Origin of the sequence: Oceanicaulis alexandrii DSM 11625 (assembly GCF_000420265.1) — a bacterium.
GTDB lineage: Bacteria > Pseudomonadota > Alphaproteobacteria > Caulobacterales > Maricaulaceae > Oceanicaulis > Oceanicaulis alexandrii.
Genome location: NZ_ATUP01000001.1, coordinates 1,686,857 through 1,744,527, shown reverse-complemented (window position 1 = coordinate 1,744,527; position 57,671 = coordinate 1,686,857). Strand labels below are relative to the sequence as shown.

General features: G+C 63.0%; 42 protein-coding genes and 1 pseudogene (2 of these 43 running past the window's edge). 17 read left to right on the top strand and 26 right to left on the bottom strand.

Features of this window, described 5'->3' with window-relative positions; all coding sequences use genetic code 11:
• Nucleotides 1-1,458: the 5' portion of an ICP22 family protein gene (locus tag G405_RS0108490; RefSeq protein WP_022701091.1), read on the bottom strand. The gene continues 426 nt to the left of window position 1, outside the view; 1,458 of the gene's 1,884 nt are visible here — the first part of the coding sequence; it begins with the start codon at nt 1,456-1,458; its stop codon lies beyond the left edge, outside the window.
• A 278-nt stretch (nt 1,459-1,736) separates the two neighbouring features.
• Between G405_RS0108490 and ahcY the strand changes: the two genes are divergently transcribed.
• From ahcY to G405_RS0108465, 5 genes are all read left to right on the top strand, one after another.
• Nucleotides 1,737-3,155, top strand: a complete 1,419-nt coding sequence (gene ahcY / locus G405_RS0108485; RefSeq protein ID WP_022701090.1) for an adenosylhomocysteinase — start codon at nt 1,737-1,739, stop codon at nt 3,153-3,155.
• Between the two features lie 112 nt (nt 3,156-3,267).
• Nucleotides 3,268-3,834 (top strand): hypothetical protein, encoded by a 567-nt coding sequence (locus tag G405_RS16970; RefSeq protein WP_156861426.1) that lies wholly within the window; start codon nt 3,268-3,270, stop codon nt 3,832-3,834.
• Entirely contained in the window at nt 3,828-4,337 is a 510-nt protein-coding gene (locus tag G405_RS0108475; RefSeq protein ID WP_233346013.1) for an energy transducer TonB, read from the top strand. The genes G405_RS16970 and G405_RS0108475 overlap by 7 nt, the downstream gene beginning before the upstream one ends.
• Before the next feature lie 63 nt (nt 4,338-4,400).
• Nucleotides 4,401-4,850 carry a hypothetical protein gene (locus G405_RS16965; RefSeq protein WP_156861424.1) on the top strand — a complete coding sequence of 150 codons (450 nt, stop codon included), beginning with the start codon at nt 4,401-4,403 and terminating at the stop codon, nt 4,848-4,850.
• Nucleotides 4,851-4,963: 113 nt separating this feature from the next.
• Nucleotides 4,964-7,426, top strand: coding sequence for a sensor histidine kinase (locus G405_RS0108465; protein ID WP_022701086.1), 2,463 nt, complete (start codon nt 4,964-4,966; stop codon nt 7,424-7,426).
• Nucleotides 7,427-7,438: 12 nt separating this feature from the next.
• Here G405_RS0108465 and bioB read toward each other — a convergent pair whose 3' ends face one another.
• Nucleotides 7,439-8,440 carry a biotin synthase BioB gene (gene bioB / locus G405_RS0108460; RefSeq protein WP_022701085.1) on the bottom strand — a complete coding sequence of 334 codons (1,002 nt, stop codon included), beginning with the start codon at nt 8,438-8,440 and terminating at the stop codon, nt 7,439-7,441.
• Between bioB and G405_RS15480 the strand changes: the two genes are divergently transcribed.
• Nucleotides 8,439-8,876, top strand: coding sequence for a VanZ family protein (locus G405_RS15480; protein WP_022701084.1), 438 nt, complete (start codon nt 8,439-8,441; stop codon nt 8,874-8,876). The genes bioB and G405_RS15480 overlap by 2 nt on opposite strands.
• Nucleotides 8,877-8,955: 79 nt before the next feature.
• Here G405_RS15480 and G405_RS0108450 read toward each other — a convergent pair whose 3' ends face one another.
• From G405_RS0108450 to G405_RS0108420, 7 genes are all read right to left on the bottom strand, one after another.
• Nucleotides 8,956-10,566 (bottom strand): alanine/glycine:cation symporter family protein, encoded by a 1,611-nt coding sequence (locus tag G405_RS0108450; protein WP_022701083.1) that lies wholly within the window; start codon nt 10,564-10,566, stop codon nt 8,956-8,958.
• Nucleotides 10,567-10,684: 118 nt separating this feature from the next.
• A complete protein-coding gene (locus G405_RS16515) occupies nt 10,685-11,578 on the bottom strand; it encodes a dienelactone hydrolase family protein (RefSeq protein WP_022701082.1) in 894 nt (297 codons plus the stop codon).
• A gap of 79 nt (nt 11,579-11,657) precedes the next feature.
• Nucleotides 11,658-13,253, bottom strand: a complete 1,596-nt coding sequence (gene purH / locus G405_RS0108440) for a bifunctional phosphoribosylaminoimidazolecarboxamide formyltransferase/IMP cyclohydrolase (protein ID WP_022701081.1) — start codon at nt 13,251-13,253, stop codon at nt 11,658-11,660.
• A gap of 60 nt (nt 13,254-13,313) precedes the next feature.
• Nucleotides 13,314-15,263: a polysaccharide biosynthesis protein gene (locus G405_RS0108435; RefSeq protein ID WP_022701080.1), complete on the bottom strand. Its 1,950-nt coding sequence runs from the start codon at nt 15,261-15,263 to the stop codon at nt 13,314-13,316.
• 54 nt (nt 15,264-15,317) lie between these two features.
• A complete protein-coding gene (locus G405_RS0108430; RefSeq protein WP_022701079.1) occupies nt 15,318-17,066 on the bottom strand; it encodes a heparinase II/III family protein in 1,749 nt (582 codons plus the stop codon).
• A 7-nt stretch (nt 17,067-17,073) separates the two neighbouring features.
• Nucleotides 17,074-17,736: a ribulose-phosphate 3-epimerase gene (gene rpe, locus G405_RS0108425; protein ID WP_022701078.1), complete on the bottom strand. Its 663-nt coding sequence runs from the start codon at nt 17,734-17,736 to the stop codon at nt 17,074-17,076.
• Between the two features lie 139 nt (nt 17,737-17,875).
• On the bottom strand, nt 17,876-18,298 hold the full coding sequence (locus G405_RS0108420) for a glycine zipper family protein (protein ID WP_022701077.1): 423 nt from the start codon (nt 18,296-18,298) through the stop codon (nt 17,876-17,878).
• 373 nt (nt 18,299-18,671) lie between these two features.
• Between G405_RS0108420 and G405_RS0108415 the strand changes: the two genes are divergently transcribed.
• Nucleotides 18,672-18,992, top strand: a complete 321-nt coding sequence (locus G405_RS0108415; protein WP_022701076.1) for a winged helix-turn-helix transcriptional regulator — start codon at nt 18,672-18,674, stop codon at nt 18,990-18,992.
• 7 nt (nt 18,993-18,999) lie between these two features.
• Here G405_RS0108415 and G405_RS0108410 read toward each other — a convergent pair whose 3' ends face one another.
• The 8 genes and pseudogenes from G405_RS0108410 to G405_RS0108375 form a co-directional block, all read right to left on the bottom strand.
• Complete coding sequence (locus G405_RS0108410) at nt 19,000-20,028, bottom strand: GlxA family transcriptional regulator (protein ID WP_022701075.1); 1,029 nt, start codon at nt 20,026-20,028, stop codon at nt 19,000-19,002.
• Nucleotides 20,029-20,097: 69 nt separating this feature from the next.
• Entirely contained in the window at nt 20,098-21,540 is a 1,443-nt protein-coding gene (locus G405_RS0108405; protein WP_022701074.1) for an amidohydrolase family protein, read from the bottom strand.
• A gap of 103 nt (nt 21,541-21,643) precedes the next feature.
• On the bottom strand, nt 21,644-22,516 hold the full coding sequence (locus G405_RS0108400; RefSeq protein ID WP_022701073.1) for an EamA family transporter: 873 nt from the start codon (nt 22,514-22,516) through the stop codon (nt 21,644-21,646).
• 14 nt (nt 22,517-22,530) lie between these two features.
• Nucleotides 22,531-23,520 (bottom strand): cyclase family protein, encoded by a 990-nt coding sequence (locus G405_RS0108395; protein WP_022701072.1) that lies wholly within the window; start codon nt 23,518-23,520, stop codon nt 22,531-22,533.
• Between the two features lie 38 nt (nt 23,521-23,558).
• Nucleotides 23,559-24,157 (bottom strand): annotated as a pseudogene (locus G405_RS15470) (flavodoxin family protein).
• Nucleotides 24,158-24,260: 103 nt separating this feature from the next.
• Nucleotides 24,261-25,154: a LysR family transcriptional regulator gene (locus G405_RS0108385; protein ID WP_022701070.1), complete on the bottom strand. Its 894-nt coding sequence runs from the start codon at nt 25,152-25,154 to the stop codon at nt 24,261-24,263.
• A gap of 66 nt (nt 25,155-25,220) precedes the next feature.
• Nucleotides 25,221-25,691, bottom strand: a complete 471-nt coding sequence (locus G405_RS0108380; RefSeq protein WP_040705433.1) for an anthrone oxygenase family protein — start codon at nt 25,689-25,691, stop codon at nt 25,221-25,223.
• Between the two features lie 19 nt (nt 25,692-25,710).
• Entirely contained in the window at nt 25,711-26,580 is an 870-nt protein-coding gene (locus G405_RS0108375) for an NmrA family NAD(P)-binding protein (RefSeq protein WP_022701068.1), read from the bottom strand.
• A 122-nt stretch (nt 26,581-26,702) separates the two neighbouring features.
• Here G405_RS0108375 and G405_RS0108370 point away from each other — a divergent pair, with 122 nt between their 5' ends.
• Nucleotides 26,703-27,299, top strand: coding sequence for a TetR/AcrR family transcriptional regulator (locus G405_RS0108370; protein WP_022701067.1), 597 nt, complete (start codon nt 26,703-26,705; stop codon nt 27,297-27,299).
• Complete coding sequence (locus G405_RS0108365) at nt 27,296-27,760, top strand: GNAT family N-acetyltransferase (protein ID WP_022701066.1); 465 nt, start codon at nt 27,296-27,298, stop codon at nt 27,758-27,760. Before G405_RS0108370 ends, G405_RS0108365 begins: the two co-directional genes overlap by 4 nt.
• Here the strand turns inward: G405_RS0108365 and G405_RS15465 are convergent.
• From G405_RS15465 to hutI, 5 genes are all read right to left on the bottom strand, one after another.
• A complete protein-coding gene (locus tag G405_RS15465; protein ID WP_022701065.1) occupies nt 27,755-29,119 on the bottom strand; it encodes a dicarboxylate/amino acid:cation symporter in 1,365 nt (454 codons plus the stop codon). The two genes, G405_RS0108365 and G405_RS15465, sit on opposite strands and share 6 nt — an antisense overlap.
• Nucleotides 29,120-29,206: 87 nt before the next feature.
• A complete protein-coding gene (gene hutG / locus G405_RS0108355) occupies nt 29,207-30,127 on the bottom strand; it encodes a formimidoylglutamase (protein WP_022701064.1) in 921 nt (306 codons plus the stop codon).
• Between the two features lie 9 nt (nt 30,128-30,136).
• Entirely contained in the window at nt 30,137-31,804 is a 1,668-nt protein-coding gene (gene hutU / locus G405_RS0108350) for a urocanate hydratase (RefSeq protein WP_022701063.1), read from the bottom strand.
• The gene (gene hutH, locus G405_RS0108345; protein WP_022701062.1) at nt 31,804-33,333 is read right to left on the bottom strand and encodes a histidine ammonia-lyase; all 1,530 of its coding nucleotides are present in this window, start codon (nt 33,331-33,333) and stop codon (nt 31,804-31,806) included. Before hutH ends, hutU begins: the two co-directional genes overlap by 1 nt.
• A complete protein-coding gene (hutI, locus tag G405_RS0108340) occupies nt 33,327-34,520 on the bottom strand; it encodes an imidazolonepropionase (RefSeq protein ID WP_022701061.1) in 1,194 nt (397 codons plus the stop codon). Before hutI ends, hutH begins: the two co-directional genes overlap by 7 nt.
• Nucleotides 34,521-34,616: 96 nt before the next feature.
• Here hutI and G405_RS0108335 point away from each other — a divergent pair, with 96 nt between their 5' ends.
• The gene (locus tag G405_RS0108335) at nt 34,617-35,309 is read left to right on the top strand and encodes a GntR family transcriptional regulator (protein ID WP_028284658.1); all 693 of its coding nucleotides are present in this window, start codon (nt 34,617-34,619) and stop codon (nt 35,307-35,309) included.
• A 20-nt stretch (nt 35,310-35,329) separates the two neighbouring features.
• Here G405_RS0108335 and G405_RS0108330 read toward each other — a convergent pair whose 3' ends face one another.
• The 3 genes from G405_RS0108330 to G405_RS0108320 form a co-directional block, all read right to left on the bottom strand.
• Entirely contained in the window at nt 35,330-37,276 is a 1,947-nt protein-coding gene (locus G405_RS0108330) for a BCCT family transporter (RefSeq protein WP_022701060.1), read from the bottom strand.
• 17 nt (nt 37,277-37,293) lie between these two features.
• Nucleotides 37,294-39,318, bottom strand: a complete 2,025-nt coding sequence (locus G405_RS0108325; protein WP_028284657.1) for a tetratricopeptide repeat-containing sulfotransferase family protein — start codon at nt 39,316-39,318, stop codon at nt 37,294-37,296.
• 97 nt (nt 39,319-39,415) lie between these two features.
• A complete protein-coding gene (locus G405_RS0108320) occupies nt 39,416-42,001 on the bottom strand; it encodes a TonB-dependent receptor (protein ID WP_022701058.1) in 2,586 nt (861 codons plus the stop codon).
• Nucleotides 42,002-42,323: 322 nt separating this feature from the next.
• Between G405_RS0108320 and G405_RS15460 the strand changes: the two genes are divergently transcribed.
• The 3 genes from G405_RS15460 to G405_RS0108305 all read left to right on the top strand — a co-directional run bounded on the left by G405_RS15460 (nt 42,324) and on the right by G405_RS0108305 (nt 45,912).
• Complete coding sequence (locus G405_RS15460) at nt 42,324-42,659, top strand: hypothetical protein (RefSeq protein WP_022701057.1); 336 nt, start codon at nt 42,324-42,326, stop codon at nt 42,657-42,659.
• 86 nt (nt 42,660-42,745) lie between these two features.
• Entirely contained in the window at nt 42,746-44,059 is a 1,314-nt protein-coding gene (locus tag G405_RS0108310) for an MFS transporter (RefSeq protein ID WP_022701056.1), read from the top strand.
• A gap of 98 nt (nt 44,060-44,157) precedes the next feature.
• Nucleotides 44,158-45,912: a hybrid sensor histidine kinase/response regulator gene (locus tag G405_RS0108305; protein WP_022701055.1), complete on the top strand. Its 1,755-nt coding sequence runs from the start codon at nt 44,158-44,160 to the stop codon at nt 45,910-45,912.
• On the opposite strand, the gene G405_RS0108300 is transcribed toward G405_RS0108305, so the two are convergent.
• Nucleotides 45,909-46,541 carry a response regulator gene (locus G405_RS0108300; RefSeq protein WP_084683438.1) on the bottom strand — a complete coding sequence of 211 codons (633 nt, stop codon included), beginning with the start codon at nt 46,539-46,541 and terminating at the stop codon, nt 45,909-45,911. The two genes, G405_RS0108305 and G405_RS0108300, sit on opposite strands and share 4 nt — an antisense overlap.
• Nucleotides 46,542-46,879: 338 nt before the next feature.
• Between G405_RS0108300 and G405_RS0108295 the strand changes: the two genes are divergently transcribed.
• The 4 genes from G405_RS0108295 to G405_RS0108280 all read left to right on the top strand — a co-directional run.
• Complete coding sequence (locus G405_RS0108295) at nt 46,880-52,171, top strand: Ig-like domain-containing protein (RefSeq protein WP_156861420.1); 5,292 nt, start codon at nt 46,880-46,882, stop codon at nt 52,169-52,171.
• 157 nt (nt 52,172-52,328) lie between these two features.
• Entirely contained in the window at nt 52,329-53,615 is a 1,287-nt protein-coding gene (locus tag G405_RS0108290; RefSeq protein ID WP_022701052.1) for an MFS transporter, read from the top strand.
• Nucleotides 53,616-53,671: 56 nt separating this feature from the next.
• A complete protein-coding gene (locus G405_RS0108285; protein ID WP_233346012.1) occupies nt 53,672-54,787 on the top strand; it encodes an efflux RND transporter periplasmic adaptor subunit in 1,116 nt (371 codons plus the stop codon).
• Nucleotides 54,784-57,671 carry the 5' portion of an efflux RND transporter permease subunit gene (locus G405_RS0108280; RefSeq protein ID WP_022701050.1) on the top strand. The gene runs 226 nt beyond the window's last position, so 2,888 of the gene's 3,114 nt are visible here — the first part of the coding sequence; it begins with the start codon at nt 54,784-54,786; the stop codon falls past the right edge of the window. The genes G405_RS0108285 and G405_RS0108280 overlap by 4 nt, the downstream gene beginning before the upstream one ends.

Below are 57,671 nucleotides of genomic sequence, written 5' to 3'. Positions count from 1 at the left end.
GGCCTCGACCTCAACGCCGTCATCGGCTTCATCTGGCGTGGCGTCATCGTGCACAGCTTGCTGATCCTCAGCGAGGACAGCAGCATTCGCAGCGCCTTCTTCCGCGCCAACATCCGTCTCATCTGCAGCCGGCGCTTCGGCCACAGAACCCTCATCAATCGCGTCGCCCTCTGAAAGCGCCGGCTCGGCCTCTTTCATATCCGAGCTTACGACCTCGTCTTGCCGCTCAGCCTCAGACTGAGGCTCGTGCGTGACCTCAAGGTCTCCATCCACGGTCTCTGAAACCGTCTGCGTCGCATTGACGACGTCCTCTTGATCGTCAGTGGAGGACTCCGCGCTCTCTTCCAAGGTCGGCGCTTCGTCAGTCTGTGCCGCATCAGCCTGCATCTCAGGCTCCGCGTCTACGGCGCCCGCGTCATCTTCAGACGAGCCTGGAGCCGGCTCATCAGCGGTCTCCATCCGGGGCTCTTCACCGGTTTCACTCAGCGCCGCGCTGACCGGGGCCGCGACCGCACTCATCGCAGCCGTGTCCTCTGCGGCCTCTTCGGAGACTTCCGCCACTTCAGGCTCGACTTCGGGCTCTTCCGTACGTGCGATGGTCTCTTCCGGCGCATGACGCTGAAGATGATCGGCCAGAAGCGCAATGCGCCGCTCAAGCCGCGCAGCGTCGCGAATACGGTTGATCACCCCGCCAACCATGAAGATGACGGCGGAAACGCCATAAGCGATGACGGCGTAACCCGCTGCGGCCTCGAGCCCGCCCAGCCCCAGAGCCGCCGCGGCGACCAATCCCACAAACAGCGGCGCCCAGAGCAACCGCCAGGAGCGCGTCGCGAACACCACCAGCGCCCCCAGACCAGACAAGGCGTAAAAGACAATCTGATCGGCCTGCTCCGCCATGGACGGGACAGACTGCGCAATAAGCGCGCTGACGGGGCTGACAGTTTGCGAAAAGCTCCAATTGCCCAGATCGGGCAGAGCGCCAAGCGCCAGCGCAAAGATATTGAAAGAGGGCGCGACGCCGAAGAGGCTAGGGTCCACTTCCACGAGGAAGGTGCGCAGATACGGCCAGACCATCACCATGGCGGCGAGCGCGAACAGCAGAACCGTCAGGAACCAGTTGACGTTGCGGGCGACGCCGGCGCGAGACAGCATGGCGCTGGCGCCGGGATGGGTGCGCGACCAGCCCTGACGGGTATGATTGACGACAGCGACCGGGCGTGAACGCCGGGACGGCCCGGTCTGCATGCGCAGAACAGACGCCTGATCTCCGGCCTCAAGCGCGAAATCACGATCCATGACGCGCACAGTATGTTTGGCTCCGTCATAATCGGTCAGGCTGTGCTCATCGGCGCGGGCGCGCGGATCGGACCCGCTCACCTCACCGGCGGCGGCGTAGAAATCCAGCGTCTTACGTCCAAAATGCTGGCTCGCATAAGCGGTCGGCAAATTCGCCATTTCAACAGTCCCCTCAGTCCGTCGCACAGGTCCGCCGCCCCTCGGCGTCTCCTGCGGCCATGCCGCATGAACCCATATCACGGGTCCTGAGCAAAAATCTTACCATAAAGTTTATACAGATTTAGGACCTTTTTAAGAAGTCGGGGGTTTTTCCTGCCGATTCATGTTCAATACGCCAGATGGTTTGCCCGTTTTGGGACGCGTGTTAAGAGGTGCGCTGTCCCAAATGGAACCATCAGGCTCTGACCTGTTCGAAGTCAAAAACAAGGCGCCTTCCCATGACCCTGCTCAATGCCGCCAACACCGGCGACGATCGCTATGTCAAAGACCTCTCGCTGGCTCGCTGGGGCCGGCTAGAGATCGAGATGGCCGAGATTGAAATGCCCGGCCTGATGGCCCTGCGCGAAGAATACAAAGGCAAGAAGCCTCTGGCGGGCGCGCGCATCGCCGGTTCTCTGCACATGACCATCCAGACCGCGGTGCTGATCGAAACGCTCGTTGAGCTGGGCGCGGACGTGCGCTGGGCCTCGTGCAACATCTTCTCCACCCAGGACCACGCCGCCGCCGCCATCGCCGAGCGCGGCATTCCGGTTTTCGCCTATAAAGGCGAAACGCTGGAAGAATACTGGGAATATGCCGACGCCATCTTCCATTGGCCGAACGGCGAAACCGCCAACATGATCCTGGACGATGGCGGCGACGCCACCATGTACCTGCAGCTGGGCGAAAAAGCCGAAGCCGACCCGAACTTCCTGGGCGAGCCGAAATCGGAAGAGGAATCCTTCCTGTTCCAGACCATCCGCAACCGCATCAAGCTGTCGCCGGGCTGGTTCGCCAAGGCCAAGGCCGCGATCAAGGGCGTGTCTGAAGAGACCACCACCGGCGTGATGCGCCTGTACCAGCTGGCCAAGAAGGGCGAGCTGGCCTTCCCGGCGATCAACGTCAACGACTCTGTGACCAAGTCGAAATTCGACAACCGTTACGGCTGCCGTGAAAGCCTGGTGGACGCTATCCGCCGCGGCACCGATTTGATGATGGCCGGCAAGACCGCCGTCGTCTGCGGTTATGGCGATGTGGGCAAAGGGTCCGCTGAATCCCTGCGCAACGCCGGCGCCCGCGTGTCGGTCACCGAGATCGACCCGATCTGCGCCCTGCAAGCGTCCATGGACGGCTTCGCCGTGGTTCGCCTCGAAGACGTGATCAACGATATCGACATCGTCGTCACCGCCACCGGCAACAAGGACGTCGTCACCGTCGACCACATGCGCACCATGAAGCACATGGCGATCGTGTGTAATATCGGCCACTTCGACAACGAGATTCAGGTCGAGGCGCTGAAGAACTTCCAGTGGACCAACGTCAAACCGCAGGTCGATCTGGTCGAATTCCCCGACGGCAACAAGATCATCCTGCTGTCCGAAGGCCGCCTGGTGAATCTGGGCAACGCCAACGGCCACCCCAGCTTCGTGATGTCCGCCAGCTTCACCAACCAGGTGCTGGCCCAGATCGAGCTGTGGACCCGCGGCGATCAGTACGAGAACCAGGTCTACATCCTGCCCAAGCATCTCGACGAGAAAGTCGCCGCCCTGCACCTTGAAAAGCTGGGCGCCAATCTCAGCGAGCTGTCCACCGAGCAGGCCGAGTATATCGGCGTCGAGCAGAAAGGCCCGTTCAAGGCCGAGCACTATCGCTACTAGGCGCTAGTTACTCCTAAAGACGAGAAGCCCCGTCGGAGAGATCCGGCGGGGTTTTTTCTTGTCTGGCGGGAAGGCTGGCAGGATTATTGGGTCCCAAAGAAGAGAGTCTGCCATGCGATGGATCATCAGCCTGTTCGGTGCCGCCGGCCTCACGGTCACTCTGGCGCTCGTCATGATCCAGCTCATCGCTGTCAGCGACGAACGCGGCGGACGCGAGCTTGTCGGCTATGTGCCTTCGCGCATCGAGAATGATTGCGTACCCGATTTTGAAGTCTACCTCCTTCACTACCAGCATCCCCTCACGCTTCCCGAGGTTCGGGTCATCCTCTCACAAGAAATCGCGGCTCACTTTAGCCCAGTCAGTGACGAGCAGACTGACGAATGCGGCTGGCGGTCGGGACTTGTTCACTATTCAAATAGTTCGACGCATTCTTGTCCTGTAAAGATCGAGCTTCAAAGCGAAACTGTTTCAGTCCACTCTGAATCGGATGTCTGTTTGAATAACGCTGCACAACGCGCGTTGGGTAGGTACCTCACGTGTCTTTCAAGTGAGGATGCAGGAACATTCATAGCGCCTCTGAACATCAGCGGGGATGTGACCATACTCCATATCCCGCCGCCACAACGGGAACCTCGTCCTTCATTGGCCAGGCAGTTTGAAGTCGCGTCCCCTTGCTGAACAGGCATTGCGCCTTGCCCTTCCTGCGCTCACGGCACACTGTGCGCGCCATGCGCCTGATCCTGATCCCGACCCTTCTCGCCCTGTCGCTCTCGCTCGCCGCGTGCGGTTCGAGCCCGGAACTGAACCCGCTGGCAGATCCGCGACTTCAGCCCTTCATCGCCACGTCCGACATGCCCGTGCCGCCCAATGTGGAACGGGCGGCGAGTTCGGATCAGTGCGCGGGTGAGCCCTTGCGCGCGATAAACGCCAGCCTGCCCGCCTATCCGGCGCGCGGCTGGTCGCGCGGGCTGCAAGGCTGGTCCATTGTCCAGTTTGACGTCACTCAAGCCGGCGAGACCGAAAACGTGTCCGTCGCGCGCGGCGTGCCCGGCGGCAGTTTTGACCGCGAAGCCCTCCGCGCGGTGGAAGACTGGCGCTTCGCCCCCTTGAGCGAGGGCGCAAATCTTTATGGCTGCGTGGTGTTGTTTGAATTCACCCAAGGTGAAGTACGCATTCGATAAAGACTCCCCAAAAGGGTTTTTTATTTGCAATATCCCGCCCACAGAGATTCGGGGGGATTGATCATGAAAATACAGCTTATCGCGACCGTATGCCTGCTGGGGCTGGGTGCGTGCACGACACCGGACCGGGTCGATTTTGGCGGCACGTCGTATGTGCAGGCGGTTTCCGGACCGAGCCAACCCTGTGAGACCGCAAACCTCCGACGACAGAGCCGCGCCGAGCTGGTCTACCCCCCAAGCCTGATGGCGATCGCCTACGCCAACCAATCCAGAGGCTTCAGTTATACCGTGCCCCTGACCTTTGACGTTACGCCTGAAGGCCGGGCCGTGAATGTACGGTTTGCGGGCAATCCCGCTGATACGACCAACTCCGCCAAACGCGAGGCCATCTTCAACGCCGGTGAATCCCTGTCGGGCTACCAATTCGCCTGGCCCACTGGCAGCACGCCCGGTTACGCACTGAATTGCCGTCAGGAAATCAACTTCTCCACAAGCTACCAGACAACACCCTAAATCCGTTCAGCCTTCCCCATCGCATCACATTTCACCTTCCGGTAAGATGTGATTCGCACGTGTGCGCGTGTTCAGCGGGATAGCGCACCAGGCAATTGGGGATATGGCGCGTCATGACCGCAGCCGAACCGGTACAACTGGCCACTCTCATCGTCACAGGCGGCTCGGTCGCCTTCGCCCTGGCGTCCTCGGTCTGGGCTTACAGACTGACCGCCGGCGCCCGAAAGGCCCGCAAACTCTGGCGCGACCGCATCCTCGCCGCAGAAGACCGCGCCGAACGCAATGACAGCCTGTTCGCGGCGCATCCGGGCGTGGTGGTGGTCTGGGACGGGGCCCCGCAATCTGACGCCGAGCACTGGTCCGCCCCCAAGCTCTATGGGTCTCCCGCCGCCCTCGCTTCGCTGCTGCAATTCGCCGAGCTGAGCCAGACTGGCGGCCCCAGCGGTCAGATCGCGACCGACATCCTGGACAGCATTTCTGATTTCACCGCGCGCACCGCGACAGGCGAGACGACGAGTTTTCGTGACCGCGCGCGCGCCCTGATGGCGGACGGCGCCGCGTTTTCCCTGACCCTGTCCGGCCCGTCCGGTCGTCAGGTCCAGGTGGATGGCCGCCCCGCCGGCCGTCAGCTCGTGATCTGGCTGACCGACACCGCCCTGCGCCAGGCTGAAGGCGCCGCGCACAGCCCTGACGGGATCGGTCACGACGATCCGATCGGTTTCATGGACATGATGGGCCGCAATCCGGTTCCGGCGTGGCGCCTGGACGCCAAAGGCCGGCTGACCTGGGTGAACGCCGCCTATGTCAAAGCGGTCGAGGCCAAGGACGTGGCTGAAGTGATCGACCGGCAGGTGCTGCTGGAGCCCAGCCTGGCCGATCAGGCGCGCGACGTGCTCAGCGCCGCCGAAACCCGCACCGGCGCCCGCGGCGTGGTGCTGGCCGGCCAGCGCCGGGTGATGTCGGTGACCAGCTATCCCGTTCAGGGCGGCGTGGCGGGCTTCGCGGTGGACGTGACCGACGGCGAAGAAGCCAAAGCTGCGCTGAACCGGTTCCGGGAAGCGCATGACCTGACGCTGAACCATATGACCGAGGCGGTCGCGATCTTTGACCGCGCCAAGAAGCTGGTCTTTTACAATCAGGCCTTCACCCAGATGTTCAATGTGGAAGAGGCCTTCCTCAATGACCGTCCGGCCCATGGCGTCCTTTTGGACCGCTTGCGCGAGAAACGCCGCCTGCCCGAACAGGCCGATTACAGCCAATGGCGCACCGCCGAGCTGGCGCGTTATGAAGCGGCTCCGGGCTCGGAAGCCGAACCGGACGAGCTCTGGGCCTTGCCGGACGGGCGCACCTTGCGCGTCGCGCGCCAGCGGCACCCCATGGGCGGCCTGCTGGTGATTTTCGAAGACATGACCGACCAGCTGTCACTGCAAGCGCGCTACAACACCCAGATCAAGGTGCAACGCGCGACGCTGGACAAGCTGCATGAAGCGGTCGCAGTGTTCGGGTCGGACGGGCGTCTGAAACTGCGCAACGCGGCCTTTGAAACGCTGTGGAAGCTCGATCCCGATACGCTGGACGGCGTGCATTTTGACGATGTGGTCAGCGCCTGCCAGCCGCTTTATGACAACAGCGAAGCCTGGGGCCAGCTGAAAGCGCGCATCACCGATCCCAGCCCGGAATCGCGCAAGGCGATGACGGGTGAAATTCGCCGCGCCGACAACTCTGTCCTGACCTGGCTGACCCGACCGCTGCCCGATGGCGCGACCGTGATCGCCTGGGACGATATTACTGACAGCCGCCGCATTGAATCCGCCTTGCGTGACCGCGCCGAAGCGCTGGAGGCCTCAGAGCGGATCAAGACCGAGTTTGTCGAGCATGTGAGCTATCAGCTACGCACGCCTCTGACCACGATCCACGGCTATGCGGATCTGCTGGCGGGCGGCTTCGCGGGGGATCTGTCAGATCGTCAGAAAGAGCATATGGGCGCGATCCAGACCGCCTCTGGCCAGTTGGGCAAGCTGATCGACGATATTCTGGATATCGCCGCCATTGATGCTGGCCAGCTGGAGCTGGAGCTGGGCGATGTGAACCTGCACGCCCTGGCCGAGGAATCGTCTGAACTCATCGCCTCACGCGCCGAGCATTCTGGCATCAAGCTATCCCTCAACGCTGATCAGGACGCCTCTCTGGTCCGCGCGGACGCCAAACGCCTCAAACAGGTCTTCTACAACCTGCTCACCAACGCCATGGACCATGTCAGCCCCGGCGGCGCGGTGGAAGTGGGCGCAGACGTCACCGGCGAGGATGTGTCCATCTGGGTGGCCGATGACGGCGTCGGCATCGCGCCCGACCGTCAGGCGAAGATCTTCGAACGCTTTGAACGCGGCGATGGCGGCGGCGCCGGCCTGGGCCTGGCCCTCGTCAACGACATCATCCGGCTGCATGGCGGCTGGGTGGAGCTGGAAAGCGAGCCGGGCGAAGGCACGCGCGTGACCTGCCACCTGCCCCGGATCACTAATTCTCAATCCGCCCCCGAGCTTGACCTGCCGGGCAGCCATTCGCTGAGCGCGGAATAAGCCGGGCGGGCGTCAGGCGCCCGCCGGTGCAGGCCCGGCCTGATCGCCTTGCAGCCCCAGATCAGACAACAAGGACGCATCCGTGTTTTGATCCGGGTTCGGCGTGGTCAGAAGTTCATCGCCGACGAAAATCGAACCCGCGCCCGCCAGGAAGCACAGCGCCTGCAGTTCACGCGACATGGTCTCGCGGCCTGCTGACAGGCGCACCACGCTTTTGGGCATGATGATCCGGGCTGTGGCGATCGCGCGGACGAAATCGAGCCCGTCGAGCGGCTGAGAACCCGATAGCGGCGTGCCGTCCACATCCACCAAATGATTGACCGGCACGCTTTCAGGGTGGACCGGCAGGCTGGCGAGCTCGGCCAGTAGCCCGATGCGGTCGTCCTTGCTTTCACCCATGCCGATAATGCCGCCGCAGCAGGTCTTCATGCCCGCCGCGCGCACCTTGGACAGGGTGTCGATCCGGTCGTCCCAGGTGCGGGTGGTGATGATCTGCTTGTAGTATTCCGGCGAGGTGTCGAGATTGTGATTGTAATAATCAAGCCCCGCGGCCGCCAGGCGCTCGGCTTGTCCCTCGCCCAGCATCCCCAGCGTCATGCAGGTCTCAAGCCCCATCGCTTTGACGCGGCGGATCATGTCGTGGATTTTCGGCTCGTCGCGCTCTTTCAGCTCGCGCCAGGCCGCCCCCATGCAAAACCGGGTGGCGCCTTGATCTTTGGCCTCTTGCGCCTTTTTCTCGACCTCTTCGGGATCCATCAACTTGGACGCCTTAAGACCGGTGTCAAAGTGTGCGGACTGATTGCAATAGCCGCAATCCTCCGCGCAGCCGCCGGTCTTGATTGAAAGCAGGCGTGATTTCTGGACCGTATTGGGGCGATGTCCCCGGCGGTGCAGGCTTTGCGCGGCGAAGATCAGATCATTAAACGGCGCATCATGGATGGCGGCGACCTCGGCGCGCGTCCAGTCATGGCGCACAATGGCCAATTGGTCGAGATCGTTGAGAAGTTTGGACATGAGCGCCTCTGGACCTGTGCAAAACGACGGCGACGGTAAGAACCTCCTCTCCAGGCTGCAAGCCATGGAACTCAGTGTTTTGCAGGCGAGACTTGCCTTGCTGATCACCAGCGTCGCTATTTTCGGGCTGGCGCTTTTGCCCGCACACTTTGAAAGCCCCACCCTGTTCGGCGCGGACAAGATCAAGCATATGGGCGCGTTCGTGGTGCTGACCCTTCTGGCGCGGGCGAGCTGGCCGTTCTGGCCATTGTGGCGGCTGGCGCTGGGTCTCGCAGCTTTCGGCGCCGCCATCGAGTTGGCGCAGGGGCTCAGCGGCTTGGGGCGTACCGCGTCCTTCGCTGATCTTGTTGCGGACCTGATCGGGATCGGTCTCAGCTTCGCACTGCTCTGGGGCGTCCGGAAGCTGCGCGCAAAGAAACACACGACCGTCGCTTAATCCGTTTTTCGAATATGGCTCAAGAAAAACCCCCGGCGCCAAGCGCCGGGGGTTCAAGTCCATCAAATCAAGCTGAGTATTATTCGCTCGGTTTGCTGTCAGGTCCGGTCATGGACGGGTTTGACCCCTGCCCTTCTTCATCGGCCTTCTTGGTGTAGGCGATCACCACCCCTGACAAGAGCAGTATGGCGATCAGGTTTGGCGCCGCCATCGCGGCGTTGGCGATCCCGCCGAACTTCCAGATGAAGTCCACCTGCTGCAGCGCGCCGAAGAACACCATCACCACCCACATCAGGCGGAACGGCTTGGTCGCCCAGTCGCCGACCAGATAGGTCAGCGCCTGCTCGGCATAGTAGGACCAGCCCAGAATGGTGGTGAAGGCGAACAGCGTCAGACAGACCGCGATCAGGATGCCGCCGAACGGGATATGACTTTCACGGAACACCGCGGTCGTCACTTCCGACGCTTCCAGTTGCGATTGCCAGGCGAAGCCCACCGTCTCGGCGCCGTTCGGATAGGCGCCCTGAACCACCAGGATCACCAGCGCCGTCATGGTGCAGATCACGATTGTGTCGATGAACGTCCCCAACATGGCGATTTCACCCTGCCGCACCGGAGAATCCGTTTGCGAGGCTGCGTGCGCGATCGCCGTGGAGCCCTGACCTGCCTCATTGGAGAACAGGCCCCGCTCCACGCCAAAGCGCAAGGCGATCATGATCGAGGAGCCTACAAAGCCGCCCGTGGCGGCTGTGCCGGTAAAGGCGTCCGTGAAGATCATGCCGATCGCGCCCGGAAGGGCCGGAGCATTGAGCGCCAGAATGAACAGGGCGCTGATCAGATAGACCACAGCCATGAACGGCACGACCTTGCCGGCGAAGGAGCCGATGGACTTGATGCCGCCGATGATCACGATGAACACCAGAATGGCCAGGATCAGGCCCGGCACCCAGTTGGCGATCATCACCGTGAAGGCTTCTGCCGGCAGCTCGAAGCTCTGGCCAAGACGCTCGACCGTCACCAACTCTCCTGATTCAAGCGCCGCCTGAACCGTACAGGCCGGTGCATAAGCGTTGCCGAAATCACCGTTCACTTCGACCGCGCTGCGACCCACAGAGATCTGGCAGGGAATCGAACTGGAGAATGGCGCAGACGCTTCCGTCATCGCCTGGGTGATCGAGTTGGACTGGATCATGTTGCCGGTCGCGACGGCGGAGAACAGCGTGCCGACCGCAAACAAAACCGCCAGAAAGCCCCAGGGCTTACCCAGGCCGTTCTTGATGTAATACATCGGTCCGCCATGGACCCGGCCGTCTGGGTGGGTTTCACGATAGCGCACCGCCAGGCTGGATTCAGCGTACGCCGCCGCCATGCCGACAAGCGCCGTGATCCACATCCAGAACACGGCGCCCGGGCCGCCCAGAGAGATCGCTGTCGCCACGCCGGCGAGGTTGCCCGTACCCACCTGACCCGACAAAGCCGTGGACAAAGCCTGCCACGGGGTGATGTCACCCGCGCCGCCGCCGCCCTTGCGCCCGGCCCACAACTCGCCGAAAGCCGGGAAAAGCCGGCGCAGCGGCCGCAGCCGCAAACGGATCATGAAATAAAGGCCGGTGCCAAGCAGGAGCAGGATCATCGGCCCGCCCCAAATCGCCGCGCTGACCTGGTCAACTAGCGAGTAAAACTGTTCCATTGGTGTCGCTCCCCGAACACAAAGTCGCCGCAGACCTTAACGGGATGAGCGCAAAATCAAAGCGTTCCTTCAGCACTGAAGGGTTACATGACCGTTATAAATGCACGAATTGTGGATTTCAGGACGCGGTTTTTGAACGGTTGAGCCCAAGTTTCAGCCGCCGACGCATGAAATCCACGAACCGGCCTTCTGTCTCCTGCGTCGCCTGGGCGTCGTACCGCAGCGTTGAGTCCGGATGATGGTCAGGCTCGTCAAAGGCGTGGGTCACGCCGCCCAGAACCGACCAGCTGACCGGCGCGCCATGTTGCCTGGCGCGCATGAACACGACCGAGGCGTCCGCTTCGCTGGCCATGGTATCACGTTCCACCAGAACCGCTTCAACCGGAATGGAGGACAGCCAGTCATTGCGCACCGCCAAAGACGGCCCGCTGACATAAGGATAAACGAGGAAGACGCCTGTCACGCCCGCAAACGGATGTTCAGGCGCATCCGCCAACCCGTCTGGCGGTCGCTTCATCTGCGCCAGCGTCAGCGCGTCCAGAAGCGTCCAACCGCCATGGCTCCACCCCGCCAGCGCCAGACGGGCAGGGTCGATCCTGCGGTCCTGGCGGACAAGCTCCAGCGCAGCATAGACATCCGCCGCCCGTTCGCGCCCCCACAGCCGGTGACCGGTGCAGACCTGAGCCAGCGCCTCTTCATATGAGATGTTTCGGGCCCGCAGGCTGTCCACGATCACCGCAGCGACGCCGGATTTCACCGCCAGCGCCGCGTAATTTTCCGTCACCTGACGCACGCCGCCGCAGCCATGAAACAACACGACGGCCGGGAACGGGCCATCGCCTGGCGGATAGGACACCCGCACATACGGCTCTAGAAAAGCGACATGATCAGCGAAAGGCTTGCGCGCCAGATGCTGGCCGCGCAAACGCCGGTACAAAGACCAGGCGATGTACAATGCGAACGCCAGCACGCCCACGCCCGCCAACGCCAGAACCCAGATCAGCTTGTCCATGAAGGCTCGCCCCTGATGATCACGATACAAGACCTAAGACCATCAGGAGCGAACGCCAAGATCACAGCGTCAATCGCGCCTAGTGACGGAAGTGACGCATCCCGGTGAAGACCATCGCCAAACCTGCTTCATCGGCAGCGGCGATCACCTCTTCGTCCCGCACCGAACCGCCGGGCTGGATGATGCAGCGCGCGCCGGCCTTGGCCGCTTCCAGCAAACCGTCGGGGAAGGGGAAGAAGGCGTCTGACGCACAGGCCGAATGGGTTGTACGCGGCTCGTCCCAGCCATTTTCCTTGGCAGCGTCCTCAGCCTTGCGGGCGGCAAGGCGCACCGCTTCCACGCGTGAGGTCTGGCCCATGCCGACGCCCGCAGTCGTCCCGCCCTTGGCAAAGACGATGGCGTTGGACTTCACGTGTTTGACCACGCGCCAGGCGAACAGCAGGTCGGCGAGTTCTTCATCGGTGGGCGCGCGCTTGGTGACCACTTTGAGGTCTTCGGCCAGCACATGCCCGGTATCGCGTTCCTGCACCAGCAGGCCGCCGGCCACCGCCTTGGTGGTCCAGCCCGCCTGGGTCGGATCAGCCAGCGCGCCCGTCAGCAGCACGCGCACATTCTTTTTGGACGACAGGATATCCAGCGCCGCTTCATCGGCGTCGGGCGCGATCACGACTTCGGTGAAGATCTTGGTGATGGCATCCGCCGTCTTGGCGTCGAGCGTGCGGTTGAAGGCGGCGATGCCGCCAAACGCTGAAATCGGATCGCCTGCGAACGCGCGCTCATAAGCGGTCGCCAGATCATCCGCCGCTGCTGCGCCGCACGGGTTAGCGTGCTTGATGATCACGGCTGCGGCGCGTTCTTCGGGATCAAACTCGCTGACCAGTTCAAACGCCGCGTCGGCGTCGGCAATGTTGTTATAAGACAGCGCCTTGCCCTGAATCTGACGCGCGGACACAACGCCCGGACGCTGCTCGGGCGCTTGATAGAGGGCCGCATCCTGGTGCGGGTTTTCGCCATAGCGCAGTTTCTCAAGCCGGGGGCCGCCAATGGTGAACCAGCTATGAGCGGGTTTTTCCACTTCCGGCTCGAACCGCGCGGCGATCGCGCTGTCATAGGCGGCGGTGCGGGCGAACGCCTTGCCCGCCAGATGCCGGCGCATGGCCAGCGTCGTCTGGCCGTGATGTTCGGCCATAACCTCGAGCACCTTGTCGAGGTCTCGCATATCGGTGCAGACCGCCACATGATTGTGGTTCTTGGCCGCTGCGCGGATCATCGCCGGGCCGCCTACATCGATTTTCTGGATGCAGGCGTCGATATCGGCGCCGGAGCGCGCGGTTTCTTCAAACGGGTAAAGATTGACCACCAGCAGATCGATCTGGGGAATGCCATGTTCGGCCATCGCCGCCAGGTCATCCTCGTTGTCCCGGCGCGCCAGAAGGCCGCCATGAATGCGCGGGTGCAGGGTTTTCACCCGGCCATCCATCATCTCAGGATATTCGGTGACGCTGGAGACGTCGCGCGCCTCAAGGCCCGCATCGCGCAGGGCCTGCAAGGTGCCGCCCGTGGACAACAGCTCGACCCCGGCGTCAGCCAGCTTGGCGGCGCGCTCGGCGAGACCGGTCTTGTCGGAAACAGAAATCAGAGCCCGCTTGAGCGGGGCGAGGCCAGAAGCATCCATGGAAACGTCCTCCCATTCGGCGCTCGTCAATCTACGCCAGGAACGAAGACGGCCCCATTATCACGCGTCACGCGCGGCGGGAAGCGTCTGACTGATCGCCGTGACCCCCTCCGGCCAGCCGGCTTCGATCACCAGATTTAACCGGTTTCGCACCTGATCGTCATCGCGGCGTTGCGCCGCGGCGATCAATTGTTCCAGCGCGGACTCAACCCGCGTCAGGTCCAGGTCCGGCGTCTCGATGCGCATCACGCCCGGCGGGCCGGCTGGAGACACGTTCTCAAACGCATGGGTCAGCGATTCATGCAGCTTTTCGCCCGGACGCAAACCGGTGAAAACGATCTTCACATCGCGCTCAGGCTCCAGCCCGCGCAAACGGATCAATTGCCGCGCCAATCGTGAGATCAGGACTGGCTCGCCCATATCGAGCAAGAAAATATCCCCGCCCGAAAGGCCCACCGCGCCCGCCTGGGCCCCGGCTTCCAGAACCAGGCCAGCCGCTTCCTCCACGGTCATGAAATACCGCGTCGTATCGCTGTCGGTGACAGTGACAGGGCCGCCTTCGGCGATCTGGCGCTCGAACAAGGGCACCACCGAGCCCGCCGAGCCCAGAACATTGCCAAACCGCACTGAGGCCAGCTTCATGGGCTCGACCTTGTCGGCGGCGGCGGCCAGATACAGCTCCACCGCGCGCTTGCTGGCGCCCATGATCGAGCTGGGATCCACCGCCTTGTCGGTCGAGATCGAGACCACGGCCTCAACGTCTGCAGCGGCTGCAGCCTCCACCACATTGCGGGTGCCCATCAGATTGGTGCGGACGGTCTCAGAGACATTGCCCTCCATCAAGGGCACATGCTTGAGCGCAGCGGCGTGGAGCACGACTTCGGGGCGCTCCTCTTCCATCAGCACGTCTAGCCCTTTGCGGTCCTTGATATCGCCCAGAACCGAGCGCCAGCTGGGCGCATCCGCCATGGTCTGCAAGACCATGTCGATTTCGTAGAGATTGGGTTCGGCGGAATCGAGCAGGATCAGACGTTCCGGGCGCAAAGCCGCCGCCTGGCGCACCAGCTCGGACCCGATCGTACCGCCCGCGCCGGTCACCAGCACGCGCTTGCCTGCGATCAGGCGCCGGGCCCCGTCTCGCGACAGCGCGCGCGGCGGACGCGCCAGAAGGTCTGACGCCTCAACAGAGGTGAACGCCCGCGCGCCATTGCCGCCCCGGGCGCGGCTGAGCTGGACGCCCGTCCGTCCGGCGACGCGCGCCACTTCATTGACCAAGGTCGCATCAGGCATGGGGTCGGCCAGCACGATGCGCACCGCGCCATCGCCCGCCAGCCGCTTCACCCGCAACACCGCGCGCGTCAGCTTGTCAGGTCCGCCCTCGATGGGGATGCCGTACAACGCCCGACCGCCCGCCTGGCCTTCTGTCTCCACAAGCGCGCGAAACCTGAAGCTTGGACCTGATGCGCGGCGCAAATGCGCTTTGAGAACATCCGCCAGATGCTCCCGGGCGCCGACAAGCACCGCCATGGGCGCGCTTTCATCGCCGCGCTGGACCAAAGAGCGCAAATCGCCCGAACGCCACGCCGCCGCCGCCACGCGCGGCGCGACCAGCAAGAAGACGAGCAAAGGCGCGGACAGCGCGAAGGTGGAGCGCGGAAAATCCTCCAGCCGGTTCATCACGAAAAACACCGGCAAGAAGATCAGATGAGACAGCAGAACCGCCTGAACGATCGGCAACAGGTCCGGCATGGACATGTGGCGCCACAAGCCCCGGTGCACGCCTAGCCCCAGGAACACGGCGGCGCTGATCGGGGCGAACACGGCCGGCGCCAGATATTCAAGCGTGCCCGGCGGCTCATTATACTGAGAGAAATGGTATCGGATCACGAGGCTGGCGAACATCGCGCCTGCAGCAGCCAGCGTATCGTAAAGCAGCACCAGACTGGTCGTCAGCGCAACGCCCCGCATCGCGGACGGCGCTTCCGCCGCCCCTTCAGGTTTATCGCTCATATCGCCGGCTCCCCCCTGCGACAGCGAATTCGATCTGTGATCCGCCCGTCATGTTTAACCCGCCGCCCCCACGCGACCCAAACGCTGGAACGCCCATCTGACCCGGTTAGGAGGGCGTTCGCCGGCGCCATAAGGCTCGGCTTCGCCCGAAACGACGAGCTGGGTCGAACGTTCAGGCTTCCCCCCGGCCGCCAGGTAGACGGACCGTTCCAGACGCACCGGACCGCCATCGGTTCGGAAGCGCCATCCATCACCATTACCCGCAACCAGAAGTGCGCTCAAGGAATCCCTTGAAAGTGATGCGCGAACACTGGGGTGCAGATGAAAGCGGATGGAGAACCGATAGCGCAGTTCCGGATTGTCCGGCGCCCCGTCCTCCACAGGTCTGAACAGGCTGTCCTCGCCGCGCAGATCGCCGCCGTCGGACGCCAGAAACAGGCGGCGGCGCAGCGACAGTCCAAAGTCACGCCGATAGCCTTCATGGCTGGCTTCCAGCCAGACGCCCAGGTCTTCCTCATTGCGCCGGGCCTTCACAGGTTCGGGCCCTGATGCCACGCGCGGGCCCAGCAGAGACCGCTTCCAGCCCTGCGCCAGAAGCCGTGTCGAGGAGGTTTCTTCAAGCGTCAGAACCGAATGCGCCGCCGTCGCGCGCACCGCCTCTCGCCAAGTGCGGGGCTGATCCTCGGACCAGCCGCAATTGACCACCAACCGGCCGCCTGGTGCGGCGAATTCAAACGCTAGCGCACTGGCGTGCACATCGGCGGAATGCGGACCTTTCGGCGGCCCCGCCGAATCCATGATCAGCACAGCGCCGCCCGCTTGCACCCGATTGTATCCGCTATGCGGGGCGACATTGAAGCCGCGCCCCTCGCCGCCGCCCACATGCTTGAGCGCCGTTTCGATGGCGCGGGAATCGCCTTCATCGCCGCCATGAAACACGCACAGTCCGCCGCCCGGCAAACGGCAGAAACGGATAAAGGCCGCCGCCCGGTCCATGGCGCGACTGACCTCGGCCGACAAGGTGACGCCGCGAGCGTCCGCCGCCTGATCCAGCACGACAAGGGCGATCAGAACATCTGCCGCCACTCGCGGATTACGGCTGGCGTGGCCGCCATCGGGCAAGAGTTGCGCTGTCAGCTCCGCATCCAGCGCGGCCTGGGACCGCGCCTGCAACCCGGCAGGCAGATCCAGCGTCAGCATGGCCAGTCGCAAGGTGATCGCCGCAAAGAGCCGCGCCTTGTCCTGCGGCATCAAGGACAGGCAACGTGACAGCCGCAGCGTCTGGCGCACCGCGGATTTCAGCCGTTTCGGCGTATTCTCGTCGTCTGCGGAAAAGAGCGTTTCGCTCGCCATCATCCAGGCCCACAAACGCCCTTCCAGGATGTGCGGCTCCCAGCTGAACCAGTTCCACTTGCCAAAACGCGTCAGCCAGTCATCCGCCAGTCGGCGCGCCATCAACGGCGCTTCAGGATCTTCCACCGCGAGCAGGTCGGCCAGCCAGTCAAAGCGATGCAGGCTTTCCGCGAAGCGTTTGGAGGGCGCCGTGCGATCCCAGACCGAATCTTCTTCGGGAATCTCCACGATCTCGCCCGCCAGGGCGAAGCGGCCGCCCAGCAAGGCCGCGCCATAGGCCTTGTCCCCTTTGACGATGGCCTTGGGCGGCTTGGTCAGAGCCTCCGGCGCACGCTGGTTCTGCGTCAGCATGCGATACGGCGGAGCCGCATTCAGAAGGTCCGACATTTCCCGACGTCCGCGCAGCGCCAGGGCGGCGGCGATCTCGCGGGTCTTGGGCTGGCGTTTCATCAAAGCCTCATGCGCCCCGCAAAGCGGCGATATTCTTGGCGTAAGCCTCCGGGCCGCCCTTGAACACCGCTGATCCGGCGACCAGCGCATCGGCGCCGGCGGCCAGGCATTGCTGCGCGGTTTGCGGGTTCACCCCGCCATCGACTTCGATCATCACATCCAGTCCACGGCGGTCGATCGTCTTGCGCAGGGTTTCGATCTTGCGCAGCTGGGAGCTGAGAAAGCTCTGCCCGCCAAAGCCAGGATTGACGCTCATGATCAAGACCAGATCGAGCTCATCCAGCGCATAGTCGATGCAATCTAGCGATGTGCCGGGGTTCAGCGCCGCGCCGGCCTTGACGCCATGGCTTTTGATCGACTGAACCGTTCGGTGAAAATGCGGTCCCGCTTCAGGGTGCGCCGTGATCATGTCGGCGCCAGCGTCGACGAAATCGGCGATGTACGCGTCCACAGGCGAGATCATCAGATGGACGTCGAACGGCTTTTTGGACCAGGGCCGCAAGGCTTTCACCACGGCCGGCCCGATGGTCAAATTCGGTACGAAATGCCCATCCATCACATCAATATGAATCCAGTCGGCGCCGGCGGCGTCAACGGTTTTGACTTCCTCCCCCAGGCGGGCGAAATCAGCCGAGAGAATCGAAGGGGAAATAATTGCGGAATGAGCCATGGGGATTGCGTATCAGCGGCCCGCTTTTTGAGCAAGATGCGCCGTCCGCTTTCCCCCGGTCCGGGGCAGTCTACCCAATCGATTCAGAACGCTCTGGAAGACGAGGCGGCAAACTCGCCTTCCAGAGCTGCGTCCGGGATCAGCCGATGGCGCGATGCCCTCGTAGTCGCAAGCAATCCACAACCATCTGACGGCGTTCGTCGCGCGTTTCGAGCGCACCGCTGATCCCGCCGACCGTTGCCCCCACTAGAGCACCCGCCAGGGCGCCCTCCGTATCGGTGACATCATCATCAGCAAGTCCGGCAAGCGCGCCGATCCCAGCGCCAATGGCCATGTCGGTTCGCGTGTCGGCGTTCATCAAGGCGCGCTCACGCGCCAATGCCTGACAGGCTTGAAGGTCCGCCTGGTAAGCCACCGAGCGGGGGCCATCCACGACCGGTGCGTAATCCGCGCCGCCGCCCGCGCAGGCTCCTAACGCCAACACTGCGGCGCCTGCCGCCAAAACGGCGCACCCGTCCCGCAACGCGCACAAAGCCGTGCGCGCAGTCAAACTACGTTTCATGTTTCTCTCCTGAGGAAGGGCCCCCTATCGGGCCCAGGGTCTTAGATCGCTCGCACTCCGCGCAGCGTCTGTGGGCTGCCCGGGCCGTTTCTCAGCGGACCAAAGACAGCATGCGCAACGCCGGGCGGCGCTGACGACATCGGGTTGAAGGGCGCGATGAACGCCCGAACTGCCATGTGCGCCATCTCGGCGTCTCCTGCAGTCTCCGCCCTCCTGGTTTTCCGGCGTGGGGCGAAAGGGTTGACCAACCAGCGGGAGCGAGGCCCCCTAGTAGACGCCGCCCTTCCAATCGAGGCGGACTACGCTACATATTGTGTAGCAAGAAGTAGCGCTACATATTCCGTAGCGCAAGTGACCATTTCTGGGAGAAATTGTGGCGAAACTGACCGAAACCTCGCGCCCCGTGCTGGCTCTGTTTGATGTGTTGGGTCAGAAATGGGTGCTGCGCATCATCTGGGAGCTGCGCAACGGCCCGCTGACCTTTCGCGAGCTGCGCGCCCAGTGCGACGAGATTTCGCCCACTGTGCTCAACCAGCGTCTGGCGCTTTTGAAAGACACGCTTTTGCTGGAAAGCACGAACGAAGGCTACAAGCCCACCGCGCTCCTTGAAGAGCTGGGGCCTGTTTTGTACGCCCTGCGTGACTGGTCCAATAGCTGGGCGGAAATCCGCGTCGCGCATGGCCATGAGCTGTAACCTCATTTCACGCATCCGCCTCCGTCCGGTTCGGGCGAAAGCGCTCGCGGTAGGACCGCACGGTCACCCCCAGATGCTTGTGAAACGCCCGGCGCATGCGCTCGGCGGCGCCAAAGCCTGATTTGAGCGCGATGAGGTCAATCGTGTCGTCTGACTGCTCGAGCCGCACCCGCGCATCCTGAAGCCGGGCCTGCTCCACATAGGCGGCGGGAGTCTCGCCCGTCTCACGCTTGAACTTGCGCGCGAAACTGCGCTCGGACATGCAGGCCAATGAGGCAAGGTCGGCCACGCTCAGCTCATCGGTGAGATTTGAGAGGATGTGCTCAAGCGTGCGGTTGATCGGGCCGTCATCCACCTGCTGGGCGACCAGCTGGGCGCTGAACTGGGCCTGCCCGCCCGGACGCATCATGTACATGACGTTATAGCGCGCCACTTTGAGCGCCATGTCATGCCCCCAGTCGGCCTCGACCAGCGCCAGCGCCAGATCCATGCCTGCGGTCACTCCCGCCGAGGTCCAGTATTTGCCGTCGCGCACATAGATCGCATCGGCGTCCAGCTCGACCGCCGGATAGCGTTTCGCCATCACGGGGCACCACCACCAATGGGTTGCGGCGCGCTTACCGTCCAGAAGTCCCAACTCCGCCAGGATGAAAGCCCCGGTGCAGATCGAAATCACGCGTTTGGCCTGCTGATCCGCCCAAGCAACGAACTCCATCAGCCGGCGGTCCTTGAGCGCGGCCTGGGTTCCATGACCGCCCGCGATCATCAGAACATCGATCGGCAAACCGCTGCCGCGCGCCTGCTGAAAGGTCATGTCTGGGACCAGGGACAGGCCGGATGTGGTGCGGATCGGGGTCGTCTCAGCGGCGACCAGGGTCAGCTCATACCCGCCCACGCCGCCATCCCTGAACAGCTTGACCCCGGAGAGCACCTCCATGGGGCCGGTGATGTCCAGCACATGGGCGTCAGGATACGCCACCATCACCACATGAATGAGCGGCGGCTCAGCGAGCGGAGAAGAAACAGGATATGTCATAGGCTGATAGTGCGCCCAGCACGCGGAATCCGAAAAGCCTGCAAACACGCAGATTCCGCCAAACTGCTCCTATTGCCGTCCCAGCAAGATCGGCAGGACGTTCGTGACGCTGCGCAAGAGCGAGCCCTTGCCCGCAGCACGCTCCAGATCATCAAGCTCGGCGCGATCAAGCCAGACCCCGTTCACCATCACCGCGTCAGGAAACTCGACCACGGTCACATCGCTGAGCGGATCGCCGCTGACCAATACCAGATCCGCGCGCAATCCCGGCGCGATCCGGCCGCGATCGGTCAGCCCCAGAACCTGCGCGCCATTCGCGGTGGCGGTCTGCAACGCCGCATGCGGGCTCAAGCCTGACATCACCAGCAATTCCAGCTCGCGCGTCATCGACCGGCCTGGAAGATTGGTGAAAATGCCTGCATCGGTGCCGGCGATCAGCGTCACGCCCGCCTCATGCATGATGCCGGTGGCCTGGCGATAGAACTGACGCCGCGCTTCTGCCCGGACGGCCGGGTCCTGACGCGCCCAATACGCGTAAACATCCGCATCGATGCGCACATAGAGCGGATTGAGGGTCTCCACCCCGGCACGCTCCAGATAGGCGCCGCCGCTTTCCGCCACCCGCACCAGATTGTCATGAGCGATCAGGGTGGGCGTCACGACAACGCCGGCTTGGGCCATTTCGCCCGCCAGCTGCTGCATGCGTTGCGCGTTCAGGCGGTCGCGCAAGCCGTGCCAGACGATGGATTCAGTATGCTCAATGGTCAGAAAGCCGTCATCGAGCAAGCTCGTGAAAGGGATCAGAAAATCGCGCTCCAGCGGAATGCCCGGCTCGCGCACGCCTTCAGGCGTATGGCCTGACACCGTCAGCCCCAGAGCGCGCGCTTCTTCAAGAACGCCGCGATAGGCGTCTTCGGTCAGATTTGAATACACTTTCAGATGCCGGTAGCCCTGCTGATGCTGACGGCGGACCGCGGCGCGCGCCTCCTCACCCGTCATCACCAGAACATGGTTCTGCTGGGCGTTCGGACCCGGCGAGTTCAAAATCGGCCCGGTGGTCAGAAGCGTCGGCCCCAAAAGCGCGCCGTCCTCGATCCTGTCCGCCCAGCGCAAATGCACCGGCAGGCCGGCGACATTGCGCACGCTGGTGACGCCATGGGCGAGATACCCCGCCAGTTCGGGCATATCCCAGACATGCACATGGGCGTCGATCAATCCGGGCAGCACCGTGCGGCCCGCTGCATCAATGCGCTCAGCGCCCTCAAGGCGTGGATCGTCGGCCAGGGCGCCATGAGGGAGGCGGGCGGCGATGACGCCGTCGATCACCAGAATATCCTGAGCCTCAAGCGCGTCAGGCTCGCCCGCGACCATGGAGACCAGGCGCACATTTTCGATCAGGATGGCGGGCGCCGCTCTCTGCCCGGAAAGCTCGGAAGGCCATCGAAACGCGACCGCCCAGATCAGCCCGGCGAGAACGCCCAGACCAACCAGCACCCCGAAGACAATCCGCATTTCGCTCTCCCGCCTGACACCCCTTCAGTCTGGAACGCAGGCGCGCGAGACGAAAGTGCAGATTCGGACAATCTTGCTGAAAGCTCCGCCGAGCGCGCCGGACCTAGTCGCTCAGTCTCGCGCGCAAAGGCGCAGGCGCTGATCGCCCTCCGGCCCAGACCCCGCCCAGCACCAGAGCCACGCCCGCCATTTGAACCGGGCTGAGGCTTTGTCCCAAAAGCAGCCAGCCGATCAGCACCGCCGTCAGAGGGCTAAGGAAACCGAGCGTGGACACTGCTGCCGGATCAAGACGCTGAACGCCACGAAACCATAGCCCATAGGTCAGCGCTGCTCCGATGAGGCCAAGCCAGAGCAATCCCGCAATCGCTTCGCGATCAAGGGGCGGCAAAGCCGGTTCTAGTAACAAAGCGAACGGCAGAAGCAGCATCCCGCCAGCGGCCAGTTGCCAGGCTGTGAAGGTCAGAAGCGGAGTGTCGCGCCGCCATTTCCGGCTCAACACCGTGCCCGTCGCCATCGACACCGCGCCGCCCAGCCCCGCGGCGACGCCGAGAGGATCAAGACCTGCGGCTGGCCCCAGGACCAGACACGCCACGCCCAGCACGCCCGTGATACCGCCCATCACCGCCAGACGCCGCACCGGCTGGTCCAGCACCACCCGCGCCAGTCCGATGACGATCAGCGCCTGTAGCGAGCCCATTGTCGCCGCCACGCCGCCGGGCAGACGATAGGCGGCGACGAACAGGCAGGCCCAGAAAATGGCGAAATTGACCGCTCCGAGCACCGCCGCCTCGCCCCATTGCCGCCCGGCGGGCAGCCGACGCAAGGCGACCAGCAACAACAGGCCTGCGGGCAAAGCGCGCAAGACGGCCAGGGTCAGGGGATACCCCGCAGGCAGCATCTCGGTGGTGACGATATAGGTCGTCCCCCAGACCATGGGCGCGAGCCCGGTCAGGATCAGGTCAAACATACGCGGCATGATGATCCCCTTCCCTAGCGCAGGGGAAAGGCGAGCGGACGCATCGGCGCGGCGTCAGCCCCGCGCAAGCGCAAACCGCCGCCAATAAAGGCGAACTCATAGACCTGATCGCGCGCCAGGGCCTCCAGAAACACAAGCTCGATGATCGGGGCCCCCTGTTCCGCCAAAAGATAGGTGTGCACCGGCACGTAATTGGCCGGATCTTCACTGGGGAAGGCCTCAAAGCTGAGATTGTCGGCGCCGACGACCATGGCCCCGGCTTCCTCGATCAGGAAGCGCGCGGCCTCCATGCCCAGACCGGGCGGGTTCTGCATATAGGCCTGGGCGTCGTCATATACCCGCATGCGGCCGGTGCGGATCAGCACCACATCGCCTTCAGCCAGGGACACCTGTTGAGCAGCAAGCGCGCCGACCAGCTCCGCCCGGCTGATCCGGTGACCGTCAGCGAGTTGGTCGACCCCAAGAAACGCCGGCAGATCAATCAGAACGCCGCGCGCCACAATGGAGGGCAAAGCCTCGGCTCCGCCGACGCGCCAGCCGCGGTCACCAAGATGCTCTTCAGCTGTGAATCCGTTCCACACCGCACCGTTCAGCCCGAAATGGACCAGGGCGTCGATGTGCGTGCCGGTATGGGTGTACATCGACACCGCCGCGCCGGTGTAGCTGACATGGTCGTTCATGGCGTGGCCTACCCCCAGCGGGTCATCCACGCCCGTACCGTGCGGGGTGTGCGTCATCCATATCCGGTAGTGCGGGTCGCCAGCGGCCTGCCAGCTGGGCATGCCAATGAAATACTCCACTGAGAGATCATAAGGCGCCGCGCCCGAAATCCGGGCCAGAATGGCGGCCTGGCTGGCGGGCGTCATCAAGTTGAGCCGTCCGATCTCATCGTCCGCACCCCAAGGGCTCACGCCGACTTCAGGACGGTCAGATTGCGCCGATGCGACCGTGCACAAGACTGCGGATAAAGCGGCGCCGATCAGCGCCGATGACAAGCGAGACATAGCATTCTCCGTAAACTGTTTGATTAGACGCAAACGCCTCAGGCAGGCTCTGCGATCTTCACGCGACCTGCGGCCATACGCTGCGCCAGCTCTGCGACTCGGGCGCCGAGCCGGGCCGCGCTTCACGGTCGGCGGCGGGCGGGGCGAGGTCCGGTCCCTGGTCGTTATTGGCCTGGGCCATGGCGCCCAGCGACGCCCCGATACGATTGAGATCGTCCACGCTGGCGGTCGAGCTGTTATTGCCAGGCAACTGGTTGAGGCTCACCCACAGCATGCCGTGCTGGGCCGCCAGCGTAGCGAGCTGACTGAGCGTGGCGTACTTGTCGCCCGCTTGCGAACTGGAGACGGTGAAACCCGCCGCCAGCTTGTCCGCCCAGCTGCGCGCCAGCCAAATGGCCGACGTCTGATCCATGAAGGTTTTAAAAGGCCCCGAGACCGCGCCCATATAGGTTGGCGAGCCAAAAATGATCGCGTCGGAAACGGCGAGGATCGCCCAACTTTCAGAGTTCATGTCGGTGACGTCGATCAGCTCAGCCCGGGCTCCGGGCTGACGCTGGACACCTTCAGCGACGGCCTCCGCAAGAACGCGAGTATGTCCGTAGCCGGTATGATAGGCGATGGCGATTTGCTTGCGCATGGCGCTCTCCCGTGTGATACCGGGCCGCACCTTACTGAATGCCAGTTCGTGAATAATTGGGCTTTTAATTGAATTATATTTCACGATTAGTGAAATATAATTCTCAGGCCTGCAGTGTCCTGAAATGCTCGACCAGAAAGTCGAGGAAGACCCTCACCTTGCGAGAGACCGCGCGCTGTTCGGGATAGACGGCGTATAGCGCCTGCGCTTCACCGCGCCACCCCGGCAAAGCATCGACCAGCGTCCCGCTGTCCATCTCCTCGCGCACATAGACACCAGGCAGAAGTGCGAGGCCCAGCCCTTGCACCGCAGCTATCTTGAGCGCGATCGAATTGTTGATCCGCAATCTCGGCTTGACCAAGACGTCTTGCATACCTTCGGCGCTGAACAGCGGCCAGGTTTCCGGCACGCCTGTGCCTGAAAAAACCAAGCAATCATGCGCACTGAGGTCCTGAGGAACCGCCGGGCGACCCCGAGCTTCCAGATAGCTCGGCGCGGCACAAACAATTCGGTCCAGGTCCAGCAATTTTCGTACTTTCAGGCTGGAATCCTGCAGCAGCCCTCCTCTGATCGCCAGATCGAACCCTCCGCTCACAAGGTCCACATATTCGTCACTCATATGCAGATCGAGCAGGATGTCCGGGTACTGACGACAGAAGTCTGGCAAGGCGTCAGACAGGGTCGTCAGCCCCATCGACATCGGCGCGGACACCTTCAGCCGCCCGCGCGGGCTCGCGGCTTCGGCGCGCACCTGCTCATCGGCTTCCCCCAGTGCATCAAGCACCAGGCAAGCCTGTTGATAATAAGCCGCTCCGGCATCGGTGAGATTGAGAGAGCGGGTGGTGCGCACGATCAACTGGACGCCAAGCCGGGCTTCAAGCTCCTTGACCGCCTTGCTGACCGCGGCGTTGGACACGCCCAGATCCCGCGCCGCCGCGCTGAAGCCGTTACATTCGGCCACCCGCCGGAAGACTTCCAGCGTTGTAAAACGGTCCATGGCCCGGCCCCTGTTTGATGCGACTCATAGGCGATCATCAATGATCGCCCACACCGGATGCTGGACTCAAGTCAGCATCGTCAAAGCCGTCAGGAAGACTGCAAAGCTCAATGTCGTCGCCAGAGTGCGGATATGGTTCCAGACGGTCCAGACGCGCCGATAACGCTCCCAGACATCCTCCGCACCGCCGCTGGCTTCAAGCGCCTTGTTAAGCGGCACATTCGCCACAAGCGTGACGCCGAAGACCAGCACCGCGTAAACGCTGGCGCCCAGACCGATGAGCCAGCGGGCGGTTTCCGGCGCCTCTTCCGGCGCCCACCAGACAAGCCCGGCCGAAAACGGGATGATGAGGAAAAAGCTGGTCAGAAAGACCGATCGCAACACCGTCCGGTTCAGACCGATCATGCCAGCCGCGCCGGCGCCGGGCGCGGCCTGAGACAGGCCGCGCATGATGAAATCTGAAAACGCCAGGAAAACGCCCGCCGTCAGGCCTGTCGCCAGAACCAGTCCCGCAAGCGCAAAGACATATACCGTCATCTCAACCTCCAGCATCGCTCTACACAGGTTCCGCCGCCAGCCAGACGCCGCGAGCGGCGGTCTTTCGGGCGTACGTCTCGAAATCCGTGGCGGGGCGTCCCAGCGCACGCTGAACGCCGTCGCAGACATGGGCGTTGCGGCCGTCAAAAACCGTGGTGAACAGGTAATCCATCAACCACACCACGTCTGCGGGCGCACCTTCGGCTTTGGCGCCCTCCAGAAAGGCGGCGTGCGGGATGGCCACGAAGTCTATGGTCCGGCCAGCAGCCTCTGACAGCGCTGCGGCCACATCCTTGAACGTCATCAAACGCGGGCCGGTGACTTCATAGATCTCGCCGTCATGACCGGGCTGGGTCAGCGCTGCAACCGCCACTTCGGCGATGTCATCGGCGTCCACGAACGGCTCAGGCGTATCGCCTGCCGGCAACGTGATCTGACCGGCGCGCACCATGTCCACGAAGGCGCCTTCGGAGAAGTTCTGATTGAACCAGCTGGCGCGCACCACACTCGCTTCCAGCCCGCTATTGAGCACGATCCGCTCACAGGCCTGCGCTTCGGCTTCGCCGCGGCCTGACAACAGGACCAGGCGTTGCACGCCCTGCTTTGCGGCGGCGTCCACAAAGCGGGTGATCGTCGAGACTGCGCCCGGGACCGCCAGATCAGGCGCGTACGCAATGTAGACGGCTTTCACGCCGTCCAGCGCCGCCGACCAGGTGTCCGGCTGGTTCCAGTCAAAGGGAATGTCCGCCCGCCGCGAGCCCAGACGGATCGGATGGCCCTGCTCGGCCAGCACTTGCGCCACGCGGCCGCCGGTCTTTCCGGTCGCGCCCGTGATCAGAATAGGGGAGGTGCGCGTGAACGCACGGCGGACTGCGTTGAAAATAGCCATGTCATGCTCCTTGCGCCACTTGACGCGATGTAAAGTTTACATGGTGTCAAGTAGGCGCCTCTTGACACGGTGTCAAGCGTAATCGATGGTGCGTCCGACTTTTTGCGCTCGGAGACCCCGCAATGGCCGCCACAGCCGACACCCGCACCAGGATCCTGAACGCGTGCCACACGCTGTTGGTCAGCGACACTGGCGCTTCGACCCGGATGAGCGATATCGCCAAAGCCGCCGGGCTGAGCCGGCAGGCGGTGTATCTGCACTTCAAGACGCGTGCGGAGCTTCTGATCGCCCTGACCCGTCATATTGACGAGGTCGAGGATGTGGCGGGCCGGCTTGCGCCCAGCCGCGCCGCAACGTCCGGCCTTGAAAGGCTGGGCGCCTATATCGAAGCGTGGGGCGGCTATATTCCGATCATCTATCCCGTGGCGCGCGCCCTGATGGCGATGGCGCCCAGTGATGAGGCGGCGGACCTGGCCTGGAGTGATCGGATGACCGCCATGCGTCAGGGCTGCGACGCGGCGATCCACGCCCTCGCAGCAGATGGCGATTTGCGCCCTGAACTGGACGCCCAAACGGCGGCGGATCTGCTTTGGGCCTTATTGTCCGTGCGCAATTGGGAAGCGCTGATCCAAAGCTGCGGCTGGTCTCAAACCCAGTATCTGCATCACATGAAAGCGCTGACGCGAAACTATCTTTGCTCCAAGGAAACAGCATCATGACGTCTAATGCCCTCACCTTTCGGCGTGCCGGTCGCGACGATCTCGAGGCGATCATCGCCCTGCTCGCCGACGACGACCTCGGGCAGAGCCGTGAGCGAGTCAGCACCCCCCCTGATCCGGCCTATCTGTCCGCGTTTGACGCCATCCAGTCTGACCCCAACCAGCTCCTCGCCATTCTGGAAGATGACGCGGGCGTTGCGGGATGCTTGCAGATCAGCTTCATCCCCGGCCTGTCGCGCCTCGGGATGTGGCGCGGTCAGATTGAAAGCGTTCGCATCGCCCGGCGTCGGCGCGGTGACGGGCTGGGCCGCAAGATGTTTGAGTGGGCGATCGAGCAATGCCGCCTGAGACAGTGCGGTCTGGTGCAGCTGACGTCTGACAAGGCGCGCACCGACGCTTTGAGATTTTACGAGACGCTGGGCTTCACAGACAGTCATGAAGGGCTGAAGCTCGCCTTATGACGCTGGCGGGTCCGTGAGTTCAGGCGTCGTCAGCGGATCCGCCTTCACATCCTCAAGCCAGCGATCCATCACCACACAGGCGGTGAGATCGCCCGTGACGTTCACCGCCGTCCGGCACATGTCGAGGATCCGGTCCACGCCCAGCAAGATCGCCACGCCCGCCGCCGGAATGCCCATACCTTGCAGAATCGTGGCGAGGATGATGATGCCGACCCCCGGCGTGGACGGGCTGCCGATGCTGGCCCCCACCACGGTGATCACCAGAAGCGCAAACTGGGCGGCGCTCAGATCCACGCCGAACAACTGGGCGATAAACAGGGCCGCAACCACCTGATACAGCGCGGTGCCATCCATATTCACGGTCGCGCCCAGCGGTATGACGAAGCGCGCAATGGGCGGCGCCACCTTCAGCCGGTCTTCGGCGACGCGCAGGGACAGCGGCATGGTCGCCGCCGAGCTGGACGTCGAGAAGGCCAGGAGCTGCGCATCGACGATCTTGCCGGCGAACGCAAACGGATTGCGGCGTCCCAGCACGAGCACGATCACAAGATAGCAAGTGAGTAGGGCGGCGAGGCCGATCAGCACCGAGACGATATAAGCCGACAAACCGATCAAGGCGTCGAAGCCGGCCCGGATGACGAAATCAGAGATCAAGCCCAGCACGGCGATGGGCGCCAGCCGCATGGCCCAGCCGATGATCTTCATCGCCACTTCCTGGACCGTCTGCAGCAGTCGGCTGAGCGGTTCGGACCTGTCCGGGCCGATGATCGACATCGCCACGCCAATGAACAAGGCATAGACCACGATCTGCAGCATGTTGCCAGTCAGCATGGCGTTATCAATGCTGGCGGGCACCAGATTGGCGATCTGGGCGGGCGCGGACAGCACTTCGGCGGGTTCGGTCATCAGCGCGTCCACGGACCCGGCGGCTTCGGCCATAGCGGCGTCAGTAAAGTTTGCCCCGTCGATGAACCGGCCCGGCTTGATCAAGCTCGCCACTGCGGCGCCCAAAAGCACCGCCAAGGTGGTCGTTCCGACAAAATACGGCGCGATGCGAAACCCGACCTTGCGCAGAAAAGCCGGGTCCCCCGCCGATGTCAGACCCAGAATGATCGAGCTGATGATCAGCGGGATCACCACCATCTGGATCACGTTCAGGAAGATCTGACCGGGCAGTCGCAGCCATTCCGCCACATCTTCGGCTGTACCAGCCTCAAGCGAGAAAGGGCCCTCGGTCTGCGGCGACAAGAGCAAGCCAACGCCAACACCCACAACCATGGCGACCAGAATCTGCGCCCACAGACGGGACTCGATCAGGCCGCGGATATCGCGCACCCGCAAATTGCGCCGAACATTCATGGGCAAGCTCTTGTGACTTGTCTGAGGCTATTGAGACCTTCGCCCGCAGTCCTGGCAAGCTTTGGCGGACAAGCAAACTGCGTCCGATCACCTCATCAATATGCGGCGCGCCAGCAGAGCGGCGGTCTTCGCCGTCACCCCGTCCTGGTCGTGAGCCGGGCAAAGCTCCACCAGATCGGCAAGCGCCAGGCGGTCGCCTGCTTTCTCCAGGGTCAAGGCGATAATCTGCTCGATCGTCGACAGCGGCACGCCCCGCGCCGCCGGCGCGCTGACGCCCGGCGCCTGAAAATGGCTGAGAACATCAATGTCAATCGTCAGATAGATCAGATCATTGCGCGCAATGAGCGCGGCGACGCCATCATGCGCCGCCAGGGGGTCTGCGATCAGATCATGATCGCGCACCAGCCCGACACCCCAGTCTCTCGCGCGTTTCAAGAGCGCCTGGGTGTTCGCCTCTTCGGCATAACCGACGCATAGATAGTCAAAGCCTGCAGGATCGAGGTCGCGGATCTGGGCGAAGGGCGTGCCCGATGATCCGCCCGCCTCGCCGGGCAGACGCAGATCCAGATGAGCATCCAGATTGATGATGCCGATCTGGGCGTCGGGATGCGCTTTTCTCAGCCCCCGGAAAGACGCGAAAGCGGTTTCATGCCCGCCGCCCAGCACCACGAGCCGTTCATGCCGGGCCAAGGCGTCCGCTATCGTGTTTGCCAGCGCCTCCTGGCCAGCCTCCAGCGCGTCACCCGCAACGCTGACATCACCCAGATCGGCGAAGCTCAGAGCCTTTTCAGGCGCTGCGAGGTTCGCAAGCGCCTGTCTCAGAGCGGCGGGGCCGTCCTTGGCGCCGACCCGACCCTTGTTGCGCTTCACACCCGCGTCGCATGCAAACCCGATCACGGCGCGCCTGGCGTCCGGTTTCACGAGCCGATGCAGACGGATCGCATCGGATCCGTCCTCAGGGTCCGACCGACCCGTCCACTCTGGCGCTTGGGTGCGCGTGACGCTCATGCGCTGCTCCTAGAGGATGCCTGGCAGATTGAGGCCGTGCTCTCGCGCGCAGTCCTGCGCAATTTCGTATCCGGCGTCAGCGTGACGCATCACGCCGCTGGCTGGATCATTCCACAGCACATTGGCGATGCGTTTGTCCGCCGCTTCAGAGCCATCGCAACAGATCACCATGCCGGAATGCTGGGAGAAGCCCATGCCGACCCCGCCGCCATGATGCAGGCTGACCCAGGTCGCGCCGCTGGCGGTGTTCAAAAGCGCATTGAGGAGCGGCCAGTCCGAAACGGCGTCCGAGCCGTCTTTCATCGCTTCGGTTTCGCGGTTGGGCGAGGCGACGGAGCCGGAATCGAGATGATCTCTTCCGATCACCACCGGCGCTTTCAGCTCGCCACTGCGCACCATTTCGTTGAAGGCGAGGCCCAGGCGGTGACGCTGGCCAAGTCCCACCCAGCAGATGCGCGCAGGCAGGCCCTGAAACTGGATGCGCTCGCGCGCCATATCGAGCCATTGGTGCAGGTGCGGATCATCCGGGATCAGCTCTTTGACCTTGGCGTCGGTCTTGTAGATGTCCTCAGGATCGCCCGACAGCGCCGCCCATCGGAACGGCCCAACGCCCCGGCAAAAGAGCGGACGGATATAGGCGGGCACGAAGCCGGGGAAGTCGAAGGCGTTTGCGACGCCTTCATCCAACGCCACCTGACGGATATTATTGCCATAATCGAGTGTCGGCACGCCGTCGGCGTGGAAGGCGAGCATGGCTTCCACATGGGTTTTCATGCTGGCGCGCGCGGCCGCTTCGACGGATTTGGGATCGCGTTCGCGCGCGTCACGCCAGTCCGCCACGCTCCAGCCCGCCGGCAGATAACCGTTGAGCGGGTCATGGGCGCTGGTCTGGTCCGTGAGCATGTCCGGTCGGACTCCGCGCGCGTAAAGCTCCGGCACAATCTCGGCAGCGTTGCCCACAAGGCCGACGGATTTGGCCTCCCCCGCTTTCGTCCAGCGGTCGATCATCGCCAGCGCCTCGTCTACGGAGATCGCTTTTTCATCGACATAGCCGGTGCGCATACGGAAATCGATGCGGGTCTCGTCGCACTCGATCGCGAGACAGCTCGCCCCCGCCATCACAGCCGCCAACGGTTGGGCGCCGCCCATGCCGCCCAGGCCCGCGGTCAGGATCCAGCGGCCCTTGAGGTCGCCGCCATAGTGCTGGCGTCCAGCCTCGACAAATGTTTCGTACGTACCCTGAACAATGCCCTGGGCGCCGATATAGATCCACGAGCCCGCGGTCATCTGGCCGTACATGGCCAGACCCTTTTTATCGAGTGCGTTGAAATGGTCCCAATTGGCCCAGTGCGGCACCAGGTTGGAGTTTGCGATCAACACCCGCGGCGCGTTTTCATGGGTGCGAAAGACACCGACCGGCTTGCCCGACTGGACCAGAAGGGTCTCGTCATCCTCAAGCGCCTTCAGGCTCTCGACGATCTTGTCAAAGCTGTTCCAATCGCGCGCCGCGCGGCCAATGCCCCCATAGACCACAAGTTCGTCGGGATTCTCGGCCACATCCGGGTGCAGATTATTCATCAGCATACGGAGCGGAGCCTCCGTCAGCCAGGATTTTGCGTTAAGCTCTGTTCCCACTGGCGGGCGGACTTCACGGGCGTTCTGGCGGCGATCGGTCATCACACACTCTCCAGGTCTGAGGTCTTGACGCCTGCCGCGTCCAGGATCGCCATGTTGCGCACCAGGCGCGCCGCGGCTTCCAGGTCCGGGGCGAGATACCGGTCCTGGAACAACGGACGGATCTCGGCGTTGAACACATCCAGCACGGCGCAGAGCGGCGCGCTGGTTTTTAGCGGCGCACGGAAGCGCACCCCCTCAGCCGCACAGAACAGCTCGATGCCGAGGATATGAAAGAGGTTCGCCGTCATCCGCATCAGGCGTCGCGCGCCATGGGCGGCCATGCTGACATGGTCCTCCTGATTGGCAGAGGTCGGCGTTGAATCCGTCGAGCACGGATTTGCGAGATGCTTGTTCTCGCTCATCAGCGCCGCGCTGGTCACTTCAGCGATCATCAGGCCGGAATTGAGACCCGGATCGGCGGCGAGGAAAGGCGGCAGGTCAAAGCTGAGCGTCGGATCAACCAGAAGCGCAATGCGCCGCTGGGCGATGGCGCCGATTTCCGACACCGCCAGAGCAATCATGTCGGCGGCGAAGGCCACCGGCTCGGCGTGAAAATTCCCGCCCGATACGATGACGCCCTCATCAGCGAGCACCAGCGGGTTGTCCGTCGCCGCATTCGCCTCGCGCTCCAGCATGCGCGCCGCGTTATCGAGCATATCCAGCGCCGCGCCCACCACCTGAGGCTGGCAACGCATGCAGTACGGGTCCTGAACACGTGGATCATCAGTGCGGTGAGACTGACGGATCTCGCTGTCTTCGAGCAGGTCGCGCATCACGCGCGCGGCTGCGATCTGGCCGGGATGGCCGCGCAGGGCGTGTATCTCTTCCAGAAGCGGCGCAGTCGAGGCCATGGCCGCATCCATGCTGAGCGCGCAGGTCACCAGCGCCGTTCTTGCCGCGTGGCGCGCTTCAAACAGGCCCGCGAGCGCATAGGCGGTTGAAAACTGGGTGCCGTTGATCAGCGCCAGCCCTTCCTTGGGACCCAGCACGACAGGAGTGAGGCCCGCCTGGGTGAGCGCATCGGCGCCAGACAACATCTCTCCGCGATAGCGCGCCTGCCCCTCACCGATCATCACGGCGGCCATATGGGCGAGCGGGGCCAGATCGCCTGACGCCCCCACGGAGCCCTGGGCGGGCACGACAGGCAGGACGCCTTTTTCCAACATGGCTTCAATCAGATCGACGATGTCTTCACGCACCCCTGACGCGCCGCGCCCGAGCGATAGGAGTTTGAGGCTCATCATCAGGCGCACGATGGGTTCCGGCGTCGCTTCGCCCACCCCGCAGCAATGAGACAGGATCAGATTGCGTTGCAAGGCGGCGGTGTCTTCGGGCGCAATGCGGATCGAAGCCAGCTTGCCGAAGCCGGTGTTGACGCCATAAACAGCCTCAGAGCCGCGCGCAGCGGCCTCAACCTGACGGGCGGAGCGGCGTACGCCGTCGCGCGCGGCGGGATCAAGGCGGATAGCGCCGCCTTCGCGCCAGATATGCTCAAGCGTATTGAGCGTTACGGAACCGGGCGTCAGCACAGTTCGCCTCCCAGATAGCGGGCATGCAGCGGAGCGTCGCCCATGCGGTAAGTCAATTCAGCCGGGTCGGTGACGTCCCAGACCGCGAAATCGGCGAGATAGCCCTCCGCCAGCCGGCCCAGCCTGTCCTGGCCCAACGCCTGGGCGGCGTTCACCGTCACCCCCCGCAAGGCTTCTTCCGGGGTCAGGCCGAACAAGGTCGCCGCCATATTCATCGCCAGCAGGAGCGAGGTCATGGGCGAGGAGCCGGGATTTGAATCCGTCGATACGGCCAGAGGCACGCCAGCCCGCCGGAAAGAGTCGATAGGCGGTTTCTGAATCTCTTTGAGAAAGTAGAAGGCGCCGGGCAGCATCACGGCGACGCTGCCCGCCTGAGCCAGCGCCCGCACATCTTCATCGCTAATATATTCAAGATGTTCGACGGATTTCGCGCCATAGCGGGCCGCCAGCGCAGCGCCGCCCTGATCAGACAATTGCTCGGCATGCAGCTTGATCGGCAAGCCCAGCTCGACCGCCACATCAAAGACGCGCGCGATCTGGGCGGGCGAAAAGGCGATGGACTCACAAAACCCGTCCACCATGTCCACAAGGCCTTCGGCGGCGGCCTCTCTGAGCGTGGGGATGCAGACCGTATCGATATAGGCGTCCGCTTCCATGCCTTTCGGGATGGCGTGCGCGCCCAGAAAACTCGTCACGACACGCACCTGGCGGAGCTGTCCCAGACGCCGGGCCACACGCAGCTGCTTGAGCTCGGTCTCGCGATCCAGCCCGTACCCGGATTTGATCTCAACAGTGGTGACGCCGTCTGCGATCAGACGGTCCACACGAGGCAGCGCCTGTTCGATCAACGCCTCTTCGCTGGCCTTTCGCGTGGCCGCCACAGTGGAGGCGATGCCGCCGCCCGCCTTGGCGATGTCCGCATAGCTGGCGCCCGACTGGCGCAGCTCGAACTCACGGGCCCGGCTGCCGCCATAGACCAGGTGGGTATGACAATCGATCAGGCCGGGTGTGACGAGGCGCCCGCCCAGCGAAACGGGCGTCAGTTCATCATAGCGATCAGGCAGGTCCGATCGCGCGCCGCTGAATATGATAGCGCCGTCCTCAATCACTAAAACGCCCGCGTCTATGCGCCCATAGGGCGTGGAGGCGTCAAAGCCGGCCAACACAAGATCGGTGAAAAGTTTCATGATAGGCCCATCTGCGCTTCCATTATGTCTATACATATAAAAAGCGAGGATCAAGCCAGGCTTTGCTCTTGTGACGAGCGTGCTTAAAAGGGCGTCATGCACCCGTATGAAACCATCCGCACCGAGATGTTACGCCGGATCAACGACCAGACCTGGCCGGCCGGTCACACCCTGCCGCGCGAGGATGATCTGGCCGAAGAATTCGGTGTCGCCCGCGGCACGATCCGGCGCGCGTTATCGAGCTTGTCCGAAGCCGGACTGATCGAGCGCAAGCGCCGCGCTGGCACGCGCGTCGTGGACCGGCGCGGACACCGATCCACGCTGACCATTCCGATCGTGCGTCATGAAATCGAAGCGCGTGGCGCTGTCTATGGCTACCGGCGCATTTGTGTGGATGACGGCGCGTCGTCGCCACTGGACCAGGCCCTGTTCAAGGGCGCGCCGCTCCGGCATGTGCGCTGTCTGCATCTGAGCGACGGCAAGCCCTTCCAGCTGGAAGACCGGCTGATCAATCTTGATACGGTGCCAGAAGCGGCGGACGCCCCGTTTGATACGGTCAGCCCCAATGAATGGCTGGTCCAGCGGGCGCCGTATTCCTTCATCCGGACCGCGTTGCGCGCCGAACTGGCGCACGCCATCGACCAGACCCATCTGGGGCTGACCGAGTCAGAGCCCGTCTTCGTGATCGAGCGGCAGACCCGATTCCGGGATTCCCCCCTGACCTCGGTTCGGCTATCGCATGCGGCGTCAGCCTTTCAGATCGTCACTGAATCCGGCGACCTGGTCTGATCTGTCCATCTCGGACGACGCTAATTCACATTCACCAGATGGTGGATCCACTGACGGTGACGCTCGAAATGGCGAATCAGGTCGCGAATGACCTGCGTCTTGGAATAGCCGTAGATGCAGTAATGCTGGCCGCCCTCGGTCAGGAAGACTTCCCCGCGAGAGTTCTGCTGAGTGAGGCTTGATCCGGGCGCGGGCGCCTCTTCATAGTTTTTCAGCTCAACGCCATAGATGAAGTCGGGCTGCTCACCGTGCGAAACGGTCAGCCAGACGCGATCTTCATCCTCGCTCCACTCGATCCGCGCGCTCAGCCCCTGCCCCTCCATTTCCGGAATCACGTCCTGAAAGGCAGGCTCCACCGCCTCCTTCATCCAGAACCGGACATCTTCCGGTTTGGGCGTGGAGAACATCAGCTTGAGCCGGGTGCGCCAGGGCACGGCGGCGCCCTCGACGGGCAATTGCGGCGCGGATTTCACACCGGCGCGTCGCGCCGTCTCCATCGACCAGGCGCGCATGAGCCCGATAAAAGCAAGGAAGATCACGAAGGTGAAAGGCAAAGCCGCCGCGATTGTCGCCGATTGCAAGGCCGCCAATCCACCGGTCAACAGCAGAACCGCCGCGACGACGCCCTCCAGAACCGCCCAGAAGAACCGCTGCCAGAGCGGCGGTGTCAGCGCCCCGCCCGACGCCAGCGTGGCTTTCACCAGCGAGCCGGAATCCGATGAGGTGACGAAAAAGGTGGTGACCAGAATGATCGCCAGCACCGAGGTGATGGCGCTGAACGGCAAGCTCTCCAGGAAAGTGAACAAGACCAGGGGCGTATCCCCGTCCCGCACCAGCTGCAGCAAAGGCTCGGCCGTGCCGCTGACCGCCTGCAACAGGGCCGTATTGCCGTAGATCGTCATCCACAGGAAAGTGAACAGGGTCGGGCCGAACAGAACGCCCAGAATGAATTCCCGGATGGTCCGGCCGCGTGAAATACGCGCAATGAACATGCCCACGAACGGAGACCAGGAAATCCACCAGCCCCAGTAAAACAGCGTCCAGTCATTGACCCACACGCCGTCGCCATAGGCGTCGACATTGAACGTCAGAAGCGCCAGCTGATCGACGTAATCGCCGATGTTCTGAACATAGGCGCCGATCAGGAACAGGGTCGGCCCGGCGATGAAGACGAACACCATCAAGCCAATGGCGAGAAACAAGTTCAACTCGCTGAGCCGTTTGATGCCCGCATCCAGCCCCGCCAGCACGGACGTGGTGGCCAGCGCCGTGATCAGCACGATCAGGCCGACCTGTACTGGCGGCGAAATCGGCAAGCCAAACAGCGAATTGAGCCCGGCGTTGATCTGGCTGACGCCGTAGCCCAGCGATGTCGCGACGCCGAACAACGTGCCCAGGATCGCCACTACATCCACGGCATGCCCGATCGGACCGTAAATCCGCTCCCCGATCAGCGGGTAGAGCGCGGAACGGATGGTCAGCGGCAGGTTATGGCGAAAAGCGAAATAGGCCAGGCTCAGGCCCACGATCGCATAGACCGCCCAGGCATGAATCCCCCAGTGAAAAAAGGTCAGGACCATCGCCTGCTCGGCCGCCGCCACCGTCTCGGGGTCTCCCGTGGGCGGCGAGACGTAATGGGTCAGCGGTTCAGCGACCGCGAAGAACATCAGGCCAATGCCCATGCCTGCGGAAAACAGCATCGCGAACCAGCCCAGAAACCCGTATTCGGGCTCTGAATCGTCTGGCCCCAGCTTGATCCGCCCCCAATCAGACAGCGCCACGATAACGGCGGCGACCAGAAAAATGCCGACCCCGACCGAATACACCCAACCCGCATTCACGGTGATGAGCGTGCGCAGATCCCCGAAAAGCGCTTCCGCCTGATCCCCCGCCAGCACGGCATAGGCGACACCGGCGAAGATCAGAACAGCGGCCGGAATGAAGACGGCGGGTTCAAACTTTTTCATGGGCGGACAGTCTCTCGTTAGGAGCGGACGGCGATTTCAATCGAGGAATCCCTGCGCCAGTCGTCACAGACAGGGCCGAGCGCCTCACGCAGCGGATCAAGCCAGGCGTCATACGCCTTCCACTGCTCAAGGCCTTTGGTGTTGATGGGCTGGCGCACCTGCTCGGAGCTGGCAGTGCGCACTTCGCGTTTGGTCTTGTGAAAGTCCACGCAGGCCTGCTCGAACGGCAAACCGCAATAGTCGAGGATCCGGCGCACCTGGTTCTCCAGATCGCTGACCACATCCTCGTGGATCACACGCAGGACCTGACCCGGCATCACCGCGTCCCAATGGTCCATCAGGTCCACATAGCCGCGATAATACGCGCCGATTTCCTCGAGTCCGTAGGTGAACTCCTGGCCTTCGGCGAACAATTGCTTGAAGCCCGACACGCAGCACGCCATGGGATGGCGGCGCGCGTCGATGATCTTCGCCTGCGGCAGGATCTTCTTGATCAGCCCCACATGACGGAAATTGTTGGGCATCTTGTCTGTGAAGAACGGCGCGCCCTTGCGGTGAATGGCGGTCTCGTCCAGATAGCGGCGCCCGAGCTTGGCCAGCTGATCCTCATCAAGCTCTGACAGGATGCGCGGATAACGCGTCTTGTCGCTGGCCCGGTCGCGACCGCGCAAGCCGTGGCTGATCGAGATGATGTTGGGCAGCTCCAGCGTCCCATCGACCTGGCTGTGGGACGCCAGGATCTGTTCAAGCAGCGTCGAGCCGGCGCGCGGCAAACCCACAATGAAAATCGGGTCAGTCGCCGGCTCTCCCATGGGGGCGTCAGAGCTGAAGAGCGCGGGCGTGCAAAACTGCTTTTGCGCGTCAAACTCCACCTGGATCTGCTCGGTCGTATACCGGGTCTGGCGCGTCTTCAGCGCATTGCCGCGCTGGTAATGCTCAAAGGCCGCTTCGAAATCACCTTCGTCCTCAAACGCCTTGCCAAGTGAAAAGTTGAGGTTGATCCGGGTCTGAAGCGTCTGTCCCGCACGGGCTTCTTCGCGCTGCATGACAGCGCGCTCATCGGCGGAAAATCGATAGGTTTTCAGATTGGCGAGGCCATACCAGGCGTCGCCATGGGCCGGGTCGGACGCACAGGCCGCCTGATAGGACTGGATCGCCGGCTCGGACCGGCCCCAGGTTTTCAAGGCGTGGCCGCGCGATGTCAGGGTGGAAGGATCACCGGGCGCGCGCTCGAGGACTTCATCAAACAAGGCGACCGCCTTTTGATAATCACCGGTCTGCATACGTTCGATGGCGAGCTGGGAGGCGAAGACGGGGTTCTCCGGATCGCGCTCATAAAGCGCTTGCGCCTCGCTCAGCGCCTTCTCGAATTTCTGACGCTTGCGCAGGATGCGGATATAATCGACCCGCAAATCTGCATTGTCAGGCTCAAACGATACTGCGCTCTCAAGCAGGAATTCTGCATCTTCCAGAACCCCCAGCCGCGAGCCGATTTCGGCCAGCAGGCGCATGCCGGCGACATCCTTGGGATGCTGCGTCAGCCAGGACCGGCACAGGCTTTCCGCTTTCAACAGACGGTTTTCGTGAAGATGGTGCATGGCCGCCTGAAGCGCGGGCGGCAAAGCCCTGATCTGCTCCGCCTGAAGCTGCGCCATGCGTGCTTCATCACCCAGTCCGCTGGCGCTCAGAATTTCAGCTTGCGCCATCCAGGCGGCATGCAGGGCCGGATTGGCGCGCACTGCAGCACGGTAACTCTGCAGCGCCCGGTCGATCTCTCCCCGATCACGATGCAGATGACCGCCTTCTTGTAGCCCGCGCCCGAAATCCGGGGCGACCTGCAACAAATGGTCAAGCGTCGCACGTGCAGCGTCTGTCTGTTTCAGATAACGCTGAGAGACCGCCGCCAGATAGAGGGCGTCCACCATGTCGGGATCGGCCTGCAACACCGGCTGCAGCGCTTTGAGCGCCAACTCGAAGGCGCCCGAACGCATGTGCGTTTCAGCGGCGCGCAGGGCCAGTGAGTGCGGGTCGTCAGTGGACATCACGTCTCCATAAAACACGATGGGCGCCCCATGCCAAATGGGACGCCGCATACGTGAGAACGCCCGGCCCGTGATGCGGGCCGGGCGTCATCAGGTCCTAGTAGGAAATGCCGAAGCGAATCCCGTAGGTCCGCGGACGCATCGGAGTGACGCGTTCACGGTCGTTAATGTAGTTGTTGGCGAGCTCAGCGTTTTCGTTGGTCACATTGTCCACGAACAGCTCAGCGCTCCAGTTTTCAGACGTCAGACCGGTGCGCAGGCCGAGCGTTGCATAACCCTCAACTTCTGCTGCGTTGATCTCGATGATGTCCGAACGGCTGTCGCTCGAATAGATCACCTGACCTTGCACGTGCGCCGTCCAGGTGTTTTCAAGCTGCCACTCATAACGCGCACGAGCGTTCAGCTGCAGGTTCGGCGCATAAGCCAGCTCTTCGCCCACGACCACATCATTGGTCGGCACGAGCACTTCGGTGATCTCGCTGTCGAGGATCGAGAAGGCACTGGAAACCGTAAGGCCCGGCACATCTGCAGGCGCCCAGGTCACATCACCTTCAAGGCCGAGAATTTCGGCGTTCGCCGCATTATCGGAGAAGAAGAGGTTGACGATGGACGGGTCGAAAATGGTCGTCTGCAGATCTTCGATCTCGACGAAGAAGGCGCTGCCGTTGAAGCGAACCTGGTCTTCGAACAGGTCGAGTTTCCAGCCGAGCTCGTAATTGGTCAGCTCGTCAGAATCGATGGCGAACGGCACGGTGTAGCCATTCGGCCCCGGCGCGCCGCCCGGACGGTTCAGCAGACCCGGACGGAAGCCTTCCGAATAGGTTGCGTAGAACAGCATGCCAGCCGCAGGCGTCCAGGTACCGGTCAGCTTGAAGATCGAGCCTTCGCTTGCAGCAACGTCAGGCGCACGCGCAGCGTTGAAGATCTGCTGGGCCTGAGCCTGGCTGAGCGCCGGGTCGATCGCCAGAATATCGGCGATGGACTGGGTGTCGTTATAGGTGATGTGGCGGCTGGTGTCGCAGGTGCCGCGGAAGGTGTACTGGCCATCACCATTATACAGGTCGGAGATGTCGGTGCCGAACGCGTTGGCGTCGGTCCCGCCGGAGTTACAGAACGACGCGTTCGCACTGCCGGCCAGATCCACTTCGATGTCGTAATAGCGAGCGCCCGCCGTCACGGCGAACACGCCCGGAACCAGGTCATAGCTGACCTCGCCGAACAGACCCAGCTGCTCGTCGGTGCGCTTGACGTCGTTGCGGAAGATCACAGGCTCCGGGAAAGGACCGTCATCAGACGTGAACCCGGTCTGGAACGGGAAGTTAGGAGCGAACGGACCGAATGGATCAGCGTCAACGCTGCCGAAATAAGTGAAGTCGTTGCGCTCTTCAACTTCCGTACTGGAGTAGAAGCCGCCCGCCGTCACGCGCCAGCGCTGGTCTTGCGGCGTGTTGAAGCGCAGCTCATGGCTTTCCACTGTGGTGTTGGTGGTGGAACCCACAACCGATTCCGGGCTGTAGCAAGTGCCCGACGGCGCCGCTGCGCCGGGATAGGTCACAGAGCCTTCACAGGTGTAGTACGGGAAGTACTGACCCACGAACATGTATTCGGTGTAGTCGATGACCTGCTCGGAATCACGATCCGTGAACGCGCCGGTATAGACCACGTCCAGCATCGCCAGACGACCTTCGAGCGTCCAGGACGCGTTGACGAAATCATCTTCCAGGAATTCGTCGTTATAGCGCTGGACGTCGTAGTCCTCGAGCTCGGGATCCTGGAAGAAGACGCCGTCGGTGTCGAGCTGCTGGCTCATGGCCGACACGGTCAGGCGCCAGTCAGGATTGAACTCATAGCGACCCGAAATCCGGAAGCCCGAATAGGTCGTGTCGTTGAAATCATCTTCAACGAGCGCAGAATTGTCCGCGTCGATGAAGGTGACGGCGGACAGATCCGCGCCAGCCTGGAAGCCGCCGCGATTGGCGTTCACGGGAACGCCGTTGGAGCGCACGGCGCCGGACGGACGGAAGCGTGCGGATTCCGAGGTGTTCACGGTGCCGGCGACGTTGTCGATATAGCCGCCCTGCTGGTCCCAGAAGCCCACCATGCGGAGCGCGAAATTGTCGCCCACCGGCAGGTTGACCATGACATCGGTGGAGTAGCTCTCTTCACCGCCCTCGGTGAAAGACAGACCGAAATTGGCGGCGGCCTCATAAACACCCAGCAGAGGCTTGTTGGTGATCATGCGGACGGTGCCGGCCTGTGAGGAGGCGCCGAACAACGTGCCTTGCGGACCCGGCAGCACTTCCACGCGCTCAAGGTCCACAGCGTAAACATCCAGGTTACGACCTGGCTGCGCCAGCGGCTGTTCGTCCAGATAGAACGCCACGTTCGGCGCGAGGCCGGCGACGCCGGCCGTCGTCAGGTTCGGAGTCGTCGAGGCGATGCCACGAATGTAAATCGTGTTCTGACCCGGACCGCTGCCGCCAGCGGTGACGCCGGGCAACTGGACCAGATAATCGGCAAAGACATCCACATCGAGTTCGGCCAGATCATCAGCGCCGATCGCGGAGACGGCGACAGGGATGCTCTGGGAATCCTGTTCGGTCTTGGTGGCGGTGACGACAATGCGATCCACCTGCGCGCTGGCCATGCCGCCCATGGCGACGCCCATGGCTGCGGACAACATGGTGCTCGCGAGAACTCGTTTTTTGAGACTCATCTTTTAGCGCTCTCCAATTGATTATGATTATGCCGATCTAGAGAAACCATCGCGCGCTGACCAGAATTACTTTCAACCGTAAGCATCCCGCTTCTTGCAAGGTTGTTCACACATCCAATTTCAAGTCTTTTTTGGTAAGCTTAATCAGGTAGTTGATTAGAAAGTTGCCAAATCGCAACACAACTTTACAGTTCCCATCGCTCGACGATCCGCAAACGCTCTGGCAATGATCGCTTCCAATTGAAAGCTTCTGGATGCAGCATGCTCGAGCCCGCCGGAGAGCTGCAGCATGCTCCATTTCTGCTCCACCCTTCTGACCGCCACGATACTGATCACCACAGGCGTGCTGGCAGGTTGCGCTTCAACGCAGCCTGCACGGGCGGGGGCAGGACAAGGCGGGTCTTTTCCTGACAGCGTGAACGCCTTCGGAGACGGCTATCCTGTCGCTGGCGCGCCATGCCGCCGCTTGGGCGAGGCTCGCGCGACGGCCGCCCATCTCGATCACATGCGAACGCTCGCGGGATGTCTGACTCGATCAGACGCCGATGCTCTGGGCGGCCAGATCGTAGGACATATTGACGGCGTATGGATGATCTCGATCCCGAGCGAGCGCCTATCCCCCTGACGCAGCTGACGCCCCGACGCTGAAAACGGCTATGCGCCGGATCAAAAACAACGCTAGCCTCTCCGCGGCGAAGGGGGCATGCGGCCATGATTAAAACCTCTGTGCTCTATGGCGCAGGCGATGTGGCGTTCTTGATATTCTGGCAGGGCGCAGCGCTCTTTCTTCTATATTTCTATACTGACATTATCGGCTTGCCGCCTTTGCTCGCAGGCGGCCTCATCTTGCTGGGCCTCATTTGGGACGGCGTCACCGATCCGGTCTTCGCAGCCCTGGCGGATCGCAAGATGGCGCAGGGCTTCGGCTATCTCAAAATGATCAGCCTCGTCGCACCTTTCATCGGGATCAGCTACGTCCTGTTGTTCACAAGCATTGATGGACCGCTCTGGCTCAAAGCGGTCTGGGCCTTGCTCACCCATTTGCTGTTCCGCACCGCCTTCGGCCTCGCCAGCATGCCCTATAATGCGTTGCCGACCCGGTTGAGCCTGCAATCGTCCCAACGTGACGCTCTGACGGCGGCGCGTGTTGTGGGCGCCGGGCTGGGCGGCTTGAGCGTGGCCATAGCAACCCCCTTGATTGTCAACAGGTTTGGCGACGGCGCGGCGGCATACACGCTGGCGGCCGCTGTGTTCGGCTTGCTCGCGACAGGGGCGCTGCTTTTGACGGGGCGCGGGCTGACGGATCCTGGAATTGCGCCCCTTTGTCGCCAGGCGGACGGGCCTATCCATCTGGCGCTTCAGGGACTTGTCCGGTCTGTAAAGGCGAACCGCCCCTTCCAGCAGCTGCTGGGTGTGATGGTGACGGCGATGCTTGGGTTTGGCGCGTTCACGGCGTCGCTTGTGTATTTCGTCAACGCGTCGCCGATGATGACCGATTTCATCCCGCTCGCCCTCGCCGCCCCGACGCTCGCGACCATTCTCGCCGCCCCCGTCTGGCCCCTGATGGCCCGTCTCAGATCCAAACGGGACGCGCTGGTCACTGGCGCGCTTGTCGCAGCGATCGCCTTGACGTCTCTCATGGCGGCGAATTCAGCCTGGATGGTTCTGGCGGGTTTAATCGTGGCGGGCGCGGGTCTCGCCGCAATTCCGGTGATGTTGTGGTCCATGATGGCGGATACGGTTGACCATGGCCATTCCCTGACCGGAGAGCGCATTGAAGCCCGCGCCTTCGGACTGATGACGCTGGTGCAGAAAATCGCCAGCGGGCTCGCAGTCATCATCGTAGCGTCGGGTTTCACGCTGTTTCAGGCCGCAGCCTCGCAGGCTGAAGACCCGGCGATCATATCACGTCTGTTCATCAGCCTGTTTCCAGCGGCTTGCCTGGCCCTGACCGCCTGGATCGCTTCAGGCTACACGCTTGACGACGCCGCCCACGCCGCCGCAGTGGAAAACCTGCAAAAGTAGACGCTGACCCGCCCGTTAGGGCGATTGCACGACGCCCTCAGCTTGGACACACTCTAGTCAGCGCCTGGCGGACAACAGCGGACGCGCGAAGGAACACCATGTCAGACAGCAGCCAGGCCGCAGACTCCCCGAAACTGCATCTGGCTCAGGCGCGGCTGCTCGTCGACCGCAACACTTCGTCATGTCTGATTGTTGAAGCGGTCATCGTCTACCTTGCGGTGCTGATGATGTTGGCGGGGGATTTTCTCTACAGCGCGCTGTGGTTCGCCAGCACATCCAGTATGGTCAGCATCGTCTGGCTGCACTCCCATCTGACGACGCGAAACGGGCTCACAGACGCAAACGCCCGGGCTTACCTGAATCGCCACACGCTAATCGCCGCTGCGACAGGCCTGACCTGGTCTGCGCTGGCCATAGGATATCTCGACCAGGACTCGCTGCTGCGCCTGTTCATCACCTTGAACATCGTGTGCTCCATTACGCTGGGCGGCATGGCCCCCAGCGCAGAGTACCGCCCTGCTTTCGTCAGCCTCTCGACGGCGATGATGGTCCCGTTTTCTCTCTACTGGCTTGTCGCGCTGGACGGACCTGTCAGAGGGATCGGAATTGGCCTTCTGTTCTTTTACGGATTTGGCCTGCTCGTCAGCGCCCGGGCTGAAATCCAGACCCGAGAGACCCTGGCGGCGGAACGTCAACGCAAACTCAGCGCACGCTTGCAGGCCAAGACCGAGGAATTGGAAAAGGCCAATTTCGCCAAATCGCGCCTGCTCGCGGCGACCAGCCATGACATGTCCCAACCCCTGCAAGCGCAAGGGTTTCTGATGACCGCGCTCCGGGCCTATCTCGACAAGCCCGAGCAGCATGACATGCTGAACCGGATCGAGGCGGCCTGGCGCAGCCAGAAGGAATTGCTGGATGCAGTTCTGGAAGGCGCCCGCCTGGAAGGCGGCGCCGTGCGCGCACAGAAGCACTCCGTCGCCCTCGCCCCGCTGCTTGATGAAATCTGTTCGGTGTTTGAAAACGAAGCCGCGAAGCGCGGCGTCAGCTTGCGACGTTGCGGGTCAGACATGGCCGCCTATACAGACCCTGCGCTGCTGGCGCGGGTGGTGCGCAATCTGACCGCCAACGCCGTCAAGTTCACACCGACCGGCGGTCGCGTCGAGATCTGGGCGCGCGAGAGTGGGGGCGAGGTGATCGTCGAGGTCATCGATAGCGGCCCCGGCGTCTCGGAGGCGGATCATGCGCGCATTTTTGACGCCTATGTCCAACTTGATTCCGAAGGCGGCGACGGTTTGGGATTGGGCCTGTCGATCGTGGAAAGTCTCGCGGCCGCGCTTGAAGCGCCGTTGCATTTCATCAGCGCGCCCGGCGCCGGGACCCGTGCAGGCCTGACGCTGCCGTCCACTTCGCCGGACACCGTGCAGGACATCGAGCCCGCGGCAAGCGTGACGCCTGTCGCTCTCGGCGGTTCCCCGCTTGTACTGGTGATCGAGGATGACGTCGCCGTGCGCGACGGCCTGTCCCATCTGCTGACCGAATGGGGCTGCCGCGTCATCGCAGCGCAGAGCGCCGAGCAAGCCTTGACCTTTATCGCCCTGCTGGCGGCGACGCCGGACTTCGCCGTCATCGACAAGCGACTTGGCGACGGCGCCGATGGCGTCACGGCCCTGGGTCAGGTGCGCGAGGCGGTTGGACAGAGCTTTCCGGCCGTGCTGCTGACAGGCGATTTGACGGGGTTTGACGCTGCCGGAACCGAGGCGGACTTAAGCGTCCTGGCCAAACCGGCTGATCCTGACCAGTTGCGTGCGCTGATCGCCAGCGCGACCGCGCAAGCCCACCAGATTCGCGTCTAGATCAGACCGAGCTGCTGAGCCTTGCGGACTGCGCCCGTACGGGTATTGGCGCCCAGGGTTTCGTACAGGGCGCGCAAATGAGACTTCACCGTGTTCTCGCTGATGCCCAGCGTTTCAGAGATATCGCGGTTCGTCGCGCCCTGACCGATCAGGGCCAGAACCTGTTGCTGGCGCGCCGCCAGCACCGGGGCCTGGAAATCAGAGGCAAGACCCTCCGCGTCTTCCGAGGCTTCTAGGTCAAACAGCGTCCCGCCCGCCTGCAAGGTCTCGATGGCGTCCAGAAGATCATCCTGTCCGGCGCTCTTGTGCAGAAACCCGTTCGCGCCGAGCGCCCGCATTTCCGCCAGCGGCGGCGCATCCGCCATGCCCGACAGCATCAGGACAGGCGCCTTGGAGCCCTGCTGGCGCAAGGCTGACAGCAGCGCCAATCCGTTCATCTGCTTCATCACCAGATCCAGAATGAACAGATCGGGCGACAGGCCGTTCGCCAAAGCCTTCAGAAACACCTCTGGCGCGTCATACACGTGAATGTCGTAAGGCCGCGCTGATGCATCATTCAGCGCGACGAAGCCGTCTGCGAACATCCGATGATCGTCGATAATGACGAGCCTGGCGGGTCTTTGAGCCATTATGTGCGGCGTCCAGGCGCGCCTGGATCCTCCTTATGAAGATGAGTGGACCATAGGTGGCGCAGGCCCCGTGTCAACGCGGTCATTTGGGGCCCACTCACCCGAAAGGGTGAGGCGAAACGGACACATAGGCAGAAGTAAAGAACACGTTAACCATCTGATGCGCCTTACAAACCGCTCACTCACCCGAACGGGCGATTGCGCGGCTCCGCCCCCTGATCATTGTCGCCTGCATATCGAAACAGGCGTTGATCCGCAGGACCTTGACCGGGCCTGCGGACGGCGTGCGGTCCGCCCGTCCATCGTGCGCCGCCGCCAGCCATTGGGGGGAGGGCGTCATGCTTTCTAGACTACATCGCACAATCGCCACAGGCGCTATCGCCAGCTTGATCGCGCTGACCGGTACAGCCGCCAGTCTGGCGCAGCAGGTCTTTTCCGTGACGCTGCGAACCGACGGATCATGCACGGCCTCGAACCCAACCATATTCGACGTCAGAGCCTATATTCCGACCTCCACCACCAACGACACAGGCGATGGTCGCGATCTCTGGCACTATTACCTGCTGGACCACAATAAGACGGTGCTGGGACGCAACAGCATCGCGATCACCATTCCTTATGCGAACCCGAACGCAATCCGCTCTGTGGCGACCAACGCCGACCCGGCCGTCGGTCTATTCACGGTCATGTTGCGTAACGAAGATGCTGGCTTTGATCTGAATGTGGGCGACACCGCCGACACCACCGCCTCGCTGGTGCGCGCTTTGTATCAATTTAACGCCTCTCTTTACGACTCTGATTGCCCGGGCCTGCCTGACACCACCGCCCCGAGACCCACCTCCATCGTCCGGCAGACGCCTGCAGCCGAATCGACCAGCGCGGACTCCCTGACCTGGCGGGTCAGCTTTGACGAAGCCATGCAAAATGTGGACGCCTCCGACTTTGAGGTGACGGGCACGACGGCGTCTTTGTCGATCAACCCGGTCTCCACCTCTGTCTATGACGTCACGGCTTCGGGCGGGAATCTGGCTGATCTGAGCGATTCCGCCTCCCACACCACTGTCTCCCTGGGCTTTTCAGCCGGCCGGGATCTCACCGACCTGGCGAGCAACGCCCTGTCGAGCACGTCGCCCAGCGGCGCGCATGAGCACTATAACGTCAACAATCTGGCGCCCGTATTGGCCAACATCACACGGGCGGCCCCGTCCCAGGAACTCACGAATTCGGACGCCCTGATCTGGGAGTTCGAGTTCTCACAGATCCCTGATTCGATGAGTCTGACGGCTGCAGACTTCACACTGACCGGGACCACGGCCAGCCTCGTCGTCAACCGGTATCCAGATGGATTCAATGTCACCGCCACCGGCGGAGATTTGGCAAACCTGAACGGCACAGTCTCCATCAGCCTTAAGGATGGCTTCGTGACCGAATACGGCAACGCCATGGCGACAGGCGCGCCGTCCGGGACCAATGAAAACAGCTTTGTCGTCGACAACACTGCGCCCGCGATGGCGAGCATCGACCGCTATCCGGGGACGGTCTCACCGACATCCGCCGACAGCGTGTCCTGGCTCGTGACTTTCAACGAGGACATGGATCCAAGCACCATCGACAGCGGCGACTTTTCCATAGAAGGCACAACCGCCACGCTGACCATCAGCCGTGAGACGGATGCCTCATATAAACTGTCGATTTCCGGTGGCGATCTCGCCAATCTGAACGACTCTGTAGTTCTGCACTTCCAGGTTGGCGGCATGACGGACGCAGCGGGCAACGCGATCCTCGACAATACCACTTTGGGCACGGACATCAGATTCTTCCAGATGGTCAATGATAGCGCCGCGCCGACCGTCACCTCCATCGTGCGCTCCAGCCCGGTCAGCGAAAACACCAATGCAGACACGTTAAGATGGCGCGTGAGCTTCAGTGAAAAGGTTCGCAACGTCACCGCAGATGATTTTTCACTGACCGGCACGACCGCCACGGTAACGACCGTCGACACGACAAGCTCAGCAGGGGCTTACTCATCGCCAGCGTTTTCGTCACCCAGCGCAGCAGCTTCAAGCGTAGTCTATTATGTCACCGCATCGGGCGGCGATCTGGCTTCTGTCGCAGACAGCACAGTCTCGCTCGGCCTCTCCAGCTCCCATAACATCATAGACGACGCGTCCAACTCCCTGACCGTGACCACACCCAGCGGCGCGAACGAGAGCTATAATGTCCGCAATGCGGCGCCGGTTCTGGCCAGCATCACGCAAAACACGCCCACGGCGTTGGTGACCAATGCCGACAGCCTGACCTGGGATTTCAATTTTTCCGAGATTTCCGACTCGATGAGCCTGGCGCCGTCGGACTTCACGCTGACGGGAACGACTGCAACACTCAGCGTCACGCGGTATTCCATCGGATTTTACGTCACGGCCTCGGGCGGCGATCTGGCGGACCTGGATGGCATGGTCCGGGTCGTGCTCAATAACGGCATTGTTGATGACTACGGCAACGCCATGGCCACGGCCGTCCCGACGGGAACCTACGGTAACAGCTATTTTCTCGACAACACAGCTCCGACGATCGCCAGCGTTGACCTGGATCCCGGAACAGTCTCGCCCACGGACGCCGACACGGTCTCCTGGCGTGTGACGTTCAGCGAAGAACTGCCTCAAAACCAGCTCACAGCAGCAGATCTTGTGATCACTGGAACGACCGCCACCCCGACCATCACCCATACCCTCAGCAAGCCGGATTATTATCTGGTCACCCTCGCCAATGGTGATCTGGCGAACCTGAACGGGTCGGTTTCTCTAGCCATCGCGCCTGGCAACTCCATCACGGACTCTGCCGGGAACGCTCTGGCGAACACCAGCGTGACGGGTGTGAACAACAGTACCATCGTGATGGCGAATGATGCGGACGCGCCAAGCGTGACGCTTTCAAGCAGCGCCAGCGGCGCGGTTACCGGCGCCTTCCCTGTCACCATCCGGTTCAGCGAGGCTGTCAACGGTTTCAGCGCAGGCGGACTGTCTGTCAGCAATGGCGCGGTCTCTGGCTTCAATGCCGTCAGCACATCTGAATACACCGCCGAAATCACACCGGACGGCGATGGCCCGGTGACGGTAGAGGTCAGGGCGAATGCGACGTCGGATGTGGGCGGCAATGGCAACACCGCTTCAAATACCCTTTCTGTGATGGCGGACACCGCCGCGCCGACGGCCAGCCTGTCCGCCTCTATCGGCAAAATCGCGTCGGGCCCGTTTGATCTGACGATCACCTTCTCTGAGTCCGTGAGCGGATTTGCGCTTGATGACCTTGGAGTGGTTGGCGCGGTCGCCAGCGATCTGGCAGGATCGGGCGCCAGTTATACTGCCCTGCTGACGCCGGGCGCGGCAGACACCGTGACCGTCAGCTTGGCCGCAGGCGCAGCGACGGACGCCGCAGGCAACGGCAGTCTCGCGGCGGCGGATTTCTCCGTCAAAGTGGACGCTGACGCGCCTTCGCCTGTGCTGAGCGGTCCCGGCGAGACCGTCGAGGGCGCCTTCACGCTCTCCATCGACTTTGGCGAGCCTGTCACCGGCTTCACCATGGACGCCCTGTCACTCACCAATGCGGACGCGACTGATCTCGCTTCACTGGGCGAAGGCCGGTTCAGCGTGATCGTCACGCCCCGCACCGTGGGCGTGATCGACATCACTCTGGCTTCTGGCGCCGCCAAGGACGCCGCGGGCAATGACAGTCTCGGCGCCGCCCTGAGTGTGGAAGTTGTGGCCCCGCCTACAGAAGTGGTCGTGGAAGTCACAGCGGACACGGCGGATCCCACGACAGTTTCCGCGGGCGCCAAAGTGACCAATCCAGGCTCTCAAGCCATTCCGTTCCGCGCCTTCGCTGATGTGAATTGGCTAATCGTCACCCCTGATAGCGGCGTCGTGCCGCCGCTGGGCGATATCGATTTCACGGTGGAAGTCACCGATGCGGTCAATGACCTGCCGCCGGGCGATTACACCGGCACGGTGACGGTTGTGCGCGAAAGCGCCTCGGGGACCTCCAGCGCCAGTGCGCCGTCAGCCTCAATCCAGGAAACGATCATCATCGAAATTCCCATCTCCCTGTCGCTTGAACCGCGGTACGGTTCGCTGACTTTGGTCGCCAGCACGGCGTCCGGCCTATCTGGCGACGTCAGCTTCAGCTATTCCAGCGACATCGCGGATTTTGACGGCCTGACCCTGACCCCGCGCACCGGCTCGGCGCAGGCTGAGATCTCCGAGCTGATGTCGGGGACCTACACGCTCACCCAGAGCACCCCGCAAGGCTGGCGTGTGAACGCCATCAGCTGCGCGGGTGATCTGGATGGCGGCTCCAGCTACGATCCCGAAAAGGGTGTGGCGGTGATTGATCTTGATCCTGACGAAGCACTGGTGTGCACGTTCGAAAACGCCCGAGATGAAGACCTGGTGCGGCTCGCCACCCAACGCGCCATCCGCAACTTCATGCTGCGTCGCGCTGACCGCTTGATAGACGCCGCGCCTGACCTGTCACGCCGGTTTGAAGCGCGTGAGACCACCCAGCGCGGCGCCTTCGCCGCTCAAGTGGAAGGGTCCGGCCGCTATCAGATGAGCCTGGCCGGCTCATTGGCGGGCGCCCGCAACGCCGCAGCGCAGACGCCGTCCGGCATGAACGGCCCCGGCAATCCGGAACGCCCTGTGCTTGAAAACTGGGATGTCTGGTTCGCCGCAGAACTGTCCGGCGTGTCCGACAACCGGGCGGGTGAACGCGCGAACAGTGATTTCGGCGTCGCTCAGCTGGGGACTGACTATCAGCTCTCTGACGACCTGATCGTCGGCGCTCTTCTGCAGTATGACTGGATGGATGAGCGTGCGGGCGAAATCTTCGCCGAGGCGGGCGCCCTTCGCGGCGCGCGCACAGAAGGTCAGGGCTGGATGGTCGGCCCTTACACCGTCTGGCGCATGACCCAGTCTCTGACGCTCGACGCGATGGCGCTGTACGGCCAGTCCGACAACACCGTCGATCCGCTCGGTTTGTATCAGGACGATTTCGAGACCGACCGGTTGATGGTCCGCGCCAATCTCAGCGGCGAGGTCGCCAAAGGCCCATGGCGTCTGCGTCCCCAGGCCGGGATCACGCACTTTGAAGAGCGCCAGAAAGGCTATGTGGACTCCCTGGGCTTTGACATTCCCGAGCAGAGCGTCGCCCTGGGCCGGTTCCGGGCCGGACCTGAAATCGCATGGCGCCGTGAAACCTCTGACGGCGGCTGGCTTGAAGTGAACACGAGCGTAGCAGCGGTCTGGGATTATCGCGCAGCCGAGCTGATCAACGAACAAGGCGGCTTCAATGGCGGCGATGCGCTTCGGGCCGACGCGCGTGTGGGCATTGCGGCGCAGACGGGTTGGGGCGCCAGAGTGCGGCTCGAGACCGGGCTGTCCGGTCTGGGAGTCGGCGAGTTTGAAGCGCGAAGCGCCCGGATCGAAGTCCGCATTCCCTTTGGCGCCCGCTCTGCGGGCGGCAGCGGGAGCCTGAACCGGTTCGCCAGTGAAGGGCCGCCTGCCTTCAACCAGGCCTGCCTGAACGTCCAGTCAGGTTTTGAACAGGCTGTTCGGGGACAAGCAGGTTGTCTGTGACATCTGCATCCACCCGCCCAGAGGCTGCAGAGCTCTAAGGGCCCGAGCAGGCGGGCGCCTTGATCAAGGCGCCCGCCTTAACCCTGATCGAGGAATGAATTGACGCCGCCCCACGGTCTCAGGCACACGCGAAAGTCTGAGATATGGGAGCTGGCCAATGACCAACGCGCCGCAAATGGAAGAACGCAGCCTTTTGGGCGCTGTTATTCAGCTCTGGGCGCTCTTGCTTGGGATCGCGCTGCTGCTCGCCGGCAACGGCTTGCAAGGCACGCTTCTGGGCGTGGTGGCCGAAGACTCCGGCTTTTCCGCCACCCTGACGGGCCTGGTGATGACCAGTTACTTCGCTGGATTTTTCGCCGGGTCAGCCAGCGCCGAACGCCTGATCGCCAAGGTCGGCCATGTGCGCACCTTCGCCGCCCTGGCCTCGATCGGCTCTATCGCGATCCTGGTGCATGGGCTGCTGATTGATCCCATCGTCTGGTCCGGCATGCGCTTTCTGACCGGTTTCAGCTTTGCAGGCCTGTATGTGGTGGCCGAAAGCTGGCTGAATCGCGAAAGCTCCAACACCTATCGCGGGGCGTTGCTGGCGATCTACATGATCATCACCCATGGCAGCCTCGCCATCGGGCAAGGGCTGCTGAACACCGCGCCGACAGCCAGCCTGACGCTCTACGTCCTCTCCTCCATCATCATTTCAGGCGCGCTGGTGCCCATTCTGCTCAGCTCGGCCCCCCAACCGCACTACATTCTGGAGGTCGAGCGCCTGACCCTGCGCAAGCTGTTCGCGATTTCTCCGCTCGGACTGACAGGCAGTTTTTGCGCCGGCGTCGCCAACGGCATCATTCTGGGCATGGGTGCGGTCTATGCGCGCCGCATCGGGCTGGAGGTGAGCGGGGTGTCGGTGTTCATCGCCGCGACCCTGGTAGGCGGCGCCGCCCTGCAATGGCCTATCGGGCGTTTGTCCGACGCCATCGACCGCCGGGTGATCATCGGCGCTGTCGCTTCCGCAGCCGCCGTCGCTGCGGCGCTGCTGCCCATGGCGGCGGACATGGGCCTGATCGCCCTGACCGTGACCGGGTTCTTCGCCGGCGGGCTGACCATGACGCTCTATCCGCTATCCATGGCGCACACTCATGACTGGCTTGAACCCGACCAGATGACGGCGGCGTCAAGCGCGCTGGTCATGGTCTACGGCGCCGGCGCGGTGATGGGGCCCATCGGCACAGGCGTTCTGATGGGCCTGATCGGCCCCAGCGGCTTCGCCTATTACCTGATCGGCTTGTGCCTGCTGCTCTCCGCCATCGCGGTTTACCGGATCACGCGCCGCGAGGCGCCCGACAGCACCGAGGATTACCTGCTCGCGCCCGCCGCCATGGTCGGCGGCGAGTACTGGGCGGAAACCGCCGTGGAGGAAGCCGCAGACGCCGAGAGCGATCCTGCCTGACGCGCAATAAGCCTGGAGATGTGATCCGGTCGGCGCCGGCCTGCGTAGACCGGGGCATGTTCAAACGCTTGATGGTCTGTCTCGCGGCGACGTGTGTCGCCTCCGCCTGTTCGCAGGACCCGTCTTCCGAACCCGGTCAACCGGGCGCGGGAGAGGCGCCCAGGGGTGTCGGCGTGATCGCCCAAGAGGTGATCCTGGAGCGCGAAGCCGAGCGCATCGAAGTGCTGGGCACCGCTCGCGCCCGCGCGAACGCCACGATCTATCCTGAAACCGCCGGACAGGTGGAGGCGGTCGCTTTCTCCGCCGGCGAATGGGTGGAGGGCGGCGCGCCGCTTGTCCGTCTGGAAGCCGATCAGGAACGCCTGGAAGTGCGTCTGTCCGAAGTCGCCGTCAGGGAGGCCGAGCAGTTGCTGGCGCGCTATCGGCGCATCGAAAACACCGGCGCCGTGTCCGACAGCCAGATCGACGAGGCGGAAACCGCGCTGGATGCGGCGCGCATCGAGCTCGAGCAGGCGCGCATCGCCTTGGCTCGCCGCACGGTCTATGCGCCGTTCTCAGGCTATCTGGGCCTGACGGATATTGACGCCGGCGCCCGCATCACGCCCAGCACCGCCATCACCGAGCTGGATGACCGATCGGTCCTGTACGTGGATTTTGACCCGTCAGAGCAGGTCTTCAGCCGCATCTCCGTCGGTGATCGCGTGCAGGCCACGCCCTTCGCCGGCCCCGAACAAACCTATTCCGCCCGCATCATCAATGTGGACAGCCGGATCGATCCGACCTCGCGCACCTTCACCGTCCGCGCCGAGATCGATAACCAGGCGGACGCCCTGCGTCCGGGCATGAGCTTCCGCGTCGGCTTCGAACTGCTTTCCAACACGCGCCCTGTAGTACCTGAAGCCGCGATCAGCTGGGGCAGCGACGGCGCTTATGTCTGGCTGGTCCGCGACGGGCGCGCCGAACGCGAAGCCGTTACGCTGGTCCAGCGCCGGCAGGGCCGTGTTCTGGTCAGCGGCGACCTTTCAGCCGGAGAACTGGTCGTTGCCGAAGGCGTCCAGCGCATGCGCGAAGGCGCGGCCGTTGACCTTCTCGAGATTCGCCGCCGCTCTGACACCGACACGCGCGCCACGGCCGGCGCAACGTCTGTGAGCGATAGCGGGCTGGCGCAATGAAAACGCCCGGATCCGATCTTCCCGCCCTCGCCGTCAAGCGCCCCATTCTGGCGGTGGTGCTCAACCTGATGATCGTGATCGCCGGCCTCGCCGCCTTGCTGGGCGTCGAAGTGCGTGAGCTGCCCGATGTGGACCGGCCCATCGTCACAATCACCGCCGCCTTTCCCGGCGCCGCGCCCGAAACGGTCGATGCGGAAGTCACCAGCGTTCTTGAAGGCGCCGCAGCGCGGGTCTCCGGCGTCCGTGAAATCCGGTCCTCCAGCGAGGAAAACTCCACTCGCATCCGCGTGGAGTTCAATGCGGGCGTGGATCTGGACGCCGCTGCGTCCGACATCCGCGAAGCTGTCAGCCAGGTCAGCCGCCGCCTGCCCGACCGGGTCGAGCAGGTCACGGTCGTCAAGGCCGACAATGACGCTGAATCCATTCTCAGCCTGGCCGTGCTCAGCGATGTATATGACGAGCAGGAACTGACGCGCCTGGTCGAGAACGACATCGTTCCGGAGATCACCGCCGTGGACGGCGTGGCCGCCGTCAATCTGTTCGGCACGCGAGAGCGCCAGCTGCGCGTGGTGATCGATCCGATCCGTCTCAGCCGGTTCGGCCTGACGGTCGGCGATGTGGCGGACGCGCTGCGCCAGGCGCCGTTTGACGTGCCCGTGGGCAGCTTTCGCTCTGAAGACCAGCAACTGATCGTCCGCGCCGAAGCGACGGCTGCGACGCCTGAACGGGTCAAGGACGTGATCATTGACGGCCAGACCCGCATCGGCGATGTGGCGGAAGCCTTTTTCGCGCCGGCTGACGCCTCCAGCTTCACCCGCCTCAATGGCCGCAACATCATCGGCATGGGCGTGATCCGGCAGGCGCGGTCCAACACCATCAATATTTCAGACGCCGTGCAGGCGAGGGTCGAGCAGCTGAACGACCGTTTTGATGACCTTGAGATCCAGGTCACCTCAGACGATGCGCAATTCATCCGCATTTCCGTACAGGAAGTCATGCTGACCCTGGCGCTGACGGTTCTGATCGTGGTCAGCGTCATCTGGGTGTTCCTGGGCAAGTTCCGGGCGACCCTGATCCCCTCCGCCGCCATTCCGGCCGCCCTGATCGGCGCCATCGCCGGGCTCTGGGTCTTCGGGTTCTCGATCAATCTTCTGACGCTGCTGGCGCTGGTCCTCGCCACCGGCCTGATCGTGGATGACGCCATCGTGGTGCTTGAGAACATCCACCGCCTTCAGTCCAAAGGCATGGGACGGCGCGCCGCGGCGGTGATCGGCACGCGCCAGGTCTATTTCCCCGTGGTGGCGACCACGGCGGTACTGGTCGCGGTTTTCGTCCCCATCTCCTTCCTGCCCTCCACCGCCGGGCGCCTGTTCCGCGAATTCGGCTTTCTTCTGGCGCTGGCGGTCATCATCTCTTCCTTCGTGGCGCTGACGGTGGTGCCCGCTTTTGCGGCGCGTCTGAACCTGACCGCCAATGATGACAAGCAAAGCCCGCTCCGCCGGGTCGGCGGGTATCTGGATCGCAGCTATGGCGTCGCGATCCGGGGCGCGCTGAACCATCCCTGGATTACTGTCGGTATTTGCGTCCTTGCGGGCGTCGGGGCCTGTTTCGCCGCGCTTGCGCTTGATCGCGAGCTGACCCCGGAAGAGGACCGCGGCGTCATTTATGTCTGGGCCGGCGGACCGGACGGGGTAGGACTTGATTACATGGACCGTCAGACGGACGCCATTGAAGCCGTCTTGCAGCCCTATGTGGATGACGGAACCATCCAGTCGTTCTTCACAGTGGTAGGCCGTTGGGATCCGAACCGGGTCTTCATCACCGCGCCGCTCGCCCCGTGGGAAGACCGTGACATCAGCCAGCAGGAGCTGGTCGAAGCCCTTCGCGGTCCCTTGTCTGAAATCCCCGGCGTACGCGCCAGCCCGTTCGGGCGCGGCAGTCTGAATGTGGGCGGCGGCCAGCGCAGCGGCATCGAAGTGGCGCTAACCGGCGGTGATTATCTGGAAATCTTCGAGGCGGCGCGGGCGCTGGCGGACGCGATCAACGCCCGGTCCGACATTCTGGAAAACCCCGACATCAGCTATGAGCCGACCCAGCCCCAGCTCTCCATCCAGATCGACCGCCGCCGGGCGGCGGATCTGGGCGTGCCGCTGAGCGAGCTGGCGGTGACCCTGCGCGCCATGGTGGACGGCGACAATCTTGTTGATCTCAACGTAGACGACCAAGCCATTCCGATCATCCTGGAAAGCGAAAGCGGCGCGGTGCGCGACCCTTCCGACCTGCGCAATCTTTATGTTCGATCCAATACCGGCGACCTGATTCCGCTGTCCGCGCTGACCACCATTGTCGAAGAAGGCGTAGCCGCCGAGCTGGATCGCACCGAACAACGCCGCGCCATCGAGTTGGAAGCCGACATTGTGGGCGGCGCGACAATCTCGGATGCTGTCGAAGAGATGCGGCGTCTGGGAGAAGAGACCCTGCCCTCGGACATCGAGATGCTGTTTGAAGGCGAAGCGGAAACGCTCAACCAGGCCACCAGAGAACTCGCGCTGACCTATGGCTTCGCGCTGGTCATCGTGTTTCTGGTGCTGGCGGCCCAGTTTGAAAGCCTGACAGGCCCGATCGTGATCCTGATCACGGTGCCGTTCGCCCTGGCCGCCGCGGTTTATGCACTCTTCTTCACCGGCACGTCGCTGAACATCTTCTCCCAGATCGGGCTGGTCATGCTGATCGGGCTGATGGCGAAAAACGGCATTCTGGTGGTGGAATTCGCCGACCAGCTGCGCGCCGAAGGCAAGTCGGTGCGCGCCGCCATCGAGGAAGCAGCAACCCTGCGTTTGCGCCCCATCGCCATGACGCTGATCTCGACCGTGCTCGGCGCCCT

Excerpts from the sequence above, each read along its gene's own strand:
- ahcY (WP_022701090.1), top strand. The coding sequence starts at position 1,737 with ATGACCCTGCTCAATGCCGCCAACACCGGCGACGATCGCTATGTCAAA.
- G405_RS16970 (WP_156861426.1), top strand. The coding sequence starts at position 3,268 with ATGCGATGGATCATCAGCCTGTTCGGTGCCGCCGGCCTCACGGTCACT.
- G405_RS16965 (WP_156861424.1), top strand. The coding sequence starts at position 4,401 with ATGAAAATACAGCTTATCGCGACCGTATGCCTGCTGGGGCTGGGTGCG.
- G405_RS0108465 (WP_022701086.1), top strand. The coding sequence starts at position 4,964 with ATGACCGCAGCCGAACCGGTACAACTGGCCACTCTCATCGTCACAGGC.
- G405_RS15480 (WP_022701084.1), top strand. The coding sequence starts at position 8,439 with ATGAGCGCCTCTGGACCTGTGCAAAACGACGGCGACGGTAAGAACCTC.
- bioB (WP_022701085.1), bottom strand. The coding sequence starts at position 8,440 with ATGTCCAAACTTCTCAACGATCTCGACCAATTGGCCATTGTGCGCCAT.
- G405_RS0108450 (WP_022701083.1), bottom strand. The coding sequence starts at position 10,566 with ATGGAACAGTTTTACTCGCTAGTTGACCAGGTCAGCGCGGCGATTTGG.
- G405_RS16515 (WP_022701082.1), bottom strand. The coding sequence starts at position 11,578 with ATGGACAAGCTGATCTGGGTTCTGGCGTTGGCGGGCGTGGGCGTGCTG.
- purH (WP_022701081.1), bottom strand. The coding sequence starts at position 13,253 with ATGGATGCTTCTGGCCTCGCCCCGCTCAAGCGGGCTCTGATTTCTGTT.
- G405_RS0108435 (WP_022701080.1), bottom strand. The coding sequence starts at position 15,263 with ATGAGCGATAAACCTGAAGGGGCGGCGGAAGCGCCGTCCGCGATGCGG.
- G405_RS0108430 (WP_022701079.1), bottom strand. The coding sequence starts at position 17,066 with ATGAAACGCCAGCCCAAGACCCGCGAGATCGCCGCCGCCCTGGCGCTG.
- rpe (WP_022701078.1), bottom strand. The coding sequence starts at position 17,736 with ATGGCTCATTCCGCAATTATTTCCCCTTCGATTCTCTCGGCTGATTTC.
- G405_RS0108420 (WP_022701077.1), bottom strand. The coding sequence starts at position 18,298 with ATGAAACGTAGTTTGACTGCGCGCACGGCTTTGTGCGCGTTGCGGGAC.
- G405_RS0108410 (WP_022701075.1), bottom strand. The coding sequence starts at position 20,028 with ATGACATATCCTGTTTCTTCTCCGCTCGCTGAGCCGCCGCTCATTCAT.
- G405_RS0108405 (WP_022701074.1), bottom strand. The coding sequence starts at position 21,540 with ATGCGGATTGTCTTCGGGGTGCTGGTTGGTCTGGGCGTTCTCGCCGGG.
- G405_RS0108400 (WP_022701073.1), bottom strand. The coding sequence starts at position 22,516 with ATGCCGCGTATGTTTGACCTGATCCTGACCGGGCTCGCGCCCATGGTC.
- G405_RS0108395 (WP_022701072.1), bottom strand. The coding sequence starts at position 23,520 with ATGTCTCGCTTGTCATCGGCGCTGATCGGCGCCGCTTTATCCGCAGTC.
- G405_RS0108385 (WP_022701070.1), bottom strand. The coding sequence starts at position 25,154 with ATGGACCGTTTTACAACGCTGGAAGTCTTCCGGCGGGTGGCCGAATGT.
- G405_RS0108380 (WP_040705433.1), bottom strand. The coding sequence starts at position 25,691 with ATGACGGTATATGTCTTTGCGCTTGCGGGACTGGTTCTGGCGACAGGC.
- G405_RS0108375 (WP_022701068.1), bottom strand. The coding sequence starts at position 26,580 with ATGGCTATTTTCAACGCAGTCCGCCGTGCGTTCACGCGCACCTCCCCT.
- G405_RS0108370 (WP_022701067.1), top strand. The coding sequence starts at position 26,703 with ATGGCCGCCACAGCCGACACCCGCACCAGGATCCTGAACGCGTGCCAC.
- G405_RS0108365 (WP_022701066.1), top strand. The coding sequence starts at position 27,296 with ATGACGTCTAATGCCCTCACCTTTCGGCGTGCCGGTCGCGACGATCTC.
- G405_RS15465 (WP_022701065.1), bottom strand. The coding sequence starts at position 29,119 with ATGAATGTTCGGCGCAATTTGCGGGTGCGCGATATCCGCGGCCTGATC.
- hutG (WP_022701064.1), bottom strand. The coding sequence starts at position 30,127 with ATGAGCGTCACGCGCACCCAAGCGCCAGAGTGGACGGGTCGGTCGGAC.
- hutU (WP_022701063.1), bottom strand. The coding sequence starts at position 31,804 with ATGACCGATCGCCGCCAGAACGCCCGTGAAGTCCGCCCGCCAGTGGGA.
- hutI (WP_022701061.1), bottom strand. The coding sequence starts at position 34,520 with ATGAAACTTTTCACCGATCTTGTGTTGGCCGGCTTTGACGCCTCCACG.
- G405_RS0108335 (WP_028284658.1), top strand. The coding sequence starts at position 34,617 with ATGCACCCGTATGAAACCATCCGCACCGAGATGTTACGCCGGATCAAC.
- G405_RS0108330 (WP_022701060.1), bottom strand. The coding sequence starts at position 37,276 with ATGAAAAAGTTTGAACCCGCCGTCTTCATTCCGGCCGCTGTTCTGATC.
- G405_RS0108325 (WP_028284657.1), bottom strand. The coding sequence starts at position 39,318 with ATGTCCACTGACGACCCGCACTCACTGGCCCTGCGCGCCGCTGAAACG.
- G405_RS0108320 (WP_022701058.1), bottom strand. The coding sequence starts at position 42,001 with ATGTTGTCCGCAGCCATGGGCGTCGCCATGGGCGGCATGGCCAGCGCG.
- G405_RS15460 (WP_022701057.1), top strand. The coding sequence starts at position 42,324 with ATGCTCCATTTCTGCTCCACCCTTCTGACCGCCACGATACTGATCACC.
- G405_RS0108310 (WP_022701056.1), top strand. The coding sequence starts at position 42,746 with ATGATTAAAACCTCTGTGCTCTATGGCGCAGGCGATGTGGCGTTCTTG.
- G405_RS0108305 (WP_022701055.1), top strand. The coding sequence starts at position 44,158 with ATGTCAGACAGCAGCCAGGCCGCAGACTCCCCGAAACTGCATCTGGCT.
- G405_RS0108300 (WP_084683438.1), bottom strand. The coding sequence starts at position 46,541 with ATGGCTCAAAGACCCGCCAGGCTCGTCATTATCGACGATCATCGGATG.
- G405_RS0108295 (WP_156861420.1), top strand. The coding sequence starts at position 46,880 with ATGCTTTCTAGACTACATCGCACAATCGCCACAGGCGCTATCGCCAGC.
- G405_RS0108290 (WP_022701052.1), top strand. The coding sequence starts at position 52,329 with ATGACCAACGCGCCGCAAATGGAAGAACGCAGCCTTTTGGGCGCTGTT.
- G405_RS0108285 (WP_233346012.1), top strand. The coding sequence starts at position 53,672 with ATGTTCAAACGCTTGATGGTCTGTCTCGCGGCGACGTGTGTCGCCTCC.